Source organism: Pseudomonas sp. NPDC087029, from assembly GCF_044745345.1.
In the GTDB taxonomy this organism is placed as follows: domain Bacteria; phylum Pseudomonadota; class Gammaproteobacteria; order Pseudomonadales; family Pseudomonadaceae; genus Aquipseudomonas; species Aquipseudomonas faucium.
The window spans coordinates 57,099-114,769 of the sequence record NZ_JBIVAB010000014.1 but is presented as its reverse complement, the minus strand read 5'-3'; the positions used below and the strand labels follow the sequence as shown (position 1 = coordinate 114,769).

Below are 57,671 nucleotides of genomic sequence, written 5' to 3'. Positions count from 1 at the left end.
AGACCCAATAAAGCGTGATGCCGAATGGCGCGATGTTACAAAACTTTGCCTGCCAGGGCGGCGGTCAATGCACCCACTGCGCCCGGTCGGCAATGGCTTGCGCCCGTTGCAGCAGTTCGCCAGCACCAGCCTCACCGGCCACCGCCAGGCGTAGCCTGCCCAAGGCCCGGCCCTGTATGCGCTCGATCGAACCTTCAAGCAGGCGCACCTGCGAGCCCAGGGCGGTGGCCAGCAACCCCAGGTCCGGCTCGATGCCTTTCTCTCCAGTGAAATGCAGCTCCAGGTGCGCCTCGTCCGTGGCCTGGCGCGGGCGCTCGTGGCTGCCCAGCAGCAACTGGCTGACCGCATGCTGCGGCGCCCCGAACACCTGCCACACCTCGCCCTGTTCGACCACGCTGCCGTGCTCCAGCACGGCCACGCGGTCGCACAGGTCGCGGATCACTTCCATCTCGTGGGTGATCAGCACGATGGTCAGGCCCAACCGCTGGTTGATGTCGCGCAGCAGCGCAAGGATGGCGCGGGTGCTTTGCGGGTCGAGGGCCGAGGTGGCCTCGTCGCACAGCAGGATGTCCGGTTGCAGCACCAGCGCACGGGCAATGCCTACCCGCTGTTTCTGCCCGCCCGACAGCTGCGCCGGGTAGGCATTGGCCCGCTCGGCAAGGCCGACCAGTTGCAACAGCTCGCTGACCCTGCGGGCGCGCTCCGGCGCCGGCACACCGGCCATCTGCATCGGCAGCGCGACGTTATCGGCGACCGTGCGGCTGGCCAGCAGGTTGAAGTGCTGGAAGATCATCGCCACCTTGCGCCGCAAGTTACGAAGGCCGGCAGTCCCCAGCGTGGCGATGTCCTCGCCGTCGAGCAGCACCTGCCCGTCACTGGGCGTTTCCAGGCGGTTGAGCAAGCGCAGCAGGGTGGACTTGCCCGCGCCACTGCGGCCGATGATGCCGAACACCTCACCGCGGCGGATGTGCAGGTCGATGCCTTGCAGCGCCGGCAGATCGCCATAGCGTTTGTGCACCCCGCGCACTTGCAGTTGCGCGGTTGCAGCCAGAACTTCTTGGGGAAAGCGGGTCATGGGTGACGTTCTCGCTGGTCAGAAACCCGGGGCGATCTGCCCTTTGTAGCGGGTCAGGATGAAGTTGCGAACCTCTGGCGAATTCAGCGCCTTGGCCAGTTTCTGCAGGCCTTCGTCGTGCAGGTTGTCCGGGCGGGCCACCAGGTATTCGACGTACAGGTCCTTGCCCTTTTCGACGATCAGCGCGCTGCTGGTATCGATGCCGGCTTCCAGGGCGTAGTTGGCGAAGACGAACGCCAGGTCCACCTGCTTCACCGAGCGCGCCAGCATGGCGCCTTCCAGTTCGCGGATCTTCAAGTGGTGCGGGTTGGCGGTGATGTCGCGCTGGGTCGACTGCGGGTTGCTTGGCTCCTTGAGGCCGATCAGCCCGGCTTCGGCCAGCAGCACCAGGGCCCGGCCGGTGTTCACCGGGTCGTTGGGGATGGCCACGCTGGCGCCATCGGGCAGCTCGGTGATGCGCTTGTACTTGGCCGAATAGGCGCCGAACGGCTCGATGTGCACGCCGACCACCGGCACCAGGTCGGTGTGGCGAGTCTTGTTGAAGTCATCGAGGAACGGGCGGTACTGGTAGTAGTTGGCGTCCAGGTTCTTCTGCGCCAGTTGCAGGTTGGGCTGGATGAAGTCGTTGAACACCTTGATGTCCAGGTCGACGCCTTCCTTGGCCAGGGTGGGTTTGACGAACTCGAGGATCTCGGCGTGGGGTACCGGGGTGGCGCCGACCACCAGGTGCTCGGCCGCGTGCGCGGCGAAGCTGTTGGCGGCGATGAGGGTGGCAAGGGCAGCAAGGGTCTTTTTCATGGCAGTGTCCTGAAAGGGTTTGGAGTCAGCGTCGGGTGAAATGCCGAACAAGGCGGTCGCCGCCCATCTGCAGCGCCTGCACCAGCACGATCAGCAGCAGCACGGTGACCACCATCACGTCGGTCTGGAAGCGTTGATAGCCAAAGCGGATGGCCAGGTCGCCCAGGCCGCCGCCACCGATCACCCCGGCCATGGCGGTGTAGTCCACCAGCACGATGGCCGTGACGGTGACGGCTGCGAGCAGCCCGGTGCGGGCCTCGGGCAGCAGGGTGTGCCAGATGATCTGGCGGATGCTGCCGCCCATGGCCTGGCTGGCTTCGACCAGGCCCCGGTCGACTTCACGCAGGGCGGTTTCCACCAGCCGCGCGAAGAACGGCGTGCAGCCCACCACCAGCGGCGGGATGGTGCCGCGCACCCCCAGCGAGGTGCCGGTGAGCACGGTGGTGAGCGGGATCAGCACGATCAGCAGGATGATGAACGGCAGCGAGCGCAGCACGTTGACCAGCGCCGACAGCACGCGATACAGCGGCGCATTGGCCAGCAGCTGGCGTTGCCCGGTGAGGTACAGCAGCACCCCCAGCGGCAGCCCGAACAGCACCGTGAAGCCCAGCGCGGCGCCGAGCATGCTCAGCGTGTCGATGCAGGCCTGGAGGATTTCCGCCCAGTCCAGGTTCGCCAGCAGCTCGTTCATCGCCGTGCCTCCTGGCGCAGCGTCGCCACCGGATGCGGCGCGCGCAGGCGGTCGCCCTGGCCGAACAGTTTGTTGCGCAGCGTACCTTGGGCGTATTCGCGCTTGAACAGCCCGCGCGCCTGCAGCTCCGGCACCAGCAGGTCGACCACGGCGGTGAAGGTTTCCGGGGCCACCACGCTGGCCAGGTTGAAGCCATCGACATCGGTGTCCTCGACCCATACCTGCAACTGGTCGGCCACGGTCTGCGCCGACCCGACCAGCACCGGGCCGTCGCCACCGATGGCGCAGTAGTCGGCGATCTCGGCGGCGGTCCAGGTACGCGAAGGGTCGGCCCGGGTGAATGCCTCGACGACGGACTGGATAGCTTCGCTTGGGACTTCGCGCAGCACCTGGCCCGGTTCCAGCTTGGCAAAGTCGATGCCGGTCCAGCCCGACATCAGGGTCAAGGCGCCCGTGGCGCTGGCGTATTCGCGGTACTCGCGCAGCAAGGCCAGGGCAGCTTCATCGGTTGGCGCGACGATCACCGTCAGTTGCTCGAAGACCAGCACGCTGTCGGCCGCCCGGCCCGCTGCGACGGCGGCCGTGCGCAATTCGGCGACCTGCTTTTTCAATACTGCGCGGGTTGGCGCTGCGACGAACACGCATTCGGCGTTGCCGGCGGCGAACGCCCGGCCACGGCTGGAGGCGCCGGCCTGGTAGAGCACCGGCGTGCGCTGCGGCGATGGCTCGCTGAGGTGAAAACCGGGCACCTTGAAGTAGGTGCCTTCATGCTCGATGCCATGCACCTTGCGCGGGTCGGCGTACACCCCGCTGGCCCGGTCGGCGCACACCGCATCGTCTTCCCAGCTGGTTTCCCAGAGCTTGTAGCAGACCTGCAGGTATTCCTCGGCCAGGGCGTAGCGCTGGTCGTGGCTCAACTGGTCGCGCTGGCCGAGGTTGCGTGCGCCGCTGGCCAGGTACGAGGTGACGATGTTCCAGCCGGCGCGGCCTTGGGTCAGGTGGTCCAGCGTGCTCATGCGCCGGGCGAACGGGAACGGGTGCTCGAACGACACCGAGGCGGTCACGCCAAAACCCAGGTGGCGGGTGGCGGCGGCCATGGCCGGCACCAGTTGCAGCGGGTCGTTGACCGGCACCTGGGCGGCGTTGGCCAAGGCCGCGTCGGCGCTGGCGCCATATACGTCGTACACGCCCAGCACGTCGGCGATGAACAGGCCGTCGATGCAGCCGCGCTCCAGGGTTTGGGCCAGCTCCACCCAGTAGTGGATATCGGTGTAGCGCGTGGCCTGGTCGCGCGGGTGGCGCCACAAGCCCGGCGACAGGTGGCCGACGGTGTTCATGGCGAAGGCGTTGAGGCGAATCTGCTTGGTCATGGCGCGGGCCTCAGTTCCAGTCGTGGCGGGCCGGCTTGATGCCGTTCAAGGCCCAGTTGCCGACCAGGTGGTACTTCCAGCGCACCGGGTCGTGCAGGGTGTGCACGCGGGCGTTGCGCCAGTGACGGTCGAAGTTGTGGCGGGTCAGCGAAGAGCGCGTGCCGCCCAGCTCGAACAGGCGGTTGCTGGCTTCGATGGCCGCTTCGGTGGTCAGCACCTTGGCCTTGGCCACGGCCAGCGAGGCGGCGGCGACGTTGTCTTCGTCGGGCGCGGGCTTGGCCTTGTCCATGACCCAGCCGGCACGTTCGAGCAGGGCCTCGGCGGCCTCCTGGCGGATCTCCAGGGAACCGACCTGGATGATCGTCAGCGGGTCATCGCTGGCGCGCTCGACCTTGGCATCGATCCACGGGCGGGCGTGCTCGCGGACGAAGACGATGGTGTCGTCCAGCGCTGCCCGGCCGATGCCGGCATCGATCGCGGCGGTGGTCAGCTGGGCGAACGGGCCGGCCAGGGTCGGGCCTTCATAGGAGCGGTAGCTGGGGAACAGGTTGAAGGCCGGCACGCGCAGGCCGTCGAGCAGTACCGTGCCGCTGGAGGTGGTGCGCTGGCCCATGCTGCTCCAGTCGTCGACGATCACCAGCCCAGGGGTGCCGCGCTGGACGAAGGCGAGCTGGCCACGGCCCTGCTCGTCGAGGGCCAGCACGCCGAGCCAGTGGGCGTACAGCGAGCCGGTGCAATAGCCTTTGCGCCCGTCGATGCGGTAGCCATCACCTTCGGCGACCAGGCGGGTGCTGATGTCCTGCACGGTCTTGCCGCCGGTTTCGGAAAGGGCGTTGGCGAAGCGGTTGCCTTTCAAGGCCAGGTCGAAGAAGAAACGCTTCTGCGCATCGCTGCCTTGTAGGCGGATGTCTTCGAGCAGGCAGTAGTGGTTCTGCGGGATCTGGCCGAGCGAAGGGTCGGCGGCAGAGACGATGGCGATCACCTGCGCCAGGGTGGCGAAGGACACTTCGGCGCCGCCGTACTCACGGGGCACGGTGATGCCCCACAGGCCACTGTTGGAGTAGGCATCGACGATATCGGCGGGCACCGCGCGGTTGCGGTCGCGCTCGGCGGCGCCTTCGCGCAGCAGGGCGGCGACGCGGTGGGCGATGGCGATGGCTTCGTCGTCGTCGGCGATCAGGTGGGCGTTGGGGTGGCGGATGTCGTAGTGCGCAGAGACGCTTTCAGTCGGCATGTTGACCTCGGAGACTGGATGGTTGAATCCATGTCTGCAGGGCTCATGCCAGAATCAAATGCCTTTGAAATCAGGCGATTGGCGCGAAAAACGCAGCCTTTGTGTTGCGCCGCACGAACAAGTGTTGAAGGGCTGTCTGCCGTGCAACAGTTCCCTCGGCAACACTGGCGCGGCTGTGCGCCTCAGTACACCCACACTTCGACCCGGCGATTGCGCAGGCGCCCTTGCTCAAGGTCGTTGCCCGCCACTGGCAACTCATCGCCCATGCCGGTCACTTGCAGCACTTCGACGCCATCGCGCGCCAGTTCACGGCGTACCGCCTGGGCCCGCAGGCGCGAGAGCAGGGCGGCGCGGCCTGGGGTTTCCTTGGGGTCGCCAAAGCCCACCAGCACGGCCTTGCTTTGCAGCTTGCCGGCCTGGCGCAGGTAGTCGGCTACCCGCTGCACATCGCGCAGGGCCTTGTTGTCGAGGCTCGCGCTGCCTTCCTGGAAGCGGAAGTTCACGCTCAGGCGCTGGGCCTGCTGGGCCAGGCTGCGGTAGCGCGGCGGCATGTCGGCCTGGGCCGGCACCGGCTGCGCATTGATCTGCTGGGACACGAAGCCCTGCTCGGCGACGATGGCCTGGCCGGCCGGGCTCTGCGCGAAGTCGGCCAGGGCCTTGGCCTGGGGCTTGGCGTTGGCCGGCAGGTAGAGGTAGAGGCGGCGCGACAGCGGGTAGTCCTCGCTGGCCACCAAGGGGCGCTCGGGCAGCATGGCCGGGGCGTCGCCTTCGGCGATGGCCAGCACCTTGGCACCGTGCACGGCCGCCAGGCTGCTGAAGCCGATGGCCTGGCGGTCGGCGAGCACTCGCGCAGCCAGCTCGTCGCTGGCCTCGAAGCGTTGCACTTGGGCTGCCAGCGTTGCCTGATGGGGCTCGAGCACCAGGGCCTTGAATGTCTCGAAGGTGCCGGAGCGGTCGTCGCGGGCATACAGGTGGATGGCGCCGCCGGCCACGCCGAGCTGCTCCCAGCGCTGGATCTGCCCGGCATAGATCTGCGCCAGTTGCTGGGTGCTCAATTGCGGCAAGGGGTTGTCCGGGTGGACGATCACCGCCACGCCGTCCAGGCCGATGACTTGCTCGGCGCGTGCCGCACGCAGGTCGCCGAGGGTCTTGAGCTGCTGCGCCTCGGCGTCGCTGATGGGGCGTGAGGAGGCCGCCAGGTCCGCATCGCCGCGGCCCAGGGCGGTGAACCCGGTGCTCGAACCGTGCGCCGCGATGTCGATGCGCAGCGCCTGGCCCTGGGCGTCGTGGGCGGTGATGACGGTCTCGTTGGCCAGCGCGCCGGGGCGTTGTTCGATGGCGCTGGCCTGTTGGGCGCGCAACTGCCCTTGCACCAGCGCCGGCATCAGGGCGGCACCGATGGTGTTGGAGCCCTGCACGCGCAGGTGGGCGGGTTCGGCAAGCGCCGTCAGGGGCAGCAGGGGAAGGAGCAGGAGCAGCAGGCGCAGCATGCCGGGCTACCTTTGGCATAGAGTTGCCCGGCAGATTACGACAGCGGCGTGACCGAAATGTGACGGTTGCGGCCCCATCGCCGGCAAGCCGGCTCCCACAGGTACACCACTGAGCCTGAGTGCTGTGGAGTATCTGTGGGAGCCGGCTTGCCGGCGATGGGGCCAGGGCGCTGTTACCGCTCAGGCACCGGCAGCGGCGCCTCGTCGTTCCAGGCGCTGACCGGCCGGCTGAATTGGTTTTCGGTCTGGAAGTGCGCCATCCGCCATTGCCCTTGTTCCAGGGCGAAGCGCACCGTCAGCCGCGCAGCATTCAGGTGCGAGGCGCCGTCGGCGAAGGTGCTGGTCTGCAGCATCACCCAGCGGCCCAGGCCCTGGTCGCCGTCGGCCTCGATCACTTCGCTGGTCAGAAAATGCACGTTCAAGGCGAAGTGCGCCGGGGTTTTCATGTAGGTGGCGAACATCGCCCGGATCGCTTCACGGCCACGGTAGCCGCCAAAGCTTGCGGCATACTTGGCCCCTTTGCCTTCCCACACGGCGTCGCGGGTGAACAGTTCGGCCAGTTCGTCCAGCGGGGTGCTGGCGTCGAGCTGATCGCACAGTTCCATGTAGCGGTTGATGCACACGCGGATCGCCTGCTGGCTTTCAAAACGCTGCAGGCGGGCGTGCAGTTCATGGGTATCGGGCATGGTATTCGGCTCTGGTTGTAGGAGCGGCCTTGTGTCGCGAAAGGGGCGCGAAGCGGCCCCAGGGTCTCATCGGCGCCACCTCGATTGCAGGGGGCCGCTTCGCAGCCCTTTCGCGACACAAGGCCGCTCCTACAGGAGGTAGCCAACTCGTTTCAGTAAAGGTTGAGCAACAACCGCTCGGCCACGGCCAGCAGCTTCTCGTCGGCGCCCTTGGCCGCCACCAGCTGCAGGCCGACCGGCAAGCCGGCGGCGCTGCCCAGGGGGATGCTCAGGGCCGGGTGCCCCGACAGGTTGAACGGGCGCACCAGCGACGTCATGCCCAGCACTGCACGGGTGTCGCCGGCCTCTTCGAGGCGCAGCGGAAAGTCGGGCATGGTCGGCAACGCCAGCACGTCAAAGCCAGCCAGGGCCTGGTCGACTTCCTCGGTGAAGCGCTGGCGCACGGCTTCAGCTTCGGCCAGCGCGCTGTCGCTGGTGGTGCCGGCCGCGGCCAGGCGCCCGGCGATGTCGGCGCCGACCTTGCCGGTTTCCAGCAGGTGGCCACAGCCCTCGAAGGTTTCGCGGTTGATCACCACCATGCCGGCGTCGTAGGCCGCGCCAAAGTGCTTGAGCTCGACGTTGCCCAGCGGCAGGCCACTGGCGCTCAGGGCGCCGTGCACCACCTTGTGGATGGCTGCCTCGGCGGTCACCCGCAGCACGCCGATGCGGGCCTTGGCCGGTACCTGGGCGGGCACGAACGTGGGGTCGATCATGCTCATGGCCCGTACCAGCATCGGCAGGCTGGCGGCGAACGGGCCGACGCAGTCCAGGCTGCTGTGCGCTGGCATCACGCCTTTGCGGCTGACCCGGCCAAAGGTCGGCTTGAAGCCGAACACGCCGCAGCAGCACGCCGGGATGCGCACCGAGCCACCGGTGTCGGTGCCCAGGCTGAAGTCGGCCAGGCCCGCCGCCACGGCCGCCGCCGAACCACTGGACGAGCCGCCGGGAATGCGCCCGGGGAAGCGCGGGTTGGCGGCGGTGCCGGTGTAGTGGTTGATGCCGGTGGTGCCGAACGCAAGCTCGTGCAGGCCCACCTTGCCGGTCAGGCGCGCGCCGTTGGCCAGCAGATGGCTGACCACCTCGGCATGCCGTTCGGCCAGCGGCGCGTGCTCCAGCGCCTGGCTCGAGGCGCGGGTGGCGGTACCGGCGACATCGAGCGTGTCCTTGACCATGACCCGGGGGCCGGCGCCGCCCAGGTCGAGGGTTTCTACGATTATTGTCATTTTTATTCAGCCTTGAAGGAGGGGATGCCGGGCACGGCCCAGCCGATAAAATGCGTTTCAATTACGTGAAATGTCAACTGAATATTCCAGTATTGTATGGTGCCTGCCGGTAGCCAAATGCGCACAAACGGCTATGATGGCGCGACTATTTCCGCACAAGTAGTGAATCGATGAGCAACTCGAAGAACACAGGCCACAGCCACCACGACCCGGCCAGCGATGAATTTCGCAAGGAAGATTTCCCTTTCTACTGGCTGGCCCGTGTGCATGGTCGCTACACCCAGAACATGGAGCGTCTGCTCAAGAAGATCGACCTCGACGTGCCGCGCTGGCGCGTGCTGTGGATCCTCAACGAGAACGGTGAGTCGAGCATTTCCGAGATCTCCACCCACGCCATCGCCAAGCTGTCGACCATCACCAAGATCGTCTACCGCATGAAGGACGACGGCCTGGTGGACACCGCGCCCAGCCCGGAAGACGGGCGGGTGACCCAGGTGCGCATCACCGAGGTCGGCCTGCAGAACATCGAGCGCATGCAGGAGGTGACCCGCGAGCTGTTCCAGCGCAGCTTCAAGGGCCTGACCGAAGCCCAGGTACAGCGCCTGAACCGCATGCTCGAAGTGGTGTTCCACAACCTCGAAACGCTCTGAGCGCTACGGGGCGCGCCGCGCCCCTTGCGCCGGCTCAGAAGGTGCTGACGAACACCACCTGGCTATACAGGTTGTTGTTGTCGTTGCCCAGTTGCGTGCCGCCCCGGGCAGCGCTGCGGTCGGGCTGATACAGGCCCACCAGCGGCACCACCATCAGGTGCTCGTTGATCGACCATTGGGCATACACATCCAGCTCGCGGCCGTCGACGTTGCCCAGGTTGCGGTCGATCGTGTCGAACTTGAACAGCATCGCGCCCAGGCTCAGCGACGGGGCAGGGGTGACGCTCAGGCCAAGCTTCTGCACCCGCGCATTGCTGTTGAAGGGCCCGGCATAGTTGCCGGCCACTTCGCCCTGGAACCAGGTACCCAGGCCGCGGCCCAGCCCGTAGAACAGGGTGTCGTACTGCTCGGAGAAGCGGCTGTAGCGGTAGCTGACGTTCGGCTGCCAGGGCAGGTCGGCGAAGGTCCAGCCGGCTTCCAGGTACCAGGCATCCTCGGTGGCGCTGTGCGGTTTGTCCTGCTTTGCGTATTCGCCCGAGAGAAACAGGTTTTCCACCCCGGCATTGCCCTGGCCGCGCAGGCTGTAGGTCTTCATGCCGTCACGTTCCAGTTGCTGGGGCGAGGCGTACTGTTCGTCCACGTGGGTGGTGCCGACGTAGGTGAGGCCGACGGTGCCGGCGTCCGCCACGTGCTCCAGGGTGGCCACGTGCAGTTCCGTGTTGGCCTGGGCGCGGTTGTCCGACTGCAGCCACATCAGGTCGCCACGCCAGCCTGTCTTGCCGCCCAGGCGCAGCACGGCGGTCTTGTCGAAGCTCTTGCGCGCGGCCAGGTAGTAGGCGCCGCCGCGGTTGAACTGGCCGTCGGCGAGGCCATGGCCGACGTTGAGCGAGTCGCCCTGGATCAGGAAGCCGTCGCCGACCGCCACCATCTGCTTGCCGAACGACAGGTCGATGCCGTCCTCGCCCAGCTGCGGCACCAGGTTGCCCGACTTCCAGCCCAGGTATGCGTCCTCGATCTTGCTGGTGCGTTCGCTGCCGTCGCTGAAGCCCGCCGCATCGCCATCGCCCCAGGTGGCCGAGCTGAGCAGGGCGAAGGCGCCATACAGCGAGCCGGCGCCGCCCAGGCGCTGGTCGCCGCTCAGGCCGTACTTGATGTAGCCCTCGCGCCAGGCTTGGGAGCCTTCCCGGTCGCGGGCGATGGCATAGCTTTCTTCACTGTGGAACGCCCCGAACACCGCTTCGACATTGGCGTTGAGGTGGCGCTCGGCGTCGCCGTAGAGCTCCAGGGCGCAGGCCTGCAGCGAGGCCCCGGCCAGCACGGCGGCCAGGGTGAGACGGAACGGGCGGTGGAGCATGGTCTGGCTTCCTTTGTCATGGGTTTGGCAGAAAGGATCATGCAGCAAGCCCCGACGGCGGTTTTTGCCCTGGCTGCCAGTTGCCTTTGGCAGCGTGCCAAAACGCCAAAGGCCCCATTTCGGGGCCTTTGGCAGGGAAGCGCAGGGGTTACTTGAGGCTGGCGAGGAAGCAGGTCACCGCCTGGCGCTCGGCGGCGTCGTGCAGGCCGGCATAGGGCATGTAGGTGCCCGGCACGGCGGCTTGTGGCTGCTCGATGAAGGCGCTGATGCCTTGGGCGGTCCAGGCGGCCTGGCGCGATTTCATGGCTTGCGAGTAGTTGGCGCCGGGCGCGGTGCCGGGGGTGCGGCCGAGCACGTCGTGCAGGTTGGGGCCCATCATCACCGGGCCGTTCTGCTGAGCCGAGTGGCAGGCTGCGCAGTCGCGGGCGAACACCTGTTCGCCTTGCCGGGATTGCGGGGCGGCGCATTCTTCTGCCAGGGCCAGGGGGCTGGCCAGGGCGGCGAGCAGGAAGGGGATGGCCAATTTGCGCGGGGTGATGGTCGACATCAGTACGGTTCCAGGGTTGTTTCTTGTTGGTTTATGGCTCGATTGTGCGCCAGCTTGGCGCACCGGGTTTTGCTCTGCCTGCCAGGCTGTTTGCCAGGGTTGCCAAGTGGTGGCCTGTGGGGAGGTCAGTTCGCATGCCGCTTGCGATATTCCCCTGGCGTCATGCCAAAGCGCGCCTTGAATGCGGTGCTGAAATAGCTCGAATCGGAAAACCCCCAGGCATAACCCAGCGACGAGACTTTCTGGTCCATGGCCGGGTTGCGCAGGCTTTCGGCGCAGAATTCGAGGCGGCGGTTGCGGATGTACTGGGCGATCACCAGCTCGTGCTTGGCAAAGATGCGGTACAGGCTGCGCATGGAAATGCCCACTTCGCGGGCGATGAACTCGGGGCTCAGGCTTTCGCAGGTGATGTTCTGGTCGATCAGCGCCAGGGCCTTGCGGAACATGCGCTCGTGGCTGCCGGGCACCGAGTCCTGGCTGATGGCCGGGCGCAGCAGGGCGATCAGCGCATCGAGCACCGCCAGGCTTTCGTTGTTGGCCATGTGCCGGGTGCGCCCGGCTTCGAGCATCATCTGCCGGGCCATGCTGGCCAGCGGTGTCTGCGCCTCGATGCGCCTGGCGCAGGCAACGCCGATGCCGCGGGTGCCGGCTTGCACCTGGGCGCGCGGCAGGATCAGCGACAGTTGCCGCGAACGCTGGTGAAAGTGCATGTCCAGCGGGGTGCTGGCGTCGATCAGGGTGAGGTCGCCGGCCTGCAGTTCGATGCTTGCCTGCTGGTGCTCGATGCGTGAGGTGCCGGCCAGCTGCAGCACGGCGTAGTAGTTGTCGGCACCACTGGCGCGGATTTCCCGCTGGCCGCGGAACAGGTTCACCTGGGTCATGTCGACGATGCTCATGGAAATCTGGCCTACCTGGCATTTTTCCAGCTGGCCGACGAAGCCTGGGTCCAGCTTGCGGCCGTTGAAGTGGCCGCAGGCTTCATTCACCTGGCTGAGCCAGGCCTGGAAATGGTCGTCGGAAACACGGCTTGCAGGGGTCATGGATGCCTCGCACGGTATGACGTGGAACGGATCGCTTGGGCGAACTCTTGGAATGGGGGTATGCATTACTATTCACTTGAATATTCAAGCAAAAAGCGGGCCTGGGGAGGCATTTGGGTTTTTGCCTTTATATTTAACTGATTGAAAAATATGAGGTTAAAAGAAATTCAGGGTATGGAGGAGTGGAACTGAGGAGGGCGCGAATAGAGGGTCGATGCTCGCAGTTGTAGCATTTTGAAACGCGGGTGTTTCGCAAGCGGGCATTTGAGTGATTGTGCGGGCCCTATCGCCGGCAAGCCGGCTCCCACAGGGTTTGGTGGGGGCTGTGGGGTTGTGTGGGAGCCGGCTTGCCGGCGATGGGCTGCGCAGCAGCCCTAGGTGTGCGGCACCGGCTTGGGCGCCGCGCCGCCGGCATATTCGGGCTTCAGGTGGCCCTGGTCATCGAGCAGGTAGGCATCCATCACCTCGCGCACCACCGGCCCCGCCACCCGGCCGCCGGCTTCGCCGTTCTCGATCATCACCGCCACCACCACGCTGGGGTGGTCGGCCGGGGCGAAGCCGACGAACAGGGCGTTGTCGCGGTGGCGTTCGAGGGTCTTGTTGCGGTTGTAGCGCTCACCCTGCTTGATCGCCACCACCTGCGCCGTGCCGCTCTTGCCGGCGATGCGGTACTGGGCGCCGGCGGCGGCGGCGCGGGCGATGCCGCGCGGGTCGTGCATGACCATCTGCATGCCCTGGCTGACCTGGTCCCAGGCATGCCGGTCGTGCAGCACGATGTCGGGCATCGGGTTGGGATCGACCGGGGTTTCGCCGCCCACGGTCATCGCCAGGTGCGGGCGGTGCCACATGCCCTTGCTGGCCAGAAGGCTGGTGGCCTGGGCCAGCTGCAGCGGGGTCACCTGCATGTAGCCCTGGCCGATGCCGAGGATCAGCGTTTCGCCGGGGAACCAGGCCTGGCGGCGCGTCGCCCGCTTCCACTGGGCCGAAGGCATCAGCCCTGCGGCCTCTTCGTTCATGTCCAGCGAAACCTTCTGGCCCAGGCCGAATTCGGCCATGTAGTCGTGCAGGCGGTCGATGCCCAGCTTGTGCGCCAGGTCGTAGAAGTAGGTGTCGTTGGAGCGCATGATGGCGGTGTACATGTCCACCCAGCCATCGCCGCTGTGGTTCCAGTTGCGGTACTTGTGGTCGTAGTTGGGCAGCTCGTAGTAGCCCGGGTCGAACACCCGGCTGCCCGGGGTGATGACCCCGCTGTCGAGGCCGGCGATGGCCACTTCCGGCTTCACCGTCGAGCCCGGCGCATACAGGCCGCGCAGCACGCGGTTGAACAGCGGGCGGTCGATCGAGTCGCGCAGGGCGGCGTACTGCTTGAAGCTGATGCCCTTGACGAACAGGTTGGGGTCGAAGCTGGGGTTGCTGACCATCGCCAGCACGTCGCCGTTGGCCGGGTCCAGCACCACCACCGCGCCACGGCGCTCGCCCAGGGCCTTTTCGGCGGCCACCTGCAGGTGCGCGTCGAGGCTGAGCACGATGTCCTTGCCGGGGGTCGGGTCCTGGTGGTTGAGCACGCGCATCACCCGGCCCTGGGCATTGGTCTCGACTTCCTCGTAGCCCACATGGCCATGCAGCTGGCTTTCGTAGAAGTGCTCGATGCCGGTCTTGCCGATCGACTGGGTGCCCCGGTATTCGGTGCTGTCGAGGGTCTTGGCTTCTTTTTCGTTGATGCGCCCGACGTAGCCTACCGAGTGGGCGAAATGCTCGGCCAGGGGGTATTCGCGGATGAACTGCGGCTCCACGTCCAGGCCCGGCAGGCGGAACTGGTTCACCGCCACCAGGGCAATCTGCTCCTCGGTCAGGCCGACCATCAGGGTCACCGGCTCGAATGGCTTGCGGCCACGGCGCAGGTCCTTGTCGAACTGCAGGCGGTCATCCTCGCCAAGGCCCAGCACCTGCGCCAGGGTGTCGAGCACCTTGGCCGAGTCGCCGGCGCGCTCGCGGGTCATGGTCAGGTCGAAGCTGGGCTTGTTGTCGGCCAGCACCACGCCGTTGCGGTCGTAGACCAGCCCGCGCTCGGGGGCGATGGGCAGCACGTGCACGCGGTTGTTTTCCGATACCGCGCTCTGCTGGTCGTGTTGCAGCACTTGCAGCACATAGAGCCTGCCGACGAGGACGGCCACCAGGCTGAAGACCAGGGCAGCGCAGGCCAGGAGCCGGCGGTTGACCAGGTGCTTTTCCTTTTCGTGGTCCTTGAGGGGGATCGGCTGGGGCATGGGCGGTGGTGGGTCGGCTGCACGCGAAACTTGTGGGAGCCGGCTTGCCGGCGAGTACGCCAGGCCAGCCAACATGGATGTAGACGAGTGCTACGCACTCGAATCGCCGGCAAGCCGGCTCCCACAAGGATGCGGGGCGGCGATGCTACGCGTACCGGCGCCGGCCCTCAAGGCAAGGGCCGACGCACGGTGCGCGTTGCCTGGCGTTTCACCCCGCCATCAGGGCATCACGGCGTACATGAAGATTTGTTCATGCGCCTTCAGTTTCACTTGCCGGCCGCCAGCAGGTTGTCCTGGGTCTGCTGCTCGACGGTGCGCTGGATCTCCCGTGCCAGGGTCTTGACATCATGCTGGCCGATTTCCTTGGGCATGACGGCAAAGCCGATCGAGTTGTACAGCCGGCCCCAGGCTGCCTGGGCATCGGAGTAGGCCGCTTCGCGCTGGTAGCGCGAGAGCAGCATGCGCCCTTCGGCGCGGATCAGCTCCAGTTCGCTGCCCAGCGCCGCATTGCGCGAGGACTGGGCGTAGCTGAGCAGGCTTTGGTCGACGCGCAGGCTTTCGTCGGCGAACTCCACCTCCTGGCGGGCCAGCTGATAGCGCAGCAGGCCCACGCGCACCTGGGTCAGGATTGCCATCGACAGCGCGGTACGGCGCATGTCGTCGGTCTTTTCCTGGCTTTTTTCCGCGGCGGTGATGTCCGGGTACTGCAGCAGACGCAGCAGGTTCATCGAGACGTTGATGCCGGTCTGGTTCCAGTCGCTGTTGTACAGGTACTTGTTGGAGTCGTACTCGTAGCCGTAGTTGAAGCTCACGTTGGGCCACAACTGGGCCTTGGCGATCTTCAGGTCGTTCATGCTCACGCGCTTGCGGTACCACTCTTCCATGATTTCCGGGCGGCGCTCCAGGGACAGGCGCTCGAGCTGCTCGACATTGCCGGTCAGCAGCGGCAGCGGCGGTTCGCTGGTGTCGGCCAGCACCATGCGGGTATTGGGCGGCAGCGACATCAGCGCGGCCAGCTCGGCACGGGCGAACTCCAGGTCCTGGCGGCGCACGGTGAGCATGTACACCGAGTCGAGCAGGGCGCGCTGGTAGGCCAGGATGTCCTGGCGCGGCAGCAGGCCCTTGCCCTCGGCTTCACGGGCCGAGGTCAGGGCGCGGTGGGTGCGCATCAGCAGGCCGTCCACTTCCGGCAGCAAGCGCTGGGCGCCCAGGGCGCGCCAGTAGGCGTTGCGCACATCCTGCAGCACGTTCTGCGCGACTTTTTCGCGGCGCTCCTCGGCCATCAGGATCTGGTCGTTCTTCTGCTGGGTGCGGAAGTAGGCGACGCCAAAGTCCAGCAGGCTCCACGACAGGCCCAGGCTGTACAGCGTGCGGTAGCGCTCCTCGGAGGTGGAAGGGCGCAAGCTGACCTGGCGGTCCTCGATGCCGATCGAGGTGCCGCCGGAGTCGTTGTTGCGCCCGGCGTAGCCGGCGGAGGCCACCAGGCGCGGCAGCATCTCGTGGCTGGACACGTCGCGCAGGTCCGAGGCCAGCGCGCTTTCCAGCAGCTTCAGGCGGTAGTCGAGGTTGTACTTCAAGGCCCGCGCCGACGCCTCGTAGAAGGTGATGGGGCCGCTCACCGGCTCCTGTTCCTTGTACATGCGCGCCTGGTCGTCGATCACCCGCTGGCGCATTTCATCTTCGCTGTAGGGCTTGGGTTCGAAGGCCGAGCAAGCGCTGAGCAGAATGCTCACAGCAGTGAAGGTGCTCAGGCTTTTCAATGTGGCTACTGGCATAGGCAGTCCTTGGTCCATCCGTGAATAGGCATCGACATCATGGTGCGTTGCTGCCGCGGCGTTGGGCGGCTTCGCGCAACTGCGCACGGAAGCCGTGCGCGGGCTGTGGGGGCTTCTCGGCGGCCGGTACCATATCGGCCTGGAAGGGTGCCCACAGCGAAGGGTCCGGCAGCAGGCCATCAGCGCTCAGGCTGATGACGCCATGGCGGCCGTCGACCCAGTTCTTGTCCTCGGCACTGTCGCGCCGGCTTTCGGCCACTGCGCGCGCGACGAACTGGCCATTGACCTGGCCCAGCTGGCTGCCGATCGACTGGCTTTCGATCTCGGGGGTGGCGAACAGCTGCACATTGCTGCCGTCCGCGCTCCAGGCCGACAGGGTCAGGGTCTGGTTGACGCGCTCCACCACCGGGGCGACGAAGATCGCCGGCGACACGTCCGGCAGCGGCAGCGCCGCGGTGCCGCCCAGGCCATCCCGGTCCAGGTGCGGCCCTGGTGGGATGTACGGGGTGGCAATGTCCAGGGTGATGGTCAGCTGCGCCTGGTCGGTGGCCCCGGCAAGGTCGCTGATGGTGTAGGTGAAGTAATCCTTGAGCACCTGGCCAAGGCCGGCCGCCGCCAGCACGTCGCGGTTGCTCAGGTCGATGGTGTAGGTGTAGCTGCCGTCGGCATTGAGCACCAGGGTGCCGTACTTGCCGAGGATCGGCTGGCCGACCACCCCGGCGCTGCCGCTGCCATTCTCCTGGCCGGTGCGGATGCCGGTGACGGTGATCGCGTCGCCGCCGTCCTCGTCGCTGTCATTGACCAGCACGTTGCCGCTGGTGTGCGGCGCCGGCACCTGGTCGCTGGCAAAGCTGGCATCGTCGCGGGCCACCGGGTTGTCGTCGGCGCCCTGGATGGTCACGGTCAGGCGTGCGTCCGAGGTGATGCCGGCGGTGTCGCGCATGCGGTAGGTGAACACCTCGCGCAGCGACTCGCCGGCGCTGCGCAACGCCTGCACGGTGGGGTTGGCGTTGTCGACGATGTACTGGTAGCTGCCGTCGGCATTGATCAGCAGCGTGCCGTACAGGCCCTGGAGCACTTCGCCGGCGCTGGCGGTGCGGCCGTTCTCGCCGGTGTACTGCACCACGGTCTTGGTTTCACCGTACTGCACGCCGTCGATGTCGGTGTCGTTGTCGAGCACGTTGCCGCGTGGGTCGACGCCCGGCGTGCCGTTGTTCACGCCGCCGGCTTCCACCGCCTGGGCGGTGTCGTCATGGGCTTGCGGGTAGTCGTTGCGCCCGTCGATGGTGATGGTCAGCGAGCCGTTGGCGGTGCCGCCCCAGATGTCGCTGACCAGGTAGGTGAAGTTGTCGACCAGGGTCTGGCCGCTGACGCGCAGGGCCTGCACCGCCTGCAGGCTGTTGTCGAGCACGTAGCTCCAGGTGCCGTCGGCGTTGAGCGTGAGGTCGCCGTACTGGCCGCGCAGGGTTTGCCCGACCAGGCTGGCATTGCCCGGCAGGGGGCCGTCGCCGCTCCAGAACGCCAGCACTTCCAGGGTTTCCGGGAACAGGATGTTGACCGTGTCCGGGTCGCTGTCGTTGTCCATCACGTTGCCGCTGGGGTTGCTGCCCGGGATGTTGTTGTCGACGCCACCGGCCTCGACCGCCAGGCCCTGGTCGGGGCCGGCGACCGGCGGCTGGTTCTCGCCACGGATGAAGATGGTCAGGGTGGCGGTGTCGCTCAGGCCGCCGGCGTCGGTGACCTGGTAGGTGTAGTTCTGGATGACGAAGCCCAGTGGGCCCAGGGCAATGATGTCGGGGTCGAAGGAGTTGACCACGAAGCGGTAGCTGCCGTCGGCGTTGAGGGTCAGGGTGCCGTAGTGGGTGGTGAGCGTGGCGCTGCCGGTGAGCGGGTCGAGGGTCGGGTTGCTGCTTTCGGCACCCAGGCCCACGGCGGTGACCACCTTGGTGTCGTTGGCATCCACGTCGGTGTCGTTGTTCAGCACGTTGCCGGTGGGGTTGCGCCCGCCATTGCCATCGTCGTCCTCGGCCACGGCATAGGCGAAATCGTCATGCGCCACCGGCGTGTCGTAGCGGCCTTCGATGGTGATGTTGATCTGCGCCTGGGCGCTGGCACCGGCGATGTCGTGCATGCGGTAGGTGAAGGTTTCGCGCAGCTGCTCGCCGGCCTTGAGCGCCTGCACCGCGGCCAGGCTGTCGTTGACGGTGTACACGTAGTTGCCGTTGGCATCGATGCTCAGGGTGCCGTAGGTGCCGGCCACCACGGTGGCACCGGCATTGACCTGGACGAAGGTGCCACCTGCGGCCAGGGTGCCCAGGTAGATGCCATCGACGAACTTGCCGTCGCCGGCATCCACGTCGCTGTCGTTGCCCAGCGCGTTGCCGCTGCCGGCCTGGCCGGGCGTACCGTTGTTGACGCCGCCGGCCTCGATGGCGGTGGCGTTGTCATCGGCGGCGATGGGGGTGTCGTTGCGGCCGTGGATGACCACGGTGAAGGTGGCGGTGACGACCTTGCCGTTGCCATCGCTGACGCTGTACTGGAACACCTCGGTGAGGCGGTCGGCGTCGGTGCGCAGGGCCTGCACCGCGCTGTTGCTGTTGTCGACCACATAGCGGTAGTTGCCCTGGGCATCGAGCACCAGGCTGCCGTAGTTGCCAGCCAGGCTCTGGCCGGGGGCGGCGATGGCGCCGGTGGGGCTGAGCACGCCGCTGATGGTCAGGGTATCGCCTTCCGGGTCGGTGTATGCCGCGCGGATGCTGCCGCTGGGGTCGAGGCCAGGGGTGGCGTTGTTCAACCCGCCGGCCTCGATGGCGTCGACGGTGACCGGGTTGACCACGGGTGGGTCGTTGACCCCGGTCACGGTGATCACCAGCTGCGCCTGGTCGGTGAGCCCACCGCTGTCGTGGATCTGGTAGGTGAAGATCACGTCCAGGCTCTGCCCGGCCGCCAATGCACGAATGGCCGGGTCGGCGCTGTTGACCACGAAGGTGTAGGTGCCGTCCTGGTTGAGGGTGAGCTGGCCGAAGTTGCCGCTGATCAGGCTGTTGTCGGCCAGGCGGGCCACGGTGCCGGGGATGGATGCGGGGGCGCCGCTGGCCACCGAGGTGAGCGCGCCGCCGGCGCTTTCCAGGCCGCTGCGCACGCCGTCCACCTTGAGCTGGGTGGCGTTTGGCTGGTCGAGGCGGTCGACGTCGGTATCGGCGCCGACGCCGCCGTTGCCGGTGATCACGTTGCCGCTGGCATCCACCGCTGCCGGGCTGCCGTCACTGGCGCCGGCGCTGGCGGTGCCGTGGTCGTCCACTGCCACCGGTGCGTCGTTGGCGCCCTGGATGGTGATCACCAGCACGGTCAAGGATTTCAGCCCGCCGGCGTCGATCATCTGGTAGGTGAACTGCTCGACCAGCGTATCGCCTGGCGACAGCGCCTGCACGGCGGCGTTGTTGTTGTCGACCACATAGCGGTAGCTGCCGTCGGCGCTGATGGTCAGGGTGCCGAAGTTGGCCAGCAAGGTGGTCGGCTGGCTACCGTCAACCGGAATGATCCGGCCGCCCCCCGGGCCATCGTAGCGCACGGTATTGACGTGCTTGGTCTCGCCCAGCGCTATGGAGTCGACGTCGGTGTCGTTGTCCAGCACGTTGCCGATCGCGTCTTGCCCCGCCGTGCCATTGTTGGTGCCGCCGGCCTCGATGGCGGTGGCCGTGTCGCCGTGGGCGATCGGGGTGTCGTTGGCGCCGTGGATGTTGATCTGCAGCACCGCGCTGCTGGTCAGGCCGCCGGTGTCGACGATGTCGTAGCCGAAGAAGTCGCTGATGAAGTCGCCGGCGGTGCGCAGCGCCTGCACCTGCGGGTTGCTGTTGTCGACGATGTACTGGAAGCCGCCGTTGGGCCTGATCACCAGGGTGCCGTAGAGCCCCTGGATCACCGTGACCAGGTTGCCCGTTACCGGCACGCCGGCCGGGTTGACGTTGCTGGCGATGCGGGTGACGGTGAGCACGTCGTTGTTGGTCTGGATATCGACGTCGGTGTCGTTGGCCAGCACGTTGCCGGTCGGGTTCACCCCAGGGTCGGCGTTGTTGAAGCCACCGGCCTCGACGGCGATGGCGATGTCGTTGTGCGCCACCGGGGCATCGTTGACGGGGTCGATGATGATGTTCATCACGTCGGTGTCGGTCAGTGCGTCGGCCGGGTTCTGCCCGGGGATGCCGTCGCCGCCGACCGGCGCATCGCCGTAGTTGCCCTGGTCATTGGTGACCATGGTCAGGGTTTCGCTGTTGCGGAAGGTGTTGAAGTCCTGGTCGCCCTTGTAATAGAGCTGGCTGAGCAACGCGTTCAACTCGGCCAGGGTACCGGTCAGCACCAGGGTGCGGCCGGCGCCGGCCGGTGGCGTGGCGTTGGCGGCGGGCGGGGTGGCGGTCTGCCAGAGCACGCCGTGCACCACGCTCAGGGTGATGGTCATGACGCCATCGGCATTACCGGCGTTCACGTCCACGTCGCTGATCGCCAGGCCACCGATGTGCAGCACCGTGTCTTCCTGGCCGTGCTGGTCGGAAACGGTGTTCACCGGCGCCTCGTTGATATGCACGTAGCCGGCGTCCGCGGTGCCGGTGCTGCCTTCGCCCAGGGCCAGGTTGATGCTGCCAAGGCCTGCGGCTGCCGCAGCGGTGTCGCTATCGATGCGCACGCGGAAGTTGTTGCCGGGCGTGACCTGGTGGGTCTGGTCCACGGCGATCAGGTAGTTGCCCGAGGGCAGCAGGGCGAACTGGTACACCCCGCCGTTGGCGGTGGTGGTGCTGAAGACCTTGTCGTCGGCGGTGCCGAACAGGCCGTCGTCGCCGGCCCAGGTCAGGGTCACGCCGACCCCGTCCAGGCCCGGGCCGTCCGGGGTGACATTGTCCGTGGCGCTGCGGGTGTCGTCCCACAGCGTGCCGCGGATCACGCCCATGCCGGCGCCGTCGCTCAAGATGTAGTTGTTCAGGCCGTTGGCGCCGTCCTGGCCGGTGCGCTCGCCGGTTGCGCCGCCTGGGGTGGAAGGCAGCGAGCCACCCCAGCCGTTGCTTTCGAAGTCGCTGGGCAGGCTGGTCCAGGTCAGTACGGCGGAACTGGCGGCGTCATCGGCGATGTTGGCGGTGTTGGGCAGGGTGACGGTGTAGATCACCTGCACCGTGTCGTTGGGCGCCAGCCGGGCGAAATCGACGGTGATGCCGGTGCCATCGCTGAAGCTGATGCCCGCGGGCAGGTTGGCCAGGTTCAGCGCCGTGCCGTTGAGCAGGATGCTTTGCACCTGGTAGTTGCTGCCATTGGGGAACTTGTCGACCAGGTGGGTCTCGTAGGCGGGCACGCCGCCGTTCTGGGTGAAGCTCACCGACACCGTGGCCTCGGTGGTGCTGCTGCCGGGCGTCACGTTGATGACCGACTTGTCCATGTTGGTGAAGCTTGGCTCCACCACGCGCTCGAAAATGGTGTCGCTGCGGCCGCGGTCGACGCCGCCGTTGTCGCCCACGTGCTCGAAGACGGTCATGCCCAGGCGCGTGTCGGCCTGGTTGCCGGCCACGTTGCTGACGCGCACGTTGAACTCGAGGATGACCCCTTCGATATCGTTGTCGTTGATCTCGGTGTTGGTCAGGTTGCCGAGGCTGAAGGTGATGGTCTGGCTGCCGTCGCCGTTGGTGGTGATCTGCAGCCGGTTGTTGGCGGTGTCGAAGATGCCGCTCGGTACCGTGCCGCTTAGGTCGGGGTGGATCGGCAGGGACACATCGCTGTTCTGGTTGCCGGTCATGTACAGCGACGAACCTGCGATGACCAGGTCGCCGGCATCGGTGGTAAGGCCACCGTTGGACACCATCGCGATGAGGATCCGGTTGAATTCCTCGGGGATGAACTCCAGGCCCGCCGCCAGTTCGATGCGGATCTGGTAGTTGGGGTTGTCGCCGGTCGGCACCAGCACCGCCACCCGGTAGCGGATGATTTCGCCGACCGCGACGTTTTCCTGCAGGCCGCTGGTGTCGGTGGCACCACTGCTGTTGGTGGCCGGCGGCGTGTCGCTCACGCCACCGACGCGCGACACCTGGATGCCATTGGTGACCGGGATCAGCAAGGCGCTGATCACCGAGTAGTCGTTGAGCACGCCCGAGTTGAGCAGGCCGTCGTTGCCGTTGCGCTCGCCGTTGGCGGTGTCGGTGCTGCTGTCGATGCCGTTCAGGCTGCTCCAGTTGACCTGCACGTTGTTGGGGATCACCGCCATGCCGGCCGCCGAGGCATTGACCGTGCCCTTGAGGGTGATGACGATGCTGCCGCCGTTGGCGATGTCGATGTTGGCGCCGTTGGCGGTCACCAGCTGGCCACCGCTGATGATGAAGTCGATGCTGCCGTTGTTGGTGGCGCCACCCAAGTATTGGATAGTGCCGTTGATGACCAGGTTGTCGATCTGGGTCGGCAGGTTGTCCAGCAGGCTGATGTCGAAGGCATCGGTGCCGGAGTTGTTGGCCACCGTGATGGTGAAGATCACCTCATCGCCCTGGTCGAAGCCGCCGAAGGAGGGGGTCGAGATGATCTGCTGGGTTACCGTGAGCGTCGGCTCGACGATGGTCACGCCGGGCTGCTGCGCGCTGTCGAGGCTGCGGTCCACGGCCACTGCGCCGTTGGGGGTATCGCCGTCGGGGTCGCTGTAGACCAGCTGCGCGCCATTGTTCAGCGTGGTGCCCTGCTGGTTGCCGGTAACGTTGCTGGCCACCAGCACCAGGCGGATGACGAAGCTGTTGTTGCCGACGATGTTGTCGGCGGTGGCGCCGGCACTGCTGAACACCAGCATCAGGTCGCCGCCGTCGCTGCCGTCCGGGGTCAGCGGGTTGACGTTGAGCACGCCATTGAAATCCGCGCCCAGCGCGCCACTGCCGGAAGCCAGGGTGATGATCTGGTAGCCCAGGTTGCCGTTGAAGCGTGGGTCCAGGCGCAGGCCCGGGGGGATCAGGTCATTGATGCGCAGGTTGCCGGTGGTGCCTTCGGGCAGGGTGACGACGATGTCGTAGGTGATGCTTTCGCCGATCACCAGGTTGCTGCCGGTGGTGTGGCTGGCGCTGGAGTCGTCGTCGCTGAGGCTGCCGTCCTTGTAGGTCTTGCTGATGGTCGGCGCGGCCACTTGCTGGTTGGCCACCTCCACCAGGTCGGTGGGGGTGAAGTCCTGGCCGCCGTCGACGCTGGCGTAGTAGGTCAGTGCCGCGGTGCTCTGCAGGGTGCTGGAGGCGAGGATCGCATCGTTGACCCTGACGTCGTAGGTGATCACCACCACGTTGGCGCCGGACAGGTCGCTGGCGGTGCCGCTGCGCCCGGCCAGCAAGGTGGCCTGGCCGTTGGCGTCGAGGAAGGTGATGGTGTTGCCGCTGACGCTGTAGTCGGTGCCGGCCACCAGCAAGGTGCCGTCGCCCCGGTAGATCTGCAGGTTGGCCGCGCTCAGGCTGCCGCCGACGAACGAAATGCCGGCCGGCAGGGTGATGCTGGTGCTTACGTCGAAGGCACCGCCACCACCGCTGTTCTTCAGCGCAGTGGCCAGGCGCAGGGTATCGGCACCGTCGATGCCGCTGACGTTGCCGTCCACCGCGGCCAGGCTGGTGACGCTGCCGCCGAACGGCACGCCGCTGGTGCCGGGGGCGGTCCAGCTGCCGGTGGTTCCGGTGACCGTGCCATTGCTGCTGGACACCACGCCATGCTTGATGTCCAGCACAGGTTCGGCCACCGACTCGATCACTGCCACATCGGAAGACGTCAGCACGGTCTTGTCGACCGTGGTGGTCTGGCTCGACTGCGCCAGCACGTCGAGTTCACGCTGGTCGGCGAACGGCTGGTCGCCGACCACCATGGTGAAGCGCACCTGCACGGTGCCGCCGTTGAGGCCGCCGGAGGCGAAGTTGCCGAAGTCGAAGATGATCGAGTTGCCCGGGCCTGTGGTGACGCTGTCGGGCACATCGAGGATGTTGTTGCCGCTGCCGAAGCTCCACTGGCCGACGCCGGTGCCGAAGCTCCAGGTGATGCCGTTGGCGTCGAGCAGAGGCAGTGGCAGGTAGGCGGTGAGCTTGAAGTTTTCGTAATCGGCCACCAGCAGGTCGTAGCTGATGGTGAAGGTCACCACATCGCCCGGGCGCAGTTCGCCGTTGCTCGGCGGGTTGCCGCCGTTGACCTGGGTCAGCTCGATGTCGACGGTGGAGGTGTCGATGGTGCTGGTGGTACTGGAGCCATCGCTCTGCACGCCGCCGATGTTGAGAATGTCGCGCAGCACCGTGGCACTGACCGTGGCGTTGTTGCTGACGCTGTCGCCTTCGTTGAGCTGGTCGTGGGGCGGGTGGTCGGTGGTGTAGGTGGTGTCGATCAGCGCGTCGTAGACGATGCTCAAGCGCGTGGCGCCTTCCTGTATGTCATCGTCGTAGAGGTCGCCGAACAGCGCCGCGACACCCGGGCCTGCAACGGCCCGGCGGATCGACTCGGCGATGTCGAACACCAGCGTGGTGCTGCCGTCGGCGTTCACCGTCTGGGTATAGACCAGGGCAATGGCCTGGGAGCCGCCATGCTGCTGGATGATCAGGGTGGGCGGGTTGCTCGGGTCGAAGGTCTGGCCATCGCTGAGCAGGTCGGTGACGCTGAACTGGCCTTCCTCGAGGATGTTCTCGCCGAAGGCGAAGAAGTCGGAGATGGCCACGTCCATGGTGTAGCGCAGGGTGTCGCCGGGCGTGAGCCCCGGCGTGCCGACGTCGTTCTGCAGGTTGACCTGCTTGAGCAGGGTGATCGACTTGGCGACGAAGGTGATGCCCTGGCCATTGCCGGTTTCATTGAACGGGTAGCCGTCCGGGTCGGTGGGGCGGTCGCGCGGGTCGAGCGGGTTCCAGTCGCCATTGACGCTGGCGTTGCCGAAGTTGATGGTCACCGGGTTGCCGGTGGCCGGGTCGATCACCGGGCGGCCGTTGGCGTCGATCTCCGGCACATAGAAGTTGACCTGGGTTTCGCTGGCGCCGGTCAGGGTGTCGTAGTGGATGTCGTAGCTGGCCACGAAGGCATTGGGGTTGGCCAGGGCCGCCGCGATGGCGGTGGGGTCGGTGAGCACCGTGCCGTCGTGCAGGGTGATCGAGGCCAGCGTACCGCCGGGGCCTGGGGTGATGGCGCTGACGTGCACCTGGTCGGGCACGGTCTGGGTGACGGTGACGTTGGTCAGGGTCTGGCCGGGCGCCGGGGTCACGGTGACGGTCTGGGTGCGGGTGAAGTTGGGGCCGGTGACCGTTTCGCCTTCGGGCATGTTGACCGTTTGCGTGACCTGCAACAGCTTCGGCGTGATCACGAAACTGTGCAGCGCGCTTTCCACCAGGCTCGGGTCCTGGACCGGGTTGTTCACCGAGTCGTTGCCGTACTCGAAACCTGCGCGGGTATTGATGGTGAGGTTGGGCGCGCCGTCGGAGTAGGTGGTGTCGGCCAGGTTGCTCAGCTGCCCGGTGATCACGATGTCGATGCTGGGCTGGCCGTTGGTGACGCTGGCGTAAGGCAGTTGCAGCACCACCATCTGGTCGCCGGGCTTCATGCCGACGCTGGCGGCGTTGATCACCAGGGCGTTGCCGCTGGCATCCTTGGCCAGCGGGTGGGTGGCATTGCCGTTGGCGTCGAAGGTGATGACGAAGCTGTTCACCGCCCGCCCCAGGTAGGTGGCGGAGACGAAGCTGGCGCCGTCGTCGCCATCGCGGCCGGTGGCCGGCATGAACACATCGAGGAACGGCGCGTAGCCTTCCTGGCTGGACGGGTTGCTGAAGCTCACGGTGAAGTTGAACTGGGTGCCCAGCTGCACGTCGGCGCCGCCGCTGCTCAGGCTGGCGGTGGGGCTGGCGTCGGCCAGCAGGCCCTGGAAGTTGTCGAGGGTGGCGGCGGCCAGGGCGATGGTCTTGTCCACATCGCCATTGCGCACCTCAAGGCGCCAGTCGCCGCCGGCCAGCTGGCTGCCGGTGGCGTTGTTCGAGGCGCCCACGTCGGCGCCGGTCCAGCGTGCCAGCTCGTTGACCAGCGCTTGCCCGGCGCTGCCGGTGCCCACGTCGCAGCCGTAGAGCTGGATATCGGCGCCGGCGTTGAGTTCGTCGCGCCAGGCGCTCAGGCGCTCGCCCATTTGTTCGACGGTCTGGCGGGTGAACACCTGGTTGCCCAGGGTGAACTGGCCGGAGGCGCCGTGGGAGAACACCTGGATGGAGTCGACCTTGCCCAGTTGCGCCAAGGCATTGCTGATGGCCGCGACCGCGTCCTGGCCGGGGTCGACCACCAGCGCGGTGGTGCCCGCCGGCAGGTTGGCGGCCAGCTGGTCGCGGTTTTCCAGGCGTGCGTCGATGACCACCAGGTTGCGTTGAGCGGGCGGCGCCGCCGTGGTTTGCGCCTCGCTGGCGGTGGGGGCGGGGTGGCTGCTGTCCTTGGCCTCTGCAGTGCTGGGGTCGCTGTGGTGCTGCTGATCGACCGCCGCCGCAGCGGCCCCGTCGAACAGGATACGCTGCTCAAGGGCGACCGTTTGCGACCGCGGGCGCAAGGCAGTGGCGAAGCCGGCTCTGCTTTTGATGTCCATGTCCTTACCTGCTCAAAGTTTCGACTGCAAATTCGGGAGCTTAAGCAATGCTAGTCGGGTTTTCTGAAAGTGCAGCGGGAGCCGCCCAGAGGCGCTGTCAGAACCCGCTTTCACGCAGCCCGACGCCCAACAGCCACTTGCCCAATTCGCCCAGCACGCTGCGCCTTTCCCCTTCGATCTGCAGCTTGCCGCGGGTTTCGCGCACGCTGGCCAGGGGCTCGTCCAGGGCGATCAGCACCTGGAACAACGCCGCATTGGGGGTCAGGGACTGGCCGCTGGTGGCCACTGGCCCGCCAAAGTGCGAAGACAGCATGCGGTGGGCCAGTTGCCCGGCGCGGGTGCTGCCGATGGCCAGCACCTTGCCGTGCAGCGCGGTGGCCTGGCCTTCGGGGTAGAACTTGACTGGGTTGCCTACGGCCAGGTGGTGCACCTGGTCTTGCGCGACATAGGCATCGACCTGCCAGTGGCGGGGGTCGATGAGGATGCCCAGCGGCTCCTGGCGGTTGAGCCACTGGCCGGGCTGCAGGTCGCGGTCCACGTCCAGCCAGGCGCCGGCGAACGGTGCCTGCAGGTTGAGCCGGGCGATTTCCCGGCGCGCCGAGCGGGCTTCTTCGTTCTGCACGCTCAGGCGCTGCTGGGTGGCGGCATCCTCGGCCAGCCCGGCAGGGTCGGCCAGCAGCCCCGACAGCCGCGCCTGGTAGCTGCGCGCCGTGGCCTCGCTGCTGCGCATGCGCGAGTCGAGGTCCGGCTCGTCGAGCACCGCCAGCACCTCGCCGGCCTTGACCTGGCCGGCCGGCTGCAGGCTCTTGAGGCGTGCCGGGTAGGGCGTGTACACGCGCAACTGGTGTTCGGCACGGGCCACGCCCACTGCATCCACCTGGTTGTGCCAAGGCACCGCCAGGGCCAGCACCAGCAGCCCCAGGCCCAGGTAGAACAGCCGCTTGCGCTGCCCGGGAATGAACGCGCGCTGCTGCCACCAGTGGTTGAGCTCGCGCTTTACCGGCAGGGCGATGAACCACGCCAATTCGACCATGAACAGTACGATCCCCAGCAGTTTGAAGAAGAACAGGTACACCGCCACCGCGATGCCCAGGAACAGCACCAGGCGGTACAGCCAGGTAGCAAAGGCGAACGCCACCAGCAGCCGCCGCTGGCCGACGGGAAACGGCTCGGGCCAGGGCTCGTTCAGCCCCAGCAGGTTGCGCCGCAGGGCCACCCGCGCCATGGCCGAGGCGCGCTCGTGCAGGTTGGGAAAGTCGAGCAGGTCGCTGAGGATGAAGTAGCCGTCAAAGCGCATGAACGGGCTGGCGTTGAGTGCCAGCGACAGCACCCAGCTGGTGGTCGCCAGGTACAGCAAGGCATTGCGCAGGGCGCCGTCGTCGCACAAGGCCCAGCCCAGGGTGGCCAGGCCCGCCAGCGACAGCTCGGTGACGATGCCGGCAGAGGCGATCGCCAGGCGTTGACGAGAGCGCTTGAGCTTCCAGCTTTCGCCGGTGTCGGTGTACAGCATCGGCCACAGCACCAGGAACGCCACGCCCATGTGCCCGACGCGCAGGCCCAGCCGCGTGGCCACCAGCGCATGGCCCAGCTCGTGCAGTGTCTTGGCCACGACCAGCGCCAGGGCAAAGCTGAACAGGCCCTCGGTGGAAAACGACTCCACCACCGCATGGGTGAAGCTGTCCCATTGCTGCATCACCAGCACCAGCCCGACCAGGGTCAGGGCCACCACCAGCACCGCGGTCAGCGGGTGGAACAGCCAGCCCAGGGCCTTGGCCAGGTGCTGCAGCCCGGCTTGCGGGCGCAACAGGGGGATGCGAAAGAACAGGTAGTGGTGCAGCCACCAGCGCCAGCTCGACCAGGTGCGCGACTCGCTGGCCGCCTGCAGCCTGGCCAGTTGCTCGTGGCCGGGGCGCAGCAGGTTGTGCTGTTCGAGGAACGCCCGCAGCGCCAGCACCTGCTCGACGTCCGGGTTCAGCGCGCTGTCGCGTGAGACCTGTTCGCTGACCTGGCGCGGCGTCTGGCCCCAGCGCAGCAGGCATTCGAACTCCAGCCAGCCGATCCGGTAGAAGCGGTTGACCACCGTGTCGTGGATCATCCACGCCGGCTCTCCCTCACGGTTGTCGGCGGCTTCGCACAGGCGCAGGTCCTCGCGCAGTGGCGGCAGGGGCAGGTCGCTGAGCTCGAGCATCACCAGCCACTCCAGGCACGCACGGTGGCCAGCGGGCGACGCAGCAGGTAATAGCCGAGCATCACCCGGCCGCCGTAGAGCTTGGCGGTGCCGTGCAGGCCCAGGCGGGCATGCTCGGAGTGCTCGTCGATGCTGGCCAGCAGGCGGTAGGCGACCACGCCGTCGTCGCTGGGCTTGGCCTGGTAGCTGGTTTCGAGGATCTTGCCCTTGAGCGGGCTGAGCGGGTAGGCGGTGAGAAACAGCGTGACCTCGGCGCCCGGCTCCAGGGCGATGGCATCGGCCACGGCCAGCTGGATCTGCATTGCCGGTTGCGAGGGGTCGGCCACATGCAGGATGCGCTCGCCGGTCGACACCGGCTTGCCGATCCAGTCGTTGGGGTCGCTGAACACCGCAACGCCGGCCCTTGGCGCCACCACCTGGGTGCGCCGCAGCTGCGCCTGCACGGCGGCCAGCTCGGCGCGGCGCTGCTGGGCTCGGCCCTGCAGCAGGGTCAGTTCGTTCTTGCTTTGCGGGTTGTCGAACGCCCGCTGGCTGGCGGCCAGCAGCTCGGCATCGGCCACCGCCACTTCCTTGCCGAGCACTTCGGCGCGGCTGCGCAGGGTGGTTTCATCGAGGGTGAACAGCGGCGTGCCGGCTTCCACCGGCTGGTTGGGGCGCACCAGCACCTGGGCAATCACCCCGTCGATCGGCGAGCTGACGATCTGCGCCTGGCGCGAGACGATCTGCGCCGGCGCCAGCGCCGTCTGGCGCACCGGCACCAGCAGCAGCCCGGCGGCCACCAGCAGTGTCACCAGCACCTGGCGCCGGCTCGGGCGCCAGCGGCGCAGGTGGCGGCGCCGGGTCAGCGTGCGCCAGCAGTAGGCCCAGGTACGGGTCAGGCCTTCGAGCTGGGTGTACAGCACCTCGGGCGGCGCTTCTTCGAGCAGCAGCACCAGCACGCCAAGGCGTTCGCCGGCCGGCCCGTGCAGCGGGATGCACCACAGGCCGCTGGGCCACCATTCGCTCCAGCCCTGGGCGATATCTTCGGGCGGTGCGGCATTGTCCAAAGTCAGCCAGGTGGGCTGGGCAGTGGCCAGGCGTTCGGCCAGCCAGCGGCTGGCGCGCTTGAGCCAGACCAGGTAGGGCGAGTCCTCGGTGGGCCGCGCCAGGCCCGAGACGCACAGCAGGTCAAGGCCGGCCTTGCCTTGCTCGAACACCAGCGCCTGGTGGAAGGGCAGCAGCGGGTAGAGGTCGTTGGCCATGCTGAACGCCAGGGCATTCAGGGTTTCGGCGGCCATGGCCTTGTCACGCAGGTGGTCCAGCTGCAACAGCAGTTGCGGGTGAGGGAGCGGCCTATTCACGGTCATGGTCGAACCGCGCAGTGCCGCTCATGCCGGCCATCAGTTCAGGGAAACGCTGATCGAAGCGCGCTTCGAGCTCCACGGTTTGCGCCACGGCATCGACCCGGGCGTTGATCACGCTGACCTTGGCCGGGTAGGTCTTGCCGGTTTCGTGCACGCTCACCTCCAGCGGCTGGCCTGGGCGCAGTTCCTTGAGCTGGCTCGATGGCACATTCAGGCGCACCTTCAAGGCGCCATCGCTGACCAGGTCGAACAGCGGCGTACCGGCGCTGACCGTCTGGAACGGCTTGACGTAGACCTTGGCGACATGCCCGGAGAACGGCGCCAGCACCTGGCAGTAGCTCATCTGCGCCTCGCCCATGGCGCGCGCGCCGTCGGCCTTCTGCACTTCGGTATTGGCCGCGGCCACTTCGATGTCGCCCACGGCATCGAGCTTGCGCAGCTGCTTCTTGGCGTCCAGGTTCTGCCGCGCCATGGCCAGTTCGGCCACCGCGACCTTGCCCCGTGCCTGGGCCTCGTTGCAGTTGAAGCGGGCCAGGCTGGCGCCCTTGGCCACGTGTTCGCCAAAGCTGGCCTTGAGTTCACCCAGGGTGCCGCTCATCTGGCTGGACAGGGTGGTCTCAAGCTCGGCGGCAAGCAGCACGCGGATCAGCTGCGGGTCCTCGCCCGTGGTTTCGCCTTCGGCGTGCGCGCCAATGCTGGCCAGGGCCAGCAACAGTGGCAGATATCGGTGTGCAACGGCGGGCAACGGCATCCTCGACTCCTTTCTGAGAACTTGATTGAAACGCTGCGTAAACAGTTCGAATTCTCATACTAGAAAGGAATCTGGATTTTGCCCAATCGCGCGCGATAGAGGCCCCTGCGGCGGGACGTCACGGGGCCTCCAGGGCAGATCGAACAGGCAGGTTTCAGGGCTTGACCACCTCGATCGGCGGGAACTTGTAGCTGCCTTCCTGCACGGCTTTGCTGGGGCCGTACAGGCGCATCACGATGTAGGCGTCCTTTTCCGGAATGGGCAGGTAGTTGGGGTTGCTCTCGTCGCCCTTGGCGCTCAGCTCGAGGGTGTAGTTGCCCTCGGCGTCCGGCTTCAGCGTGCGGTCGCCGCGGCTGTGGCGGTTGATTGCGTTGTGGGCCATGAAGCGGTTGTCGGCGGCGTAGACGGTGAAGGACCAGAACTGGCTGACATCCGGCGCCTTGAAGGTGATGCGGTACGACTTGCCATTGGCGCCGTTGATGTTCTTGCCATCACTGGCGGTACCTTCCTTGAGGTAGACGCTTTCGTCCGGTGGCAGGCCCCATTGGCCGACGTAGGTGCCGACGGCGAACAGGTCGCGCGGGCCATCACCCAGCTGCTCTCGGGTGCCCAGCGACTTGCCGGAAGTGGTCAGTTTGGGCGCCAGTTCCTCGATGTGCTTCTTGCCCAGCGCCTCGCCTTTCCTGGCAGCAGCGAGCTGCTCCTGGGTGAAGTCTTTCTTGCACGGGGCCAGGCCTACCGCCTTGTACTGGTCCAGCCATTTCTGGTCGGCCTTGGCCATGCTGCCATCGCACAGGACGAAATTGACCCGTTGCAGCCAGTTGCTCTTGGCCGGGTCCAGGTAGGTGCGCTGCTTGGCCTTGGGCCCGGGCAGGCCGAGGTAGGCGGACAGTGTGCGCACGTTCCAGTCGTCCATGTAGTTGAGTGCGGTCTTCTGGTCTTCGGGGCCGGTGGCCATGATCCGGCCCATCAGCTTGATCAGGTTGGAGTCGACGCGGATCACCTCGGTGACGCTGGGCGGTACTTCGCCTTTCCAGCCCTGCGCGGCGAACATGAAATGGCCGCCTTTGGTGTCGCGGGTGCGCGAGCCGATCATGGAGGTGGTGTAGTGGCCCATGTCCATGGTGTGCAGGATCCAGTAACGGCCCTTGTCCATGTCCGGCACGCTGACGATCACAGGTTCCGCGGCCACGTCCAGCCAGCCCATCAGGTGCAGGGTGTCGTTGTTGATGGTGGGGTGGTCGGTGTAGGTGTCATCGGCCAGGTGGCGGATGTTCTGGAAGCGGTTGAGCGGGGTGTGGGTCTTCACCGCCGTTTCGTAGAAGAACTTGTAGGCTTCATCGATCGAATAGCCATAGATGTAGGCATCCTCGGCCAGCTTGTCGGGGATCTGGGCAAAGGCCGATACGCTCAGGGACAACAGGGATGCACCCAGCAACCAGTGTTTCATGACATCTCCTTGTGGCTGCCTGCGCAGCCTTGTCATTCGATGAGGGCAACGCGTATGCAGGGCTCAAGGGCCGACCCGTTGCGGCACTGGAAAGTTACTCGGGCAAGGCACCTGGCTCAGGTGCTGGCTGGGCGACTGAGCCTGTCGCAGTGTAGTCGAGGTTTTTTCGGCCAGGCCCACGTGCACGATGCGCAGGAAGCAGAAGGCTGTACTAGGGTGAAGCTGTGTTTTGGGGTGCGAATACATCAGAACAGCCCGCTACAGGGCGAACAGCAATGGCCGTGGAGCTGATCAATGGGGTGGCGTGCACAGGCAGTGCAGGGGTTGCGAGTGCTCGTCAGAAGCACTGTGCTGTTGCTGGCGCTGGCCAGCACGCCGCTCGTCACGGCAGCGTCGGGAGGCGGCCAGCCGCCGGGCCAGGCCAAGGACCGTGAAGGCTACGCCGATGCCGGCAGCTGCCAGGCCTGCCACACCGAGCAGGCCGCACAGTGGCAGCATTCCGACCATGCCTGGGCGCTGCGCGATGCCAGCCCGGCCAACGTGCTGGGCAATTTCAATGACGTGCGCTACGACCAGGATGGCGTGCAGGCGCGCTTCTATCGCAAGGGCGATGGCTATTTCGTCAACCTCGAAGGCGAGGACGGCAAACCGGCCGACTTCAAGGTGCTCTACACCTTCGGCTACTCGCCGCTGCAGCAATATCTGGTGGCGTTGTCGCGGGGGCGCTTGCAGGCCCTGACCATCGCCTGGGACAGCCGGCCTGCGGAGCAGGGTGGCCAGCGCTGGTTCTCGCTCTATCCCGGGCAGCGCTTCACTCCGCAAGACCCGTTGCACTGGACCGGCCGCTACCAGAACTGGAACGGCATGTGCGCCGACTGCCATTCGACCTGGCTGCTCAAGCACTACGACGATGCCAAGGACAGCTTCGCCAGTACCTGGCAGGAGAAGACCGTGGGCTGCCAAGGCTGCCACGGGCCAAGCCAGGCCCATGTCGACTGGGCCAGGCGCAACCCCGGGGCATCGCCGGCCCAGGGCCTGGCGGTGGATTTCAAGGCGCTGGGCAGCAAAGGGCTGGTGGAGCAGTGCGCCTATTGCCACAGCCGCCGGCAGGGCCTTGGCACCGGCCAGTTGCCCGGCCACGCGCAGCTCGACCAGAGCCTGCCGGCCACCCTGCGCGCCGGCCTGTACCATGCCGATGGGCAGATCGACGGCGAGGTGTACGAGTACGGCTCGTTCACCCAGAGCAAGATGTACGCCGCCGGGGTCACCTGCACCGACTGCCACAACCCGCACACCACCAAGGTGCGCATCGAAGGCAACGGCCTGTGCCTGCAGTGCCACAACACCCAGCCCAACACCGCGCGCTTTGCCGGCTTGCAGGCCAAGGACTACGACAGCCCCGAGCACCATCACCATGCTGCAGGCTCGCCGGGCGCGCAGTGCGTGAACTGCCACATGCCGAGCAAGAACTACATGGTCGTCGACCCCCGGCGCGACCACGCCCTGCGCATTCCACGGCCGGACCTCGCGGCCCAGGGCGTCGGCCCGGATGCCTGCACGATGTGCCATCAAGACCGCCAGCCAGCATGGGCCGCCAGCGCCATCGACAGTTGGTTCAGCCAGCCCAAGCGCCCGGCCCACTACGGCGAAAGTTTCCATGCCGTGCGCGAAGACCCAAGTTCCGGCCTCAGCCGCCTGGGCTACGTGCTGGCAGACAAGAGCAACCCCGCTATCGTCCGGGCGACCGCTGCCGAGCAGCTGGCGGGCATGGGGCCTGCGGCCAGCAGCAACTTGCGCTGGGCGCTGCAGGACAAGGACGCGGTGGTGCGGGCCTATGCGGTGAACGGCTTCAGCCGTGTACCGCCCGAACAGCGCGTGGCGCCCTTGCTGGCGCTGTTGCAGGACCCGGCCCTGGCGGTGCGCGACGAAGCCGTGCGTGCGCTGGCCGACGTGCCCGCCGCGCAGCTTCCCGAAGCCAGCCGCCAACCGTACGGCGCCATGCTTGCCGAATACGAACAGCGCCTGCGCAGCAACGCCGACCTGCCGGGCGGGCGGCTCAACCTGGCGGTGCTGATGCAGCGCCAGGGCCGTGACGAGCAGGCCATGCAGCAGTACCGCCAGGCCCTGCGCATGGACCCGTATTTCACGCCGGCCAGGGTCAACCTGGTCACCCTGGCCAGTGGCAGCCAGCGCCTGGACGATGCCGAGCAGCTGCTGCGCGAAGGCGTGGCGCTGGACAAGATGCCCACCCCCGACCGCGGCAACCTGGCCTACATGCTCGCCCTGCTGCTGGTGGAGCGGGGCAAGCCCGAGGAGGCGGCGGGCTGGATGGAGCAGGCGGCCGTGGCCCTGCCGGGCAATACGCGCATTCGCTACAACCAGGGCTTGCTGCTGTCGCGCATGGACCGCCGAGACGAGGCGCTGCAGGCGTTGCGCAGTGGCCTGGAGCAGGCGCCGGCGGATGCGGACCTGCTGTATTCGCTGATCTACCTGCATGCCCTGGCAGGGGAGCGGGAGCAGGCCTGGCCGTATGTGCAGCGGATGCGCGAGGTGGCGCCGGAAGATCCGCGGTTGCGGGGCATCGAGCCGTATTGGCGGAAGCAGCCTTGAGGGGATCTTGGGGGCATGGGTTGGGATTTTTGGTGGTTTTGAGATCGAGCGCCGCCCGCGCGGCGCATCGCGGATAAATCCGCTCCTACATTTGTTGCAACGTGCCACGGTCTGTCAGGCCATGGTTGTCCGCTCTTGGTGCCCGCCGAGGAACTGCGTCGTGCCACCAAGGCTGGCAACCATGGCTTATCAGGCATAGGTACGTTGCAACAAATGTGGGAGCGGATTTATCCGCGATGCGCCGCGCGGGCGGCGCTCGATCTCACATCCACTACAAAACCCAACCCAAGCACCAGCGGCGCATGTTCTCTTCACGACACCCCATTGCACCCCACCCCAACCCAACTAGATTTACCAGACTCCCAAACGCCACCCAGGAACCCCGCCCCGTGAACACTCACGAACACGTCCAGGCCCTGGAAGCTTCGGTCGCGCAAAAGGTCCTCGGCCAGGCCGAGACCATCCGCCACGTGCTGCTGGGCCTGCTCGCCAACGGCCATGTGCTGCTCGAAAGCCTCCCAGGCCTGGCCAAGACCCGCACGGTCAAAGCCCTGGCCACGCACCTGGACGCGCAGATGCGGCGCATCCAGTTCACCCCCGACCTGCTGCCGTCGGACATCACCGGCGGCGAGATCCTGCAGCAGACCGCCGAAGGCAACAGCATCCGTTTCCAGCCCGGCCCGCTGTTCGGCAACGTCATCCTCGCCGACGAAATCAACCGCGCCCCGGCCAAGGTCCAGGCCGCCTTGCTGGAGGCCATGGAAGAGCGGCAGATCACCGTGGCCGGGCAGAGCTACCCGATGCCGGGGCTGTTCATGGTGCTGGCGACCCAGAACCCCATCGAGCAGGAGGGCACCTACCCCTTGCCCGAGGCGCAGATGGACCGCTTCCTGATGAAGCTGCAGCTCGACTACCCGCGCCCTGAAGACGAAACCCAGGTGCTGCGCCTGGTGCGCGAAGAGGACCAGGCCAGCCATGACGGCACGACACAGCCCGCGCGGCTGGCCCAGCAGGTGATTTTCGACGCCCGTCGCGAAGTGGCCCAGGTGCACGTGGCCGCCGCCATCGACCGCTACCTCATCGACCTGGTCAACGCCACCCGCCACCCCGGCGACTACGATGCCGACCTGGCCCGCTGGATCAGCATCGGTGCCAGCCCGCGCGGCGGCATCAGCCTGGACCGGGTGTCGCGGGCGCATGCCTGGCTCAATGGCCAGGACTTCGTTTCGCCGGATAACGTGCGTGCCGTGGTGCACCCGGTGCTGCGCCACCGCCTGCAGCTTTCCTACGACGCCATCACCGATGGGGTGGGCGCCGACCAGGTCATCGACCGGCTGTTGGACAAGGTGGCCATTCCCGCCTGACGGAGATACCGATGCCTGCGCGCAGCGTTGCCGCCGATGGTTTCGTCTATGCCGCCCTCGCCGAACTGATGGCGCTGGAAGCACGTGCCCGCGGCTTGAGCTTCGTCGCGCGCCAGCCGCTGTCGAGCATCCTTTCCGGCAACCACGCCTCGCGCCTGCGCGGGCGCGGGCTGAGCTTCGATGAACTGCGTCATTACATCCCCGGCGATGACCTGCGCCACCTCGACTGGCGCGCCTCGCTGCGCTATGGCAAGCCATTCGTGCGCACGTTCACCGAGGAGCGCGACCGGCCCACGCTGGTGCTGGTCGATCAACGCATGAGCATGTATTTCGGCTCGCAGCGCTACTTCAAGTCGGTCAGCGCCGCGCAACTGGCGGCCATCTGCGCGTGGATGGCGTTCCATGCCGGCGACCGGGTCGGTGGCATGGTGTTCGGCAACCAGCAGATCGACTATGTGCGCCCGCTGCGCAGCCGTGCGCGGGTCGAGGCATTGTGCAGCGCGGTGATCAAGGCCAACCAGCGCTTGTCGGCCTATGCCGCGGACGAGGAGAACGACGCGCAGCTGGACAAGGTGCTGCGCAGCTGCGTGGCCTCGGCGGGCCATGATCACCTGATCTGCATCATCAGCGACTTCGCCGGCATCGGCCCGGACACCCTGGCGTTGCTGCGCCAGTTGCGCCAGCACAACGACGTGATCGCCATCCAGGTCTATGACCCGATTGCCCTGCAACTGCCGGACAAGGGCCGGCTCAATGTGACCCAGGGCGCCCAGCAGGTAGAGTTTGAGGTTGGTCAGCGCCGCATCAACCGGCCCTTGGGCGAGTTCCTGGCCGGGCGCCTGCGCGATGTCGCCGAACTGCTGCGTCGCAGCCAGGTGCCGTTGATGCTGGTGAGCACTGGCGACGACAGCCTTGAACAATTGCGCCGGGAGCTGGGCCGCCTGGCCCAGGCATCGCGATGAATACCCCAGCGCCTGCCATCGACCAGTTGCGCGAACTGGCGCCCGGCGCGCCGCCGTTCAGCTACCTGCCGCAGACCTGGGCCTGGCTGGTGGTGGGCGTGCTGTTGCTGGCGCTGGTGCTGCTGTGGGCGGCGCTGCGCTGGCGGCGCTGGCAGCGCGAGCGTTATCGCCGTGAAGCCTTGCAGCGGCTCGAGCAACTGGCGGGCGACGGGCTGGCCGGTTTGCGCGAACTGCCCGAGTTGCTCAAGCGGGTCGCCTTGTCGATGCCGGGGGCGCCGCCGGTGGCCAGCCTGGCCGGTGCGCAGTGGCAGGCGTTTCTCGCCCGGCATGCGCCGCAGCCGCTGCCCGAGGGCTTTGCCGACACCCTGCACACGCTCGCCTATGCACCGGATGCCCAGGTGCTCGGGTTGCAGGCGCAGCAGCTCGACGCCTTGTTCAGTGCCAGCCGCCGCTGGATCGAGGGGCACCATGTGGCAGTTTGACTACCCCTGGGTGTTCCTGCTGCTGCCCCTGGCCTGGGTGGCCTACCGGATGCTGGGCGTCTACCAGGAAAGCCGCAGTGCACTGCGGGTGCCGTTTTTCGCGGCCATGAGCCGTGCCGTCGGCAAACAGCCGGGCGCCGCGAGCGCCAGTGGTGGGCGCGGGCAGTTGCTGCTCAATGTGCTGGTGTGGGGGCTGCTGGTGGCGGCCTGTGCCAGGCCGGTGCTGGTGGAGCGGCCGATCCAGCGCGAACAGCCCATGCGCGACATGATGCTGGCCATCGACATCTCCCAGTCCATGTCGGCCACCGACTACACCAACGCCGAAGGCCAGCGCACCGACCGCCTGAGCGCGGTGAAGGCGGTGGTGCGCGACTTCATCGCCCGGCGCAAGGACGACCGCATCGGCTTGATCGTGTTCGGCACCGGGGCCTACCCCCAGGCGCCGCTGACCCTGGACCACGCCAGCCTGCTGATGTTGCTGGACGAAGTAGGCATCGGCATGGCCGGGCCCAACACTGCGTTGGGCGATGCCATTGGCCTGACCATCAAGGCCATGGCCCATGCCCAGGCGCCGGAGAAGGTGCTGATCCTGCTCACCGACGGCAACGACACCGGCAGCGCCATCACCCCCGAGCACGCAGCGCGCCTGGCTCGGGCCAATCGTATCGTGGTACATACCATTGGTATCGGTGACCCGCAGGCCACCGGTGACGCCAAGGTCGACCTGGCCGCCCTGCAGGCGATCGCCCACACCACCGGCGGCCAGTTCTTCCGCGCCGATGACCGCCAGGCCCTGCAACAGGTGTACGCCACCCTCGACCGGCTGACCCCGCACCAGGTCAAGACCTTCAGCCACCAGCCCAAGCGTGACCTGTTCACCTGGCCGCTGGGCGCAGCCCTGGCGCTGTTGCTGCTGGGCCAGTTGCTGGCCCTGGCGCGCGCAAGGCTCGCAGGCCGACGGCCGCAACCTGTGGAGCCGCCGGCATGACCTTCGATCTCGCCGCGTTCCACTTCCTGCGGCCGCTGTGGCTGCTGATGCTGCTGCCCGGCGTGCTGCTGCCGCTGCTGTGGCTGCGCCGGCACGACCTGCGCCGCCAGCTTGACGGCATCATCGCCCCGCACCTGGTCGCGCACCTGCTGATCACCCCGCAGGAACAGCGGCGCTGGCGCCCCGTGCACCTGCTCGGCGCGGTGCTGGTGCTCGGCGCCCTGGCCGCCGCCGGGCCGACCTGGCAGCAGGACACCCCAGACTTTCTCGACAACCGCGCACCGCTGATCATTGCCGTGGACCTGTCGCCTTCGATGGATGCCGACGACGTGCCGCCCAGCCGCCTGGCGGCGGTGCGCCACACCCTGCACGACCTGGTGCTGCGCCGCGCCGGGGCGCGCACGGCGCTGGTCGCCTACGCCGGCAGCGCGCACTTGGTGCTGCCGGCCACCGATGACCCGGCGTTGCTCGACACCTTCATCCAGGCCCTGGCCACCGACCTGATGAGCAAGCCCGGCAAGGACGCACTGGGCGCGATCGACCAGGCGCTCAAGCTGCTGGACGCGGAACAGGCGCCCGGCAGCCTGGTGCTGCTGACCGATGGCGCCGACCCCAGCCAGTTCGAGGCAATCGGCAAGCGTTTGCGCGGCAGCCCGCTGCAGGTGCTGGTGCTGGCGGTCGGCAGCCAGCCAAGTGGCCCGCTGCGCGATGCCCAGGGCCTGCCCAGGCTCGATGCCCAGGGGCGCCCGGTGCAGGGCGATTTCGATGCCCAGGGCCTCAAGGGCCTGGCCAAGGCGGCGAATGCGCCGCTGGGCAGCCTGTCGCTCAATGACGACGACCTGGACTGGATCGAGCTGCATGCCCAGCGCCATTTCAAGGCTGCCAGTGGCCTGGAGGCGCAGTTGCACTGGAAGGATGCCGGCTACTGGCTGTGCTGGCCGCTGCTGCTGGTGCTGTTGAGCGTGCGCCGGGGCTGGTGGGTGAACTGGCTGCCGGGCCTGCTGCTGGCCCTGCTGCTGGGCGCAACCGCGCAGCCTGCCCGGGCGGGGGCGCTGGCCGATGCCTTCTTCACCGCCGACCAGCAAGGGCGCTGGGCGTTCGAGCATGGGCACTACCCGCAGGCTGCTGCGCAGTTCCACGACCCGTACTGGAAGGGCGTCGCCGCCTACGAGGCTGCCGACTTCCAGGCGGCGCTGGCCAGCCTGGGCAAGGTCGATACGCCAATGGCCTGGTTCTACCAGGGCAACAGCTACGTGCGCCTGTTCAAGTTCCCCCAGGCGATTGCCGCCTACCAGCAGGCCTTGCGCCTGCAGCCGGAGTTCGCCGAAGCCCAGGCCAACCTGGCGCTGGCCCAGGCGCTGCTCAAGGATTACCAGGACCAGCAGCAGGCAGACCCACCCGACGAGAAACCCGACAAGGTCGTCGAGGACCAGACGCCCAGCGCAGGCGGCAAGCAACAGCAGCAACAGACCGCCCAGGCAGCGTCCGATCAGCTGTGGCTGAACAACCTCACCACTTCGCCGGCGCAGTTCCTCAGGCGCAAGTTCGCGCTGCAGGATGCGGCCAAGGAGGCGCCATGATTCGCAGGGCCTTGCTGCTGTTGATGTGCCTGGCCGGGCTTGCGAATGCGGCGGACCCCGAGGTGAGGGTGCAGGCGCGGCTGGTGCCGGACAAACCGGTGATGACCGGGGCCACGGTCAACCTGGAAGTGGACCTGCTGGTCGACACCTGGTTCACCGATGCCCCGGTGCTGCCAGCGCTGCAACTGGCCGGCGCGGTGGTCAGCCCGCCCAGCGGCCAAGCCCAGCACCTGAACCAGCAGCTCGACGGCAAGGCCTTCTTCGGCTTGCGTTATCACTACCAGATCACCCCCACCGTGGCGCAGCGCTTCGACATCCCGGCGCTGGCCTTTGGCGTTCAGCCTGGCCCGGATAACCAGGCGCTGACCGTGCGCAGCCAGCCGCTGTCGTTCCAGGCTAGCGGGCCCGCCAGCACGGCCGGCGAGCAGCGCCTGGTGGCGCAGCGGGTGGAGCTGACGCAGACCATCGAGCGCTCGCACAGCCCTTTGCGGGTCGGTGACAGCATCACGCGCCGCCTGCATACGGTGGCCGTCGGTGCCCAGGCCATGCTGATCCCGCCGCCGTCGTTGAGCGAGGTCGAAGGTTTCAAGCGCTATGTGCAGACGCCCCAGGTAGCGCCGCTCAGCGATGGCCGCGGCGGCACCCTGGGCGGCCAGCGCGAGGACAGTGTCAGCTATGTGGCCACGGCCGCCGGGCATTTCAGCCTGCCGGCCATCGAGCTGAAGTGGTGGGATGGCGCGACGGGCGAGGCGCACACGGCTTCGCTGCCTGCGGTGCAGGTGCAGGCACAGGCGGGCACCTACCAGGCACCGTTCTCCCTCACGCAAGACCTGCAGGTCCTCGGCCAGGGGGCGCAGGTCAGGCTTTCCGGCCATTGGCTGGTGCTGCTGGCAGCGCTGTCGCTGTTGGCGGCATTGGCATGGGCCGGGCGTGAATGGGGGCGGGCAGGCTGGCACTGGCTGCGCGGTTGGCAGGCCCGGCGCCACCAGGCCTGGCTCGATTCGCCAGGCTTTGCCCTGCGCCAGGCCCGGCAGCAGTGCGCCCGCCTGCCGGTGCGCCTGGACGGCCTGTACCTGTGGGTTCGGCGCCGCACCGGGCGACGTGTGCTGTCGTCAAGTGAACATCCCTGTGGCGAGCATTCGCAGGGCGATTTGCTAGCCTTTTTCCAGGCCGCGTACGGCGCCCAGGGCGAGCCCGCGCTCAGCGCCGCTGCGCGCAAGCGCCTGCTGCAGCGCTTGCGCCAGGAGGCTGCCAAGGGCCAGCCGAATTGCGCTGACAAACACGCGCTGCATGATCTGAACCCCCGAAGCCGCTGATCGAGGTAAGGCAATGACGCAAGCGAGGCTCACCCTGCGCGACTCGGCCCGCGGCGCTGCGCGCCAGGCCGGTTTGTGCCTGGTGCTCATCCTGCTGCCACTGCTGGCCCAGGCGGCCGACCCGCTGCCGGCCTGGCGCGAAGGCCCTTCGCGCAGCGCCATCGTGGCCTTCGTCGAGGCGGTCAGCCAGCAAGGCGGGCCGGACTACGTCGCGCCGGCCGATCGCATCGCCGTGTTCGACAACGACGGCACCCTGTGGAGCGAGCAGCCGCTGTACTTCGAAGTGTTGTTCGCCATGGACGAGGTCAGGCGCCTGGCCCCCGAACACCCCCAGTGGCGTACCCGGCAACCGTTCAAGGCGGTGCTCGAGCGCGACCATCAGGCCCTGGCCGCACAAGGCATGGATGGCCTGCTGAAGATCGTCGCCGCCACCCATTCGGGCATGAGCAGCAGCGACTTCATCGCCCGCAGCCGCGCTTGGCTGGCCAGCGCCCGCCACCCGCGCACCGGCAAGCCGTACACCGAAATGGTGTTCCAGCCGATGCTGGAGCTGCTGGCCTACCTGCGCGACAACGGCTTCAAGACCTACATCGTCTCGGGGGGCGAGGTGGCCTTCATGCGCGCGTTTGCCGAGGAGGTGTACGGCATCCCGCCGGAACAGGTGATCGGCACCACCCTGGGCGCCCGCTTCCAGGACCAGCAGGGCAAATTGAGCATCCAGCGCCTGCCCACCATCCAGCACAACGACGATGGCCCGGGCAAGCCTGTGAGCATCGACTGGGTCATCGGCCGCCGGCCGATCCTGGCCTTCGGCAATTCCGACGGCGACCTGCAGATGCTGCAGTGGACCATGGCCGGGCCAGGCCGGCGCTTTGCCGGGTTGGTGCACCACACCGACGCCCACCGTGAATGGGCCTATGACCGCACGAGCAAGGTCGGGCACCTGGACAAGGCCCTGGACCAGGCGCAGGCCAAAGGTTGGACGGTGGTGGACATGGCCGGGGAATGGCGCCGTGTGTATCCCTTCGAAACACCCTGAAGCGTTATCAACCAACCGCAGGAGTACAGGGCCCGGCCCGTGTCGGCAGCCCATGTGCCCGAAGTCGTGGACTACAGCAGTGACGTGAAACGGAGAGCGTAGCTATGAAGTCCAGAAGAGCATGGTTGTCGGCGGCCGCCCTCGCGGCCACGGCAACGTTCGCGGCGGGGCTGGCCAGTGCGGCGGACAAGCCGAACATCCTGGTGATATTCGGCGACGATATCGGCCAGACCAACATCAGCGCCTACGGCAAGGGCGTGGTCGGCTACCAGACGCCGAACATCGACCGCATTGCCAAGGAAGGCATGATGTTCACCGATTACTATGCCGAGAACAGCTGTACGGCGGGGCGTTCGACCTTCATCACCGGCCAGTCGGCGTTGCGCACCGGCTTGTCCAAGGTCGGCATGCCGGGTGTGCCGGTGGGCCTGCAGGCGCGCGATGTGACCATTGCCCAGGCGCTCAAGGCCGAAGGCTACGCCACCGGCCAGTTCGGCAAGAACCACCTGGGCGATCGCGATGAATACCTGCCCACCAACCACGGTTTCGACGAGTTCTTCGGCAACCTCTACCACCTCAACGCCGAAGAGGAGCCGGAGCGCCCGTACTGGCCCAAGGATGACGAGGCGTTCACCAAGGCTGCCTCGCCACGCGGGGTGATCAAGTCCAGCGCCGATGGCAAGATCGAGGACACCGGTGCGCTCACCTCCAAACGCATGGAAACCATCGACGACGAGACCACCCAGGCTGCAATCAACTTCATCGACAAGCAGGTCAAGGCCAACAAACCGTTCTTCGTGTGGATGAACACCACCCGCATGCACGCCTTCACCCATGTGCGCGAGTCGATGCAGGGGCAGAGCGGCATGGTCGGCAACGAGTATGCCGATGGCATGCTCGAGCATGACGGCGATGTCGGCAAGCTGCTCAAGACCCTGGACGACCTCAAGGTCGCCGACAACACCATCGTCGTCTACACCACTGACAACGGCCCCAACCAGTGGTCCTGGCCGGATGCGGCGACCACGCCGTTCCGCAACGAGAAGAACTCCAACTGGGAGGGTGCCTTCAGGGTGCCGGCGATGGTGCGCTGGCCAGGCAAGATCAAGCCTGATTCGGTAAATACCCAGATGATGTCCGGCCTCGACTGGTTCCCGACATTGCTGGCGGCAACCGGCGACGTCGACATCAAGGACCGCCTGCTCAAGGGCGCCGATGTCGGTGGCAAGAACTTCAAGGTGCACCTGGACGGCTTCAACCAGCTCGACATGCTCACCGGCAAGACCGACAAGAGCGCGCGCACCGAGTTCTACTATTTCAACGATGACGGCGAGCTGGTGTCGATGCGCTATGGCGATTGGAAGATCGTCTTCTGCGAGCAACGCGCGCCAGGCGGCTTCGCGGTCTGGAGCGAACCCTTCACCTGCCTGCGCGTGCCGAAGATGTTCAACCTGCGCATGGACCCTTACGAGCGGGCGGACGTGGTTTCCGACCAGTACAACGACTGGCTGACCAAGAACGACTACCTTGTCTTCAACGGCATCAAGAAGGCCGCCGCGTTCCTCCAGACCTTCGTCGACTACCCGCCTAGCCAGCGGCCGGCGAGCTTCAGCATCGACCAGATCCGCGCCGATGTGGACAAGAAGATCGAGGAGAAGATGAACAAGCAGTGAGCCCCCCCTGTGGGAGCCGGCAAGCCGGCTCCCACAGTCATTCATCAGTAGCAACCTTCACCAGACAAGGGCTTCGTGCATGGCATCACCTGCAGCATCCTCCGTCGTCACCGCTGCGCCGCAGAGCAAGGCGCACCTGCAGGTGCTGTTACCCGCCACGCTGCTGTTCCTCTCCGGCGCCGCCGGCCTGGTCTACCAGGTGCTCTGGATCAAACAACTGTCGCTGGTGGTCGGCGTGGAAGTGCACGCCGTGGCCACCGGCATCAGTGCCTTTTTCGCAGGCCTTGCCCTGGGCGGCCTGCTGTTCGGGCGCTGGGCCGACCGCTTGCAGCGCCCGGTGCAGCTCTACGTAGGCCTGGAGCTGGCAGTGGCGTTGCTTGGCATCGGCGCCACCCTGGGCCTGGCCCACGCCGCCGGGCCGTTCGCCCGCCTGGAAGGCAGCGCCGGCCTGTTGGCCTGGGCCTTGCCGTTTGCCCTGGTCGGGCTGCCGGCCTTGCTCATGGGCGGCACCTTGCCGGTGCTGGTGCGCGCCGTGGCACCGGCCAGCGGCCAGTTGGCGGAGGCGGGTGGCCGGCTGTATGTGGCGAACACCGCAGGCGCCATCGCCGGCACCTTGCTGGCCGCGTTCGTGCTGCTGCCTCGCCTGGGGGTTAGCGGTAGCGCCTGCGCCGCCGCCTCGCTCAACCTGCTGGCCGCCCTGGGCGCCTGGCTGGCCCGCCGGCGCGATGCAGCGTTGCCGCCCGCGGCCCTGCGCACGTCGACCCCGCGAGGTGCTCAAGCGCGCCTGGCCATCGGTTTGTACTGCCTCGCCGGCGGCGTCGCCCTGGGCTATGAGGTGGTGTGGAGCCAGTCGATCGTGGCGTTCATGAGCACCCGTGCGTTCGCCTTCGCCGTGGTGCTGGCCACCTACCTGGGCGGTCTGCTCGCCGGTAGCGCCCTGTATGCGCGGCGTGCCGATCGAATTCGTGATCCCTGGGGCCTGTTCGGCCTGCTGATCGCCCTGGCCGGCTTGCTGGCCCTGTTGCAGCTTGCCGGGCTTGGACGCTGGCTGGTGCTGGCCCAGACCCAGGCCGAAATGCTCGCCCTGCAGTTGTTCGGCAGCGAGCTGGCCGGGATGTGCGCCCGCTTCGCCACGGCGGCGCTGTGCATGGTGCTGCTGCCGACCACCTTGCTCGGCGCGGCCTTCCCCCTGGCCTTGCGCCTGGCGGTGGACAGCGGCCATGTCGGCCGTGACGTGGGCGCGGTGGTGGCGCTCAACACCTTGGGTGGCATCGTCGGCGTGCTGCTGACCGGTTTCGTGCTGGTACCGCAACTGGGCCTGGTGCGCGCCCTGGGGGTGCTGGCCGGCCTTGCCGCAGTGGTCGGCCTGCTGGCGGTGTGGCGGGGGCAGGGCGTGCGACGGCCCATGGCTTTCGCGGTGGTTGCGGTGGCCGCTGCGACCCTGCTGGTGGCGGCCCTCACGCCGCCCCAGCGCCTGGCCGAGCTGCTGCCCGGTGCGCGTAACGGCCAGCTCACCTACTACCACGAGGGCAAGGGTGGCACCGTGGCGGTGGTCAGCCAGGGGCGCCAGGGCCAGACCTTCAACCGCCTGTACATCCAGGGCGTATCCAACACCGGCGATGCCATGCCCTCGCTGCGCTACATGCGCCTGCAGGCCCTGTTGCCGCTGCTGATCCACCGCGGCGAGCCGCGTTCGGCGCTGGTGATCGGCTTCGGTACCGGCATCACCGCCGGGGCGATGCTGCGCTACCCGGGGCTGCAGCGCCCGGTGGTGGCCGAGCTGCTGCCCGAGGTGCTGCAAGCAGCGCCACAGTTCAAAGGCAATTTCTCCGCCGTCAGTGATCCTCGCCTGGAAATTCGCCTGCGCGATGGCCGCCGTGAATTGCTGCGCAGCGAACAGCGCTACGACCTGGTGACCCTCGAACCACCGCCCCCCTCGGCGGCGGGTGTGGTCAACCTGTACTCGCGCGACTTCTACCAGCTCGCTGCCGCACGGCTGGAGCCAGGCGGCCTGGTCGCGCAGTGGCTGCCGCTGCCGACCCAGAACGAAGAGGACAGCCGCGCGCTGGTGCAGAGCTTCATCGAAGTCTTCCCCCATGCGTCGCTGTGGACCACCGAGTTCCACGAAATGCTGCTGATCGGCTCGCTGCAACCGTTGCAGCTGGATGTGCCCAGGATTCGTCAGCGCCTGGCGCAGCCTGCGGTGGCCCAGGCGCTGGCGGAGGTGGGTGTGGACTCGGCGCAGGCGCTGCTGGCGACCTGGGTCACCGACCGCGATGGGCTGCAACGTTTTGCCGGCAACGCCAAGCCTGTGACCGACGACCAGCCGCGCATCGAGTACGCCGGCTGGGTACGGCCGCGGGAAATCACCCGGGTGCTGCCGGCGCTGCTGGCGCTCAAGGGCGCGCCACCCCTGCAAGGCGCCGACCCTGCCTTCGCCAGTGCGGTGAGCGAGCGCTGGCAGGCGCTTGCGCGCTTCTACAGCCTCAGCCTGCATGCCTACAACGGCAACCGCCAGGCCTGGGCGCGGGAGGCCCGGGAGCTGGCCAGAAGCGACGGCGACAACCCTTATTTCCGCTGGTTCCTGGGGCCAGGCCCCGGCCAGTGAACCCTGTGCTATCACTACACAGATGCCGTGCGTCCGAGTGCCCAGGGAGTGTGCAATGAACCACCTTTTCCGCCTGCTGCTGGTGTGGCTGCTGCTGTTGCCCGCCGTGGGGCAGGGCAGTGACAGCGCCGCCAGCGCCACCGACGGTGTGCCCGCCGACCCGGCCGAGCTGGTCATCGCCAACCGCAGCATCTTCACCTTCAACGCCACGCTGCTGGGAGAAACGCCGGCCGCCCGGGTGCAGCGCGCCACGGCGGTGATCGAAGAGGCGCTGCGCGGCACCGACGACCTGCAGGTCAGCGTCGACAGGATTCTCAACAGCCACATGGTGCTGCTCGGCGGTCATCGGGCCTTCATCGTCGCGCCCCTGGATGTGGGCGTGAACGGTGGCGACACGCGCCTGGCCGCCGAGCAGGCCGCCGCGGCGCTGCGCCAGGTGGTGGAGGAGACCGGTGAAGCGCGCAGCCTGCGCTTTCTGCTCAAGGCGGTGGGCTGGTCGGCATTGTCCACCTTGCTCTTCGTGGTGCTGATCAAGGGTGCCAACTGGGGCCGACGCAAGCTGCGCGGGGTGCTGACGCAGTTGATGCGCGAGCGCGCCAAGCAGATCCGTGTTGGCCAGCTGCCGCTGTTCGACATGCAGTACGTGTACTACCTGATCGATCGCCTGCTGCGCCTGTTGTACTGGGTGGTGGTGTTTCTGCTGAGCTACCAGTGGCTGAGCTTCGTGCTGTCGCAGTTCCCCTATACCCGGCCCTGGGGCGAGAGCCTCAACGTGCACTTGCTCGACCTGCTGCGCTATCTGCTGCATGGCATGCTGCAGGCCATCCCCGGCATTGCCGTGGCGGTGATGATCTTCTTCATCGCCCGCGGCATCAGCGGCTTCAGCCGGCGCATCCTGGAGCGCATGGCGCGCCCCGGCACGCTCAAGTGGCTGACCGAGGAAACCCTGCAGCCCACCACCCGCCTGACCTCGCTGGCGATCTGGCTGTTCGCCCTGGTGATGGCCTACCCATACCTGCCAGGCTCCGGCACCGATGCGTTCAAGGGTTTGTCGGTGCTGCTCGGCTTGATGATCTCGCTGGGGGCCTCCAGCGTGGTGGGGCAGGCCGCAGCCGGGCTGATCCTGACCTATTCGCGCACCCTGAAGGCGGGCGAGTACGTGCGGGTGGGCGACAACGAAGGCACGGTGACCGAAGTGGGCATGTTCAACACCACCATTCGCACCGGCCTTGGCGAGGTGCTGACCTTGCCCAACTCGATGATCACAGGCTCCGTGACGCGCAATTATTCGCGGGTGGTGCAGGGCCGCGGCTATATCGTCGACACGGTCGTCACCATCGGCTACGACACGCCCTGGCGCCAGGTCGAGGCGATGCTGGTGGAGGCTGCCGAGCGTACCGAAGGCATCGTTGCCAAGCCCCGGCCGCAGGTGTTCCAGACCGGGCTTTCGGACTTCTACCCGGAATACCGCCTGGTGGCCCAGGCCGTGCCCAGCGAGCCACGGCCGCGGGCCGAGCTGCTGAGCCTTTTGCATGCCAACATCCAGGACGTGTTCAACGAGTACGGCGTGCAGATCATGTCGCCGCATTATCTGGGTGACCCGGCGCAGGAGAAGTGGGTGCCGCGGGAGAAATGGTTTGCCGCGCCGGCCCGGGATGCCTCCAGCAAGCCGCAGGACAGGCAGGGTTAAAGCTGGGCGACCTGCGGGTCGCCATGCTGGCGGCGGTGTTCCAGCGGCGTCATGTCGAACCAGCGCAGGTGGGCGCGGCAGAATGAGGTGGTGCGCCGGTAGCCCAGCTCGCTGGCGATCTGGCCCACGCTCAGGCCGGTGCTGCGCAGCATCTGCTGGGCCTGGCGCCGGCGCATGCCATCGAGGTAATCCTCGAAGTCGATGCCATCGCTCGCCAGGCGCCGCTGCAGCGTGCGCGGGTTCAGCTCAAGGGCCAGGGCAACCTGCTCCAGGGTGCAGCGTTGGCTGGGCAGCAGCATCTGGATGATGCGTTCGACCTGGGCGCACAGGCTGTCACAGGGCGCCGCCTGCTGCTCCAGGTAATGGCGCACGATGGCATGCAATGCCGCGTCATGGTGAACGCAGGCCTCTTGCAGCACATCCGCCGGCATCAGCAGGCAGTTGTGCGGCTGATCGAACAACACCGGGCAGTCGAAGTAGCGCAGGTAGCCGGCCGGCTCGCCCAGCGCCAGGTGGCGCAAGGTCACGGCCTTCGGGCGCAGGGGCGTGCCGCGCAGCTCGCCGATCAACAGCCTGGCGCCCATCACCGATTTTTCGACGACCTGCGGTGTGTGCCGCGAATCGGGCAGGCCACTGTCGAAGTACAGCAGTGCCTGGCCGGCGCGGTGCTCCAGGCGAAAATGAATGGCCGGGCTGTAGTGGCGCATGTAGCGAATCACCGCCACCAGCGCATGGCCGACGGTGGGCGCCGAGTTGGCCAGGTGGCGCAGCGGGCCGACCAGGGTCGCGCCTTGCAGCAGCGCCAGTTCCAGGCCGAAACGCGGCAGGCTGAGGGCGTGCGCACTGCCCTCGAACCATTGCACGAGGTTGAGGTAGGGCAGGCGCTTGGCATAGTTGCCGACCACCTGCGGGTCGATCTTCAGTGGCGCCAGCAAGTCGCGCTGCCGAGCGCCGTGCTCGGTCAGCAGTTGGTCGAATTGCAGTAGAGCGCTGCCGCGAATGCTGTCCATGGGATCGCGCCTCGGTAGGGCCGAGCAAGGGTGCTACGCCCCACTGCAGGCTCGGCCCTGCAGTGGGGTGGGGCGGTTTACTTTCTCAGGGCCTGGAACGAGCTGACCATGTCCTTGGCCCAGCCATCGAGCACGGCCTTGGCGTCCTTGGCCTGCATCACCTGGGACGAATCATCCAGCTCGGTGCCGGCGCCCTTGCGCACCACCTCGGCCACCACCTGGTTGGTCTCGCCATCGAGGAACGCCGCTTCCGTGGCGATGCTGGTGTCCTGGTCGCGGATGCCGGTGGCGGTGCTGATGCCGGCGGCGATCAGCGCGATCGGGATCACTTCATACGGGCGCAGGCTCTTGGTCTGGGCGCTGACGGCGGTGATCGCCGGGCGCACTACCAGTACCCGTGGGCCAGGGCTGCTGGCCAGCGGCAACACCTGGGAGAAGTGGTTCTTGAGGGTCTGGTCGTAGTACTGGGTGATGCCCTGCAGGGTCGACTGCGGCACCTTTTCGGTCGGCTGCGGTTTCGGGTAGAGCTGGCTTGGCTCGATGTACACGCTGGTGTAGCGCTTGGCATCCACCCCCGACTTGATCCAGCGCATCACCGGTGCGCCCGAGGGCGACTTGTCTTCCTTGAGGATGCTGTAGTCCTTGAGGAAGCCCGAATACTGGTCGGACTCCACGTATTTGCTAGCGCAGCCCTGCAGCATGAGCGTTGCAAGGCACAGCGATGCAGCTAACGTCTTGGTGTTCATGCAGCTTCTCCTTCTTACGATGATCGGGTCTGCGGGCGCGCAGGGTGGTTCAGAAACGCCAGGTCGCGCCACCGCCGAGAATGTGCAACGCACTGTTATCGTAGCTGCCCGACAGCGTGCTGCCAGAGCGCGCCTTGGTCTGGTCGATGTCCATGTCGCCGAGCCACACCAGGGTGTAGGCCAGGTGCAGGTCCAAGCCTTCCTCGACCTGGTAATTGACCCCCGCCGCCAGCCGCCAGGCTTCGCCCATGGGGTTGTCGACGGTGCGGTCCTTGTCGTCCACGGCCGAGCTGTCGTAGCCCAGGCCCAGGCTCCAGCGCCATTGCCGGGTGGCCTGGTACTGGGCGCCGACAGAGGCGTGCCAGGTGTCCTTGTATTTGCGATCGACCGTGCGGCTGGTGCCGCCGGCATTGCTGTCGACCTCAACGCCGACATCGCCGAAATCGCTCCAGTCCTGCCAGTTCAGGCTGCCCAGCAACGTCCATTGCTCGTCCAGCTCGTGGGCGATGCTGAAGGTCGCTGTCTGCGGCACGTTCAGGTCAAGCTCCAGCGAGTCGACGTCCAGCCGGCGCAGGGCGACGTTGAGCAGGGGGTTGCTGATGTCCTTGAGGTGCGGCTTGTCGTCGAACTCCAGCTTGACCTTGCTGGTGTAGGCCAGGCCTACGCGGGTGCGCGGCGTGAGCTGGTAGAGCAGGCCGAGGTTGACCCCCACGCCGACATCGGTGTCCTTGTATTCAAGCTGCCCGTCCGGCCGGTCGGCCAGGCCCAGCAGGTTGTTGTTGATGGCCATTTCGGTGCGGTAGTAGCCGACCATGATCCGCGGGCCGATGCCGATCGACAGGTCGTCGGTGAACTTGTAGGCCAGGGTCGGTTGCATCGACACGCCGATCACTGCCGCTTCCTGGGTGAAGTAGCGCCCGGCCCAGTCATCGTCGTAGTCCAGGGCCAGGCCGAAATTGCCGTACATGCCAAAACCGATGGCGGCACGGTCGTCGATCTGGTGGCTGATGAACAGGCTGGTGCCGGGCAGGTACTGCAGGGCATTGCCGCCTTCGTTGCCGTCGAACTGGTTGCCGCTGCCCCGCGAGAAACGGATGTCGCCGAAGATCACCTGGGCGTTGGCGCTGATCTGCGTGCCTTGGAGCCGGGTGATGCCTGCCGGGTTGCTCATCAGCACGCTGGGGTCGTTGGCCAGTGCGGCGGAGCCGGCATTGGCCAGGCCGTTGCCCTCCTGGCCGGCTTCGTAGATGAGGATGCCGCCCGCCCAGGCGGGGCTGTCCAGGCACAAGGTGGCGAGGGCTACAGCGGCGGCGAACCTGGCGCCCTGAGCCTGAACGCTTCGATAGATGGACATGACGATGACTCCGCTTCCCATGCCGTTGATCTCGGTACCAGGCGGTATTGCCGGTGAGCAGGGCAGGGCCTGCGGCCCCGCCAGCTGCTCGAGCCTCCATTACGGCGTGACGATCGGGAACCAGAACTCGAAGTTGTCCATGTAGCTCATCAGCTCTTCGAGCTTGCCTTCGGTACCGTCGACCTTGACTTGGCCTGCAGCGACGGCGTCCTTGAGCGTGGTTTCCTTGAGCATCAGCTTGTTCAAGGTGTCGCGGGTCAAGGTAACCGTGGCATCGGCCTTGTCTGCCTGCAGGCCTTCGGTGTGGTTGAGCACGCCGTTGACCATTTCCAGCAGGTACTTCTGCTTGAGATCGGTGAAGTCCAGGTTCAGGGTGATGTGCTTGTCTTCCACCTCAGGCCCTTTCAGGCGCATGGCCAGGTAGTCGAAGAACAGGTCCAGGTCCATCGCCTTGACCGTGTCGGGGCTGGCGGTGTCGGGGGTCGGCAACTGCTTGACGCCTTCGCGCAGCTCCTTGGCGCCGGTGAGGTAGAAGTTGCGCCATGGGCCGCTTTCGGCCTGGTAGCCAAGCTGCTCGAGGGCATCGGCCTGCATGTTCTTCGCGGCCTGGTTGCTCGGGTCGGCGAACACCACGTGGTTGACCACCTCGGCCACCCAGCGGAAATCACCCTTGTCGTAGTAGGCCTTGGCCTTGCTCAGTACGGCGTCGGCACCGCCCATCATGTCGACGTAGCGCTTGGCCTCTTCCTCCGGCGGCAGCTCCCAGAGCGTGGCCGGGTTGCCGATGAACCAGCCCAGGTACAGCACGTAGGTGGCCTTGACGTTGTGGTTGAGCGAGCCGTAGTAGCCGCGGTTGGAGAAGCGCTCGGCAATGCCCTTGGGCAGCTTCACCTGCTCGGCGATCTCGGTCATGGTGTAACCCTTGTTGGCCAGGCGCAGGGTTTCATCGTTGATGTAGCGGTACATGTCGCGCTGCGACGACAACTGCTCGCGCACCTCCTTGTTGCCCCACACCGGCCAGTGGTGCATGGCGTACATCACCTGCACATCGTTGCCCCACATCTTCAGGGCTTCGTTGAGGTACTTGGACCACGGCAGCGGCTCGCGGATCTTCGCCCCGCGCAGCGAGTAGGTGTTGTGCAGGGTGTGGGTGGAGTCCTCGGCGGTGTTGAGGGCCTTTTTCTCGTGGATGTAGTAGAGCATCTCGGCCGGCGCTTCACTGCCCGGCGCGTACAGGAACTCGTAGGTCAGCCCGTCGATGGTGCGCTTCTCGCCGGTCTTCTCGATGATGTCGGTCGGCGGGATGAGGGTCACGGTGCCGGCCGAGGTGGTGGTCCCCAGGCCCGCGCCCAGCTGGCCGGTTTCGCTCGGCGGCAGCAGGTTGCCGTACATGTAGCTGGCCCGCCGGCTCATGGCGGTGCCGGCCATCACGTTTTCCGCCACCGCGTGCTCGAGGAAGCCCTTGGGCGCGTAGATCTTGACCTTGCCGGCCTTGACGTCGTCTTCGCTGATTACGCCGCGCACGCCACCGTAGTGGTCGACATGGCTGTGGGTATAAATCACGGCCACTACCGGCTTTTTGGGCCGATGCTGGTAGTAGAGGTCGAGTGCCGCCTTGGCGGTTTCACTGGAAATCAGCGGGTCGAAGATGGTGATGCCATCCTTGCCTTCGACGATGGTCATGTTCGACAAGTCGTAGTTGCGCACCTGGTAAATGCCATCGGTGACTTCGAACAGGCCGGAAATATTGATCAGTTGCGATTGGCGCCACAAACTTGGGTTGGTGGTGGCCGGGGCTGTTTCACCTTCTTTGATGAACCCGTATTTGTTCGGGTCCCAGATCATGTTGCCACTGGGGCCTTTGATCGGCTCGGAGGGCAGCGGTGCGATAAAACCCTTGTGCGCCAGTTCGAATGAAGTCTTGTCATTGAACGGCAACTCTTTGAGCAATGCGTCGTTGGCGGCCTTGGTGGCTTCGGTGGCCGGCTTGGCTTTTTCTTGCGCCCATGCCAGCGGGGCGGCGGCATTGGCACTGGCCAGCAGGAAAGACGAGCCCAGTTTCCACAGGCTGGACGACCTTGCAGTGTTCTTGTGGCGCGCGAACGGTTTGGCAGTCAATCGCATGACAAGCTCCTTTTGAACTGACGTGCTGTACCGAAACGGCAACTACCAGCAACTTCGTTGTGCGGCAGAGGCAGATTAGCGCTGTTCAAGCCGGTTCACGTTGGCGGCCCATGCTCTTTTCACGACAACCAAGCGAATCTGAATAAACAGCGAATCTGATAGTGAGAATTCATACCTTACCCGACACATTTTGACCTGCAATTTCGCTATTGCTTATTGGCAATTATGTTTTATGCGCTTATTCCATTCAGCACTCAGGCGAAGGCAATGATGATCGGGCCGCAAACGGCCAGCAATACATTGGAAACGGCATAGCAAACAGTAAAACCGATGACGGGCGTATTACTGCCGGATTGTTCGATGATCTTGTTCATCGAGGCGGCCTCGGTCTGTGCGCCGGCCAGGGCACCGAACAGGATCATCGGGTGCAGGCGCAGGATGTAGCGCCCGAAAAACAGCGTCACCAAGGGCGGGATGAGGGTTACCAGGGCGCCGGCGATCAGCACGTCCAGGCCTTGCTCCTTGATGGCCGTGAGCGCCGCCGGCCCCGCCAGCAGGCCGATCACGGCGCCGAAGGCCGTCAGGCCGAACTCGGAGAAGGCCCACTGCGCCGCCGGGGGCAGGGCGCCGAGTTCGGGGTGCCGCGAGTTGTACCAACCAATCAGCAGCCCGGCCAGCAGGATGCCCCCACCGACACCCAGCTCCACCGGGATCATGCCGATATGGGTGGAGAGCAGCCCGGCCAGCGACCCCACGACCAGGCCCATGGCGTGCAGGGCAATGTCGCTGCGGTAGCTCGTTTCGCGGATACGCCCCAGCTGCAGGGCCAGTGCCTCGACGCTGCTGGCGCGCCCGGTCAGGCTGATGACATCGCCACGGCGCAGCACCGTTTCGGGCAACAGCGGCAGCGCCAGGCCCTGGCGGGTGATGCCGGTGAGAAAGCAGCCCATGCGCTCGGCGCCGATCAATGCCGCTTTAACCTGGTGCAGGGTGCGCCCGGCCAGGCGCCGGTTGGTCAGCACGATGTCGGCGCTGCGGGTGGGAAAGGACAGGCTGTCGGGGTGGTCGATCTCCGGGCCGATCCAGTCATGCAGGTCGCTTACCGCCTCGCGCAGGGCATAGATGCCGAGAATGTCGCCCTTCACCAGCACCTGCTCGGGGTCGCGGTCGAACACCCTGCTGCCACGGGTGATGCGCTCGACGCTCAACGATGGGTGCAGGGCTTCGACATCGGCCACGCTCAGGCCGATGGCCGTGGCCGCGTTCAGGCGATGGGCGCGCACCACGATGCGGGTGTAGGGGATGCTGATGGCATCTTCGTTGCGCTCGATCCCCAGTTCACGCTCCAGCGCCTGGGCGCTGGCGCGCAGGTCGACGCCGAGCAGGCGCGGTGCCAGGCTGCCGACGAAGACGATCAGGCCGACCGTGCCGAACACATAGGTGATGGCGTAGGCCACGGCCATGTGGCTGTTGAGGGTGGCCTTGGCCGCTTCGTCCAACGGCAACTGGGCGATGGCGCTGCTGGCGGTGCCCATGATCGCGGTGTCGGTCAGGGCGCCGGCGCCAAGGCCTGCCGTGAAGCCTGCGTCGAAGCCGTAGAAGGCATTCATGGCCAGGATCACCGCCAGCGCGGTGGCGCACAGCACCACCGACAGCAACACCAGCTTGAGCGTGCCGCGGTTGAGGCTGCCGAAGAATTCCGGGCCGCTCTTGAAACCGACCGCATAGATGAACAGCGCGAAGAACACCGACTTGAGTTCGTGCGGCACCTGCAGGCCGACCTGGCCGATCAGCAACCCCATCAACAAGGCCCCGGCCACCGAGCCGAGGTGAAAGCTGCCCAGCTTCACGCGGCCCAGCACGATGCCCAGGGCGATGGCGAGAAACACGGCGATTTCCGGGTTGGCGCGCAAGGCGCCCACAAGCAGGTCCATGTTCCAGTGCTCCCTCGCTGCGGACCTGCTTGAGTATGCGCACAAACGCGGCGCTGGCCACGGTTGTCAGCAAATGTTCAGGCAGGCGCTAGCGTACTCGCAGCACACGGTCCAGCGACCAGGCGCCACCGCCGCGGGCGATCAGCAACAGCAGCAGCCCGGCCCACGACAGGTGGGTCGGCCAGGCGTCGGGGTAGACGAACACCTCGATTACCGTGGTCATGCCCAGCAGGGCCAGGGCCGACAACCGGGTGCACAGGCCCAGCACCAGCAGCAGCGGGAACAGGTGCTCGGCGTAGGTTGCAAGGTGCGCCGCCAACCACGGCGAAACCAGCGGCAGGGCGTATTCGGTCTGGAACAGGTCGTAGGTGCTGGGGGTGATGCTCAGCAGGCCCTCGACCTTGGTGCGGCCGGACATGAAGAACACCGAGGCGATGCCCAGCCGCGCCACCAGGCACAGCACGCTGTCGGTCAGCCAGCCTTGCAGGTGCTCGGCCAGGCTGTTCCAGCGCTGGCGCAGGCTGTGGGTGGGGGCGTTGGAGCGCAGAGTTTCCATGGCCGTTACCTTCAGGCGAATGTGAGGGGGCGAAAGGCCTTGGCTTGCAGCAGCCGGCCGAGCAGGCCGCTGAAGTCCAGGTCGGGTTGGCATTGCTGGGCGAGTTGCGAGGCCTCTTGCAGTGAGTGGCCTGCGGCGCAGGCGTCGAGGAAGGCGCAGGCGCCGATTTCCAGGGGCTGATGGCTGACGCCGTCGCTGCCGCCGCTCAACAGGGCGCCTTCGGCGACCCAGGGCTGCTCGGGCGACCACGGCAAGCCTTCGCGGCTGACGCGCCACAGGCTATAGGCCGGGTGCGCGGCGAACCACTGCCAGCGCACGCTGCGCCGGGGCGCCAGGTGGCCGCGGGCGAGGTCGGCAGCGGTCATGCCGGCCAGCTCGGCCAAGGTCAGGCAGGGGTCTTGCTCGGCGCTGAAGACTGCGCACCAGTGCCAGTCCAGGCGCGCGACGTCGGCCAGGTACGGCAGGTCGTGGCTGGCCTGCAGCGCTTGCAGGAAGTCGGGGAAGGCTTCGCCGTAGTGGATCAACCGGGGGTCGTGCGGCGGCGATTGCTGCGCATAGGCGCTGGCCACCTCCTGCATCCAGCCGGGGCCGACCAGCGTCTCGATACTGGGGAAGTTGGCGCGCAGCGCCTCGACACAACCGCTGAGCACGGTATTGCGATAGACCGCGAACGCCGCCTGCCCGGTGAGGCTGGCCAGGGCCGGGGCAGGGCGCTGCTGCAGCGCTTCGATGAAAGCGTCCTGGAATTGGCCGAGGGACAGGTTCATGGCAAGGCTCCTGCGCGGGCAAGTGTGGCTTGGGCGATGGCGCGTTCGGCCAGCAGGTCGGCGAACGCGGGGACGTTGCCGTCGCGCTCGATCAAGGTCGGGCGCGGGCCGATGCGGCTGATCAGCTGGCGATACAGCGCCCATACGGGTTCGGCGATGGCCGCGTCGTGGGAGTCGATCAGCAGCGCCGCCTGTTGGTCCTGGCTGTGCCCGGCAAGGTGCACTTCGCTGATGGCCTGAGCCGGGAAACGGTCCAGATAGGCCGCCGCGTCATAGCCCAGGTTGTGCGCACTGACGTGCACGTTGTTGACGTCCAGCAGCAGC

The 57,671-nt window shown here is 66.8% G+C and carries 38 protein-coding genes (1 of these 38 only partly in view); 12 read left to right on the top strand and 26 right to left on the bottom strand.

The window, feature by feature from the left end; genetic code table 11:
• Positions 1–64: 64 nt before the first annotated feature.
• From ACIPG5_RS20345 to ACIPG5_RS20310, 8 genes are all read right to left on the bottom strand, one after another.
• Positions 65–1,075: a methionine ABC transporter ATP-binding protein gene (locus ACIPG5_RS20345; protein WP_401377596.1), complete on the bottom strand. Its 1,011-nt coding sequence runs from the start codon at positions 1,073–1,075 to the stop codon at positions 65–67.
• 18 nt (positions 1,076–1,093) lie between these two features.
• The gene (locus ACIPG5_RS20340; RefSeq protein ID WP_401377593.1) at positions 1,094–1,873 is read right to left on the bottom strand and encodes a MetQ/NlpA family ABC transporter substrate-binding protein; all 780 of its coding nucleotides are present in this window, start codon (positions 1,871–1,873) and stop codon (positions 1,094–1,096) included.
• A 25-nt stretch (positions 1,874–1,898) separates the two neighbouring features.
• A complete protein-coding gene (locus tag ACIPG5_RS20335) occupies positions 1,899–2,564 on the bottom strand; it encodes a methionine ABC transporter permease (protein WP_236237997.1) in 666 nt (221 codons plus the stop codon).
• Entirely contained in the window at positions 2,561–3,934 is a 1,374-nt protein-coding gene (locus ACIPG5_RS20330) for an LLM class flavin-dependent oxidoreductase (RefSeq protein ID WP_401377589.1), read from the bottom strand. The genes ACIPG5_RS20335 and ACIPG5_RS20330 overlap by 4 nt, the downstream gene beginning before the upstream one ends.
• Before the next feature lie 10 nt (positions 3,935–3,944).
• Entirely contained in the window at positions 3,945–5,168 is a 1,224-nt protein-coding gene (locus ACIPG5_RS20325; RefSeq protein ID WP_401377586.1) for an SfnB family sulfur acquisition oxidoreductase, read from the bottom strand.
• Positions 5,169–5,350: 182 nt separating this feature from the next.
• Positions 5,351–6,658, bottom strand: coding sequence for a substrate-binding domain-containing protein (locus tag ACIPG5_RS20320; protein ID WP_401377583.1), 1,308 nt, complete (start codon positions 6,656–6,658; stop codon positions 5,351–5,353).
• 173 nt (positions 6,659–6,831) lie between these two features.
• Positions 6,832–7,344, bottom strand: coding sequence for a nuclear transport factor 2 family protein (locus tag ACIPG5_RS20315; RefSeq protein ID WP_176518078.1), 513 nt, complete (start codon positions 7,342–7,344; stop codon positions 6,832–6,834).
• Between the two features lie 152 nt (positions 7,345–7,496).
• Positions 7,497–8,606: an amidase gene (locus ACIPG5_RS20310; protein WP_176518079.1), complete on the bottom strand. Its 1,110-nt coding sequence runs from the start codon at positions 8,604–8,606 to the stop codon at positions 7,497–7,499.
• Between the two features lie 170 nt (positions 8,607–8,776).
• On the opposite strand from ACIPG5_RS20310, the gene ACIPG5_RS20305 reads away from it, so the two are divergent.
• Entirely contained in the window at positions 8,777–9,256 is a 480-nt protein-coding gene (locus tag ACIPG5_RS20305; protein WP_176518080.1) for a MarR family winged helix-turn-helix transcriptional regulator, read from the top strand.
• 34 nt (positions 9,257–9,290) lie between these two features.
• Here the strand turns inward: ACIPG5_RS20305 and ACIPG5_RS20300 are convergent, their stop codons facing one another.
• The 10 genes from ACIPG5_RS20300 to ACIPG5_RS20255 all read right to left on the bottom strand — a co-directional run bounded on the left by ACIPG5_RS20300 (position 9,291) and on the right by ACIPG5_RS20255 (position 32,544).
• Positions 9,291–10,610: a hypothetical protein gene (locus ACIPG5_RS20300; RefSeq protein ID WP_401377578.1), complete on the bottom strand. Its 1,320-nt coding sequence runs from the start codon at positions 10,608–10,610 to the stop codon at positions 9,291–9,293.
• 148 nt (positions 10,611–10,758) lie between these two features.
• A complete protein-coding gene (locus ACIPG5_RS20295) occupies positions 10,759–11,157 on the bottom strand; it encodes a cytochrome c family protein (protein ID WP_176518082.1) in 399 nt (132 codons plus the stop codon).
• Between the two features lie 125 nt (positions 11,158–11,282).
• On the bottom strand, positions 11,283–12,197 hold the full coding sequence (gene feaR, locus ACIPG5_RS20290) for a transcriptional regulator FeaR (RefSeq protein WP_236237989.1): 915 nt from the start codon (positions 12,195–12,197) through the stop codon (positions 11,283–11,285).
• Between the two features lie 374 nt (positions 12,198–12,571).
• Positions 12,572–14,464, bottom strand: coding sequence for a penicillin-binding protein 2 (gene mrdA / locus ACIPG5_RS20285; RefSeq protein WP_401377573.1), 1,893 nt, complete (start codon positions 14,462–14,464; stop codon positions 12,572–12,574).
• A gap of 266 nt (positions 14,465–14,730) precedes the next feature.
• The gene (locus tag ACIPG5_RS20280) at positions 14,731–16,239 is read right to left on the bottom strand and encodes a TolC family protein (RefSeq protein ID WP_236237987.1); all 1,509 of its coding nucleotides are present in this window, start codon (positions 16,237–16,239) and stop codon (positions 14,731–14,733) included.
• Between the two features lie 37 nt (positions 16,240–16,276).
• Positions 16,277–26,812 (bottom strand): VCBS domain-containing protein, encoded by a 10,536-nt coding sequence (locus tag ACIPG5_RS20275; protein ID WP_401377569.1) that lies wholly within the window; start codon positions 26,810–26,812, stop codon positions 16,277–16,279.
• Positions 26,813–26,909: 97 nt separating this feature from the next.
• Entirely contained in the window at positions 26,910–29,000 is a 2,091-nt protein-coding gene (locus tag ACIPG5_RS20270) for an HlyD family efflux transporter periplasmic adaptor subunit (RefSeq protein WP_401377566.1), read from the bottom strand.
• A complete protein-coding gene (locus tag ACIPG5_RS20265; RefSeq protein WP_176517549.1) occupies positions 29,000–30,346 on the bottom strand; it encodes an efflux RND transporter periplasmic adaptor subunit in 1,347 nt (448 codons plus the stop codon). The genes ACIPG5_RS20270 and ACIPG5_RS20265 overlap by 1 nt, the downstream gene beginning before the upstream one ends.
• Complete coding sequence (locus ACIPG5_RS20260; RefSeq protein ID WP_401377563.1) at positions 30,333–31,094, bottom strand: efflux RND transporter periplasmic adaptor subunit; 762 nt, start codon at positions 31,092–31,094, stop codon at positions 30,333–30,335. Before ACIPG5_RS20260 ends, ACIPG5_RS20265 begins: the two co-directional genes overlap by 14 nt.
• Positions 31,095–31,248: 154 nt before the next feature.
• A complete protein-coding gene (locus tag ACIPG5_RS20255; protein WP_401377560.1) occupies positions 31,249–32,544 on the bottom strand; it encodes a DUF1254 domain-containing protein in 1,296 nt (431 codons plus the stop codon).
• Positions 32,545–32,838: 294 nt separating this feature from the next.
• Between ACIPG5_RS20255 and ACIPG5_RS20250 the strand changes: the two genes are divergently transcribed.
• The 11 genes from ACIPG5_RS20250 to ACIPG5_RS20200 all read left to right on the top strand — a co-directional run bounded on the left by ACIPG5_RS20250 (position 32,839) and on the right by ACIPG5_RS20200 (position 48,856).
• Entirely contained in the window at positions 32,839–35,154 is a 2,316-nt protein-coding gene (locus ACIPG5_RS20250) for a tetratricopeptide repeat protein (protein ID WP_401377557.1), read from the top strand.
• A gap of 389 nt (positions 35,155–35,543) precedes the next feature.
• The gene (locus ACIPG5_RS20245; RefSeq protein ID WP_401377554.1) at positions 35,544–36,518 is read left to right on the top strand and encodes an AAA family ATPase; all 975 of its coding nucleotides are present in this window, start codon (positions 35,544–35,546) and stop codon (positions 36,516–36,518) included.
• An 11-nt stretch (positions 36,519–36,529) separates the two neighbouring features.
• Positions 36,530–37,480, top strand: a complete 951-nt coding sequence (locus ACIPG5_RS20240) for a DUF58 domain-containing protein (RefSeq protein ID WP_401377551.1) — start codon at positions 36,530–36,532, stop codon at positions 37,478–37,480.
• Positions 37,477–37,962, top strand: a complete 486-nt coding sequence (locus ACIPG5_RS20235; RefSeq protein ID WP_401377549.1) for a DUF4381 domain-containing protein — start codon at positions 37,477–37,479, stop codon at positions 37,960–37,962. Before ACIPG5_RS20240 ends, ACIPG5_RS20235 begins: the two co-directional genes overlap by 4 nt.
• Positions 37,949–38,950: a vWA domain-containing protein gene (locus ACIPG5_RS20230; RefSeq protein WP_401377546.1), complete on the top strand. Its 1,002-nt coding sequence runs from the start codon at positions 37,949–37,951 to the stop codon at positions 38,948–38,950. The genes ACIPG5_RS20235 and ACIPG5_RS20230 overlap by 14 nt, the downstream gene beginning before the upstream one ends.
• Positions 38,947–40,530, top strand: coding sequence for a VWA domain-containing protein (locus ACIPG5_RS20225; RefSeq protein WP_401377543.1), 1,584 nt, complete (start codon positions 38,947–38,949; stop codon positions 40,528–40,530). The genes ACIPG5_RS20230 and ACIPG5_RS20225 overlap by 4 nt, the downstream gene beginning before the upstream one ends.
• Positions 40,527–41,846 (top strand): hypothetical protein, encoded by a 1,320-nt coding sequence (locus ACIPG5_RS20220; protein WP_401377540.1) that lies wholly within the window; start codon positions 40,527–40,529, stop codon positions 41,844–41,846. The genes ACIPG5_RS20225 and ACIPG5_RS20220 overlap by 4 nt, the downstream gene beginning before the upstream one ends.
• 13 nt (positions 41,847–41,859) lie before the next feature.
• Positions 41,860–42,885 carry an HAD family hydrolase gene (locus tag ACIPG5_RS20215; RefSeq protein WP_401377537.1) on the top strand — a complete coding sequence of 342 codons (1,026 nt, stop codon included), beginning with the start codon at positions 41,860–41,862 and terminating at the stop codon, positions 42,883–42,885.
• A gap of 104 nt (positions 42,886–42,989) precedes the next feature.
• Complete coding sequence (locus tag ACIPG5_RS20210; RefSeq protein WP_401377535.1) at positions 42,990–44,558, top strand: arylsulfatase; 1,569 nt, start codon at positions 42,990–42,992, stop codon at positions 44,556–44,558.
• A 79-nt stretch (positions 44,559–44,637) separates the two neighbouring features.
• Positions 44,638–47,166 (top strand): fused MFS/spermidine synthase, encoded by a 2,529-nt coding sequence (locus ACIPG5_RS20205; protein WP_401377532.1) that lies wholly within the window; start codon positions 44,638–44,640, stop codon positions 47,164–47,166.
• 55 nt (positions 47,167–47,221) lie between these two features.
• Positions 47,222–48,856: a mechanosensitive ion channel family protein gene (locus ACIPG5_RS20200; protein WP_401377530.1), complete on the top strand. Its 1,635-nt coding sequence runs from the start codon at positions 47,222–47,224 to the stop codon at positions 48,854–48,856.
• Here ACIPG5_RS20200 and ACIPG5_RS20195 read toward each other — a convergent pair.
• From ACIPG5_RS20195 to ACIPG5_RS20160, 8 genes are all read right to left on the bottom strand, one after another.
• Positions 48,853–49,866 carry an AraC family transcriptional regulator ligand-binding domain-containing protein gene (locus ACIPG5_RS20195; protein ID WP_401377527.1) on the bottom strand — a complete coding sequence of 338 codons (1,014 nt, stop codon included), beginning with the start codon at positions 49,864–49,866 and terminating at the stop codon, positions 48,853–48,855. The genes ACIPG5_RS20200 and ACIPG5_RS20195 overlap by 4 nt on opposite strands.
• A gap of 77 nt (positions 49,867–49,943) precedes the next feature.
• Positions 49,944–50,612 carry a DUF3313 domain-containing protein gene (locus tag ACIPG5_RS20190; RefSeq protein ID WP_176515585.1) on the bottom strand — a complete coding sequence of 223 codons (669 nt, stop codon included), beginning with the start codon at positions 50,610–50,612 and terminating at the stop codon, positions 49,944–49,946.
• A gap of 49 nt (positions 50,613–50,661) precedes the next feature.
• The gene (locus ACIPG5_RS20185; protein WP_401377524.1) at positions 50,662–51,966 is read right to left on the bottom strand and encodes an OmpP1/FadL family transporter; all 1,305 of its coding nucleotides are present in this window, start codon (positions 51,964–51,966) and stop codon (positions 50,662–50,664) included.
• Between the two features lie 99 nt (positions 51,967–52,065).
• A complete protein-coding gene (locus ACIPG5_RS20180; protein WP_401377521.1) occupies positions 52,066–54,090 on the bottom strand; it encodes an alkyl/aryl-sulfatase in 2,025 nt (674 codons plus the stop codon).
• A 254-nt stretch (positions 54,091–54,344) separates the two neighbouring features.
• The gene (gene aspT, locus ACIPG5_RS20175) at positions 54,345–56,024 is read right to left on the bottom strand and encodes an aspartate-alanine antiporter (RefSeq protein ID WP_401377518.1); all 1,680 of its coding nucleotides are present in this window, start codon (positions 56,022–56,024) and stop codon (positions 54,345–54,347) included.
• An 88-nt stretch (positions 56,025–56,112) separates the two neighbouring features.
• Positions 56,113–56,580: a DoxX family protein gene (locus tag ACIPG5_RS20170; RefSeq protein ID WP_176515578.1), complete on the bottom strand. Its 468-nt coding sequence runs from the start codon at positions 56,578–56,580 to the stop codon at positions 56,113–56,115.
• An 11-nt stretch (positions 56,581–56,591) separates the two neighbouring features.
• Complete coding sequence (locus ACIPG5_RS20165) at positions 56,592–57,347, bottom strand: putative DNA-binding domain-containing protein (protein ID WP_401377515.1); 756 nt, start codon at positions 57,345–57,347, stop codon at positions 56,592–56,594.
• On the bottom strand, positions 57,344–57,671 hold the 3' end of the coding sequence (locus ACIPG5_RS20160; RefSeq protein WP_176515574.1) for a DUF692 domain-containing protein. Its footprint extends 506 nt past the window's final position; the window shows 328 of its 834 coding nt (coding positions 507–834); the start codon falls outside the window, past its right edge; the stop codon is at positions 57,344–57,346. Before ACIPG5_RS20160 ends, ACIPG5_RS20165 begins: the two co-directional genes overlap by 4 nt.

Excerpts from the sequence above, each read along its gene's own strand:
- ACIPG5_RS20345 (WP_401377596.1), bottom strand. The coding sequence starts at position 1,075 with ATGACCCGCTTTCCCCAAGAAGTTCTGGCTGCAACCGCGCAACTGCAA.
- ACIPG5_RS20340 (WP_401377593.1), bottom strand. The coding sequence starts at position 1,873 with ATGAAAAAGACCCTTGCTGCCCTTGCCACCCTCATCGCCGCCAACAGC.
- ACIPG5_RS20335 (WP_236237997.1), bottom strand. The coding sequence starts at position 2,564 with ATGAACGAGCTGCTGGCGAACCTGGACTGGGCGGAAATCCTCCAGGCC.
- ACIPG5_RS20330 (WP_401377589.1), bottom strand. The coding sequence starts at position 3,934 with ATGACCAAGCAGATTCGCCTCAACGCCTTCGCCATGAACACCGTCGGC.
- ACIPG5_RS20325 (WP_401377586.1), bottom strand. The coding sequence starts at position 5,168 with ATGCCGACTGAAAGCGTCTCTGCGCACTACGACATCCGCCACCCCAAC.
- ACIPG5_RS20320 (WP_401377583.1), bottom strand. The coding sequence starts at position 6,658 with ATGCTGCGCCTGCTGCTCCTGCTCCTTCCCCTGCTGCCCCTGACGGCG.
- ACIPG5_RS20315 (WP_176518078.1), bottom strand. The coding sequence starts at position 7,344 with ATGCCCGATACCCATGAACTGCACGCCCGCCTGCAGCGTTTTGAAAGC.
- ACIPG5_RS20310 (WP_176518079.1), bottom strand. The coding sequence starts at position 8,606 with ATGACAATAATCGTAGAAACCCTCGACCTGGGCGGCGCCGGCCCCCGG.
- ACIPG5_RS20305 (WP_176518080.1), top strand. The coding sequence starts at position 8,777 with ATGAGCAACTCGAAGAACACAGGCCACAGCCACCACGACCCGGCCAGC.
- ACIPG5_RS20300 (WP_401377578.1), bottom strand. The coding sequence starts at position 10,610 with ATGCTCCACCGCCCGTTCCGTCTCACCCTGGCCGCCGTGCTGGCCGGG.
- ACIPG5_RS20295 (WP_176518082.1), bottom strand. The coding sequence starts at position 11,157 with ATGTCGACCATCACCCCGCGCAAATTGGCCATCCCCTTCCTGCTCGCC.
- feaR (WP_236237989.1), bottom strand. The coding sequence starts at position 12,197 with ATGACCCCTGCAAGCCGTGTTTCCGACGACCATTTCCAGGCCTGGCTC.
- mrdA (WP_401377573.1), bottom strand. The coding sequence starts at position 14,464 with ATGCCCCAGCCGATCCCCCTCAAGGACCACGAAAAGGAAAAGCACCTG.
- ACIPG5_RS20280 (WP_236237987.1), bottom strand. The coding sequence starts at position 16,239 with ATGCCAGTAGCCACATTGAAAAGCCTGAGCACCTTCACTGCTGTGAGC.
- ACIPG5_RS20275 (WP_401377569.1), bottom strand. The coding sequence starts at position 26,812 with ATGGACATCAAAAGCAGAGCCGGCTTCGCCACTGCCTTGCGCCCGCGG.
- ACIPG5_RS20270 (WP_401377566.1), bottom strand. The coding sequence starts at position 29,000 with ATGCTCGAGCTCAGCGACCTGCCCCTGCCGCCACTGCGCGAGGACCTG.
- ACIPG5_RS20265 (WP_176517549.1), bottom strand. The coding sequence starts at position 30,346 with ATGACCGTGAATAGGCCGCTCCCTCACCCGCAACTGCTGTTGCAGCTG.
- ACIPG5_RS20260 (WP_401377563.1), bottom strand. The coding sequence starts at position 31,094 with ATGCCGTTGCCCGCCGTTGCACACCGATATCTGCCACTGTTGCTGGCC.
- ACIPG5_RS20255 (WP_401377560.1), bottom strand. The coding sequence starts at position 32,544 with ATGAAACACTGGTTGCTGGGTGCATCCCTGTTGTCCCTGAGCGTATCG.
- ACIPG5_RS20250 (WP_401377557.1), top strand. The coding sequence starts at position 32,839 with ATGGGGTGGCGTGCACAGGCAGTGCAGGGGTTGCGAGTGCTCGTCAGA.
- ACIPG5_RS20240 (WP_401377551.1), top strand. The coding sequence starts at position 36,530 with ATGCCTGCGCGCAGCGTTGCCGCCGATGGTTTCGTCTATGCCGCCCTC.
- ACIPG5_RS20235 (WP_401377549.1), top strand. The coding sequence starts at position 37,477 with ATGAATACCCCAGCGCCTGCCATCGACCAGTTGCGCGAACTGGCGCCC.
- ACIPG5_RS20230 (WP_401377546.1), top strand. The coding sequence starts at position 37,949 with ATGTGGCAGTTTGACTACCCCTGGGTGTTCCTGCTGCTGCCCCTGGCC.
- ACIPG5_RS20225 (WP_401377543.1), top strand. The coding sequence starts at position 38,947 with ATGACCTTCGATCTCGCCGCGTTCCACTTCCTGCGGCCGCTGTGGCTG.
- ACIPG5_RS20220 (WP_401377540.1), top strand. The coding sequence starts at position 40,527 with ATGATTCGCAGGGCCTTGCTGCTGTTGATGTGCCTGGCCGGGCTTGCG.
- ACIPG5_RS20215 (WP_401377537.1), top strand. The coding sequence starts at position 41,860 with ATGACGCAAGCGAGGCTCACCCTGCGCGACTCGGCCCGCGGCGCTGCG.
- ACIPG5_RS20210 (WP_401377535.1), top strand. The coding sequence starts at position 42,990 with ATGAAGTCCAGAAGAGCATGGTTGTCGGCGGCCGCCCTCGCGGCCACG.
- ACIPG5_RS20205 (WP_401377532.1), top strand. The coding sequence starts at position 44,638 with ATGGCATCACCTGCAGCATCCTCCGTCGTCACCGCTGCGCCGCAGAGC.
- ACIPG5_RS20200 (WP_401377530.1), top strand. The coding sequence starts at position 47,222 with ATGAACCACCTTTTCCGCCTGCTGCTGGTGTGGCTGCTGCTGTTGCCC.
- ACIPG5_RS20195 (WP_401377527.1), bottom strand. The coding sequence starts at position 49,866 with ATGGACAGCATTCGCGGCAGCGCTCTACTGCAATTCGACCAACTGCTG.
- ACIPG5_RS20190 (WP_176515585.1), bottom strand. The coding sequence starts at position 50,612 with ATGAACACCAAGACGTTAGCTGCATCGCTGTGCCTTGCAACGCTCATG.
- ACIPG5_RS20185 (WP_401377524.1), bottom strand. The coding sequence starts at position 51,966 with ATGTCCATCTATCGAAGCGTTCAGGCTCAGGGCGCCAGGTTCGCCGCC.
- ACIPG5_RS20180 (WP_401377521.1), bottom strand. The coding sequence starts at position 54,090 with ATGCGATTGACTGCCAAACCGTTCGCGCGCCACAAGAACACTGCAAGG.
- aspT (WP_401377518.1), bottom strand. The coding sequence starts at position 56,024 with ATGGACCTGCTTGTGGGCGCCTTGCGCGCCAACCCGGAAATCGCCGTG.
- ACIPG5_RS20170 (WP_176515578.1), bottom strand. The coding sequence starts at position 56,580 with ATGGAAACTCTGCGCTCCAACGCCCCCACCCACAGCCTGCGCCAGCGC.
- ACIPG5_RS20165 (WP_401377515.1), bottom strand. The coding sequence starts at position 57,347 with ATGAACCTGTCCCTCGGCCAATTCCAGGACGCTTTCATCGAAGCGCTG.